The sequence below is a fragment of the Nitratireductor sp. WH36-1 genome, assembly GCF_058725515.1.
In genome coordinates, this window is the sequence record NZ_CM178970.1 from 1322048 (window position 1) to 1378948 (window position 56901).

Annotated in this window: 49 protein-coding genes, 1 tRNA gene and 3 pseudogenes (2 of these 53 only partly in view); 26 read left to right on the forward strand and 27 right to left on the reverse strand. The window is 61.4% G+C overall.

The features are described from left to right. From AC4PTT_RS06260 to AC4PTT_RS06270, 3 genes and pseudogenes are all read left to right on the forward strand, one after another. Window positions 1-547, forward strand: the 3' portion of a protein-coding gene (locus AC4PTT_RS06260) for a hypothetical protein (RefSeq protein WP_492162313.1). The gene continues 488 nt to the left of window position 1, outside the view; the window shows 547 of its 1035 coding nt (coding positions 489-1035); its start codon lies off the left edge, out of view; the stop codon is at window positions 545-547. A gap of 169 nt (window positions 548-716) precedes the next feature. Continuing rightward, window positions 717-1067 carry a DUF6634 family protein gene (locus AC4PTT_RS06265; RefSeq protein ID WP_492162314.1) on the forward strand — a complete coding sequence of 117 codons (351 nt, stop codon included), beginning with the start codon at window positions 717-719 and terminating at the stop codon, window positions 1065-1067. 633 nt (window positions 1068-1700) lie between these two features. Continuing rightward, a pseudogene (locus AC4PTT_RS06270) lies at window positions 1701-2452 on the forward strand (IS5 family transposase). A 133-nt stretch (window positions 2453-2585) separates the two neighbouring features. Here AC4PTT_RS06270 and AC4PTT_RS06275 read toward each other — a convergent pair. The 4 genes from AC4PTT_RS06275 to AC4PTT_RS06290 are packed head-to-tail and all read right to left on the reverse strand — an operon-like array spanning window position 2586 to window position 6869. Next, the gene (locus AC4PTT_RS06275; RefSeq protein WP_492162315.1) at window positions 2586-3599 is read right to left on the reverse strand and encodes a glycosyltransferase family 4 protein; all 1014 of its coding nucleotides are present in this window, start codon (window positions 3597-3599) and stop codon (window positions 2586-2588) included. Window positions 3600-3622: 23 nt separating this feature from the next. After that, entirely contained in the window at window positions 3623-4618 is a 996-nt protein-coding gene (locus AC4PTT_RS06280; protein ID WP_492162316.1) for a glycosyltransferase family 2 protein, read from the reverse strand. 26 nt (window positions 4619-4644) lie between these two features. Further along, the gene (locus AC4PTT_RS06285; protein WP_492162317.1) at window positions 4645-5580 is read right to left on the reverse strand and encodes a glycosyltransferase family 2 protein; all 936 of its coding nucleotides are present in this window, start codon (window positions 5578-5580) and stop codon (window positions 4645-4647) included. Between the two features lie 2 nt (window positions 5581-5582). Further along, window positions 5583-6869 (reverse strand): oligosaccharide flippase family protein, encoded by a 1287-nt coding sequence (locus tag AC4PTT_RS06290; RefSeq protein ID WP_492162318.1) that lies wholly within the window; start codon window positions 6867-6869, stop codon window positions 5583-5585. A 417-nt stretch (window positions 6870-7286) separates the two neighbouring features. Here AC4PTT_RS06290 and AC4PTT_RS06295 point away from each other — a divergent pair, with 417 nt between their 5' ends. Further along, on the forward strand, window positions 7287-8321 hold the full coding sequence (locus tag AC4PTT_RS06295) for a polysaccharide biosynthesis/export family protein (protein ID WP_492162319.1): 1035 nt from the start codon (window positions 7287-7289) through the stop codon (window positions 8319-8321). 11 nt (window positions 8322-8332) lie between these two features. Here the strand turns inward: AC4PTT_RS06295 and AC4PTT_RS06300 are convergent, their stop codons facing one another. The 3 genes from AC4PTT_RS06300 to AC4PTT_RS06310 form a co-directional block, all read right to left on the reverse strand. Further along, on the reverse strand, window positions 8333-10936 hold the full coding sequence (locus AC4PTT_RS06300; RefSeq protein WP_492162320.1) for a hybrid sensor histidine kinase/response regulator: 2604 nt from the start codon (window positions 10934-10936) through the stop codon (window positions 8333-8335). A 20-nt stretch (window positions 10937-10956) separates the two neighbouring features. Continuing rightward, window positions 10957-11487 carry a putative pterin-binding protein gene (locus AC4PTT_RS06305; protein ID WP_492162321.1) on the reverse strand — a complete coding sequence of 177 codons (531 nt, stop codon included), beginning with the start codon at window positions 11485-11487 and terminating at the stop codon, window positions 10957-10959. A 169-nt stretch (window positions 11488-11656) separates the two neighbouring features. Then, window positions 11657-13006: a WecB/TagA/CpsF family glycosyltransferase gene (locus AC4PTT_RS06310; protein ID WP_492162322.1), complete on the reverse strand. Its 1350-nt coding sequence runs from the start codon at window positions 13004-13006 to the stop codon at window positions 11657-11659. A 417-nt stretch (window positions 13007-13423) separates the two neighbouring features. Here AC4PTT_RS06310 and AC4PTT_RS06315 point away from each other — a divergent pair, with 417 nt between their 5' ends. The 3 genes from AC4PTT_RS06315 to AC4PTT_RS06325 all read left to right on the forward strand — a co-directional run bounded on the left by AC4PTT_RS06315 (window position 13424) and on the right by AC4PTT_RS06325 (window position 16963). Next, a complete protein-coding gene (locus AC4PTT_RS06315; RefSeq protein WP_492162323.1) occupies window positions 13424-14038 on the forward strand; it encodes a response regulator in 615 nt (204 codons plus the stop codon). Window positions 14039-14166: 128 nt separating this feature from the next. After that, window positions 14167-15669: a GumC family protein gene (locus tag AC4PTT_RS06320; RefSeq protein ID WP_492162324.1), complete on the forward strand. Its 1503-nt coding sequence runs from the start codon at window positions 14167-14169 to the stop codon at window positions 15667-15669. A gap of 1 nt (window position 15670) precedes the next feature. Next, window positions 15671-16963, forward strand: a complete 1293-nt coding sequence (locus AC4PTT_RS06325; RefSeq protein ID WP_492162325.1) for a hypothetical protein — start codon at window positions 15671-15673, stop codon at window positions 16961-16963. Between the two features lie 200 nt (window positions 16964-17163). On the opposite strand, the gene AC4PTT_RS06330 is transcribed toward AC4PTT_RS06325, so the two are convergent. Continuing rightward, complete coding sequence (locus AC4PTT_RS06330) at window positions 17164-17538, reverse strand: site-specific integrase (protein WP_492162326.1); 375 nt, start codon at window positions 17536-17538, stop codon at window positions 17164-17166. Window positions 17539-17779: 241 nt separating this feature from the next. On the opposite strand from AC4PTT_RS06330, the pseudogene AC4PTT_RS06335 reads away from it, so the two are divergent. Next, a pseudogene (locus AC4PTT_RS06335) lies at window positions 17780-18308 on the forward strand (ATP-binding cassette domain-containing protein); the annotation flags it as partial. Between the two features lie 443 nt (window positions 18309-18751). On the opposite strand, the gene AC4PTT_RS06340 reads toward AC4PTT_RS06335, so the two are convergent. Together AC4PTT_RS06340 and AC4PTT_RS06345 are read right to left on the reverse strand one after the other, a co-directional pair. Further along, a complete protein-coding gene (locus AC4PTT_RS06340) occupies window positions 18752-20485 on the reverse strand; it encodes a site-specific integrase (protein ID WP_492162327.1) in 1734 nt (577 codons plus the stop codon). A 264-nt stretch (window positions 20486-20749) separates the two neighbouring features. Next, window positions 20750-20826: transfer RNA gene (locus AC4PTT_RS06345), tRNA-Met, on the reverse strand. A 230-nt stretch (window positions 20827-21056) separates the two neighbouring features. Here AC4PTT_RS06345 and AC4PTT_RS06350 point away from each other — a divergent pair. Further along, on the forward strand, window positions 21057-22010 hold the full coding sequence (locus AC4PTT_RS06350) for a Gfo/Idh/MocA family protein (RefSeq protein WP_206544073.1): 954 nt from the start codon (window positions 21057-21059) through the stop codon (window positions 22008-22010). A 116-nt stretch (window positions 22011-22126) separates the two neighbouring features. Here the strand turns inward: AC4PTT_RS06350 and mnmA are convergent, their stop codons facing one another. After that, entirely contained in the window at window positions 22127-23311 is a 1185-nt protein-coding gene (gene mnmA, locus AC4PTT_RS06355) for a tRNA 2-thiouridine(34) synthase MnmA (RefSeq protein ID WP_206548285.1), read from the reverse strand. A gap of 287 nt (window positions 23312-23598) precedes the next feature. Here mnmA and sciP point away from each other — a divergent pair, with 287 nt between their 5' ends. Further along, complete coding sequence (gene sciP, locus AC4PTT_RS06360; RefSeq protein WP_113155879.1) at window positions 23599-23874, forward strand: CtrA inhibitor SciP; 276 nt, start codon at window positions 23599-23601, stop codon at window positions 23872-23874. A gap of 201 nt (window positions 23875-24075) precedes the next feature. Here sciP and AC4PTT_RS06365 read toward each other — a convergent pair whose 3' ends face one another. Continuing rightward, window positions 24076-24441, reverse strand: coding sequence for a flagellar export protein FliJ (locus tag AC4PTT_RS06365; protein WP_113155878.1), 366 nt, complete (start codon window positions 24439-24441; stop codon window positions 24076-24078). Between the two features lie 442 nt (window positions 24442-24883). On the opposite strand from AC4PTT_RS06365, the gene ctrA reads away from it, so the two are divergent. Further along, window positions 24884-25579 carry a response regulator transcription factor CtrA gene (gene ctrA, locus AC4PTT_RS06370; RefSeq protein ID WP_113155877.1) on the forward strand — a complete coding sequence of 232 codons (696 nt, stop codon included), beginning with the start codon at window positions 24884-24886 and terminating at the stop codon, window positions 25577-25579. Window positions 25580-25718: 139 nt separating this feature from the next. On the opposite strand, the gene AC4PTT_RS06375 is transcribed toward ctrA, so the two are convergent. Continuing rightward, the gene (locus AC4PTT_RS06375; protein ID WP_492162590.1) at window positions 25719-26087 is read right to left on the reverse strand and encodes a response regulator; all 369 of its coding nucleotides are present in this window, start codon (window positions 26085-26087) and stop codon (window positions 25719-25721) included. Between the two features lie 103 nt (window positions 26088-26190). Then, window positions 26191-26823, reverse strand: coding sequence for a histidine phosphotransferase ChpT (chpT, locus tag AC4PTT_RS06380; RefSeq protein ID WP_113156398.1), 633 nt, complete (start codon window positions 26821-26823; stop codon window positions 26191-26193). Window positions 26824-27293: 470 nt separating this feature from the next. Here chpT and AC4PTT_RS06385 point away from each other — a divergent pair, with 470 nt between their 5' ends. Both AC4PTT_RS06385 and AC4PTT_RS06390 read left to right on the forward strand, forming a co-directional pair. Beyond that, the gene (locus AC4PTT_RS06385) at window positions 27294-27884 is read left to right on the forward strand and encodes a DUF1134 domain-containing protein (RefSeq protein WP_113155875.1); all 591 of its coding nucleotides are present in this window, start codon (window positions 27294-27296) and stop codon (window positions 27882-27884) included. A gap of 182 nt (window positions 27885-28066) precedes the next feature. Further along, window positions 28067-29347 (forward strand): hypothetical protein, encoded by a 1281-nt coding sequence (locus tag AC4PTT_RS06390; RefSeq protein WP_492162328.1) that lies wholly within the window; start codon window positions 28067-28069, stop codon window positions 29345-29347. Between the two features lie 17 nt (window positions 29348-29364). Here AC4PTT_RS06390 and AC4PTT_RS06395 read toward each other — a convergent pair whose 3' ends face one another. From AC4PTT_RS06395 to AC4PTT_RS06420, 6 genes are all read right to left on the reverse strand, one after another. After that, window positions 29365-30165 (reverse strand): TrmH family RNA methyltransferase, encoded by an 801-nt coding sequence (locus AC4PTT_RS06395; protein WP_206994047.1) that lies wholly within the window; start codon window positions 30163-30165, stop codon window positions 29365-29367. After that, a complete protein-coding gene (locus tag AC4PTT_RS06400) occupies window positions 30162-30932 on the reverse strand; it encodes a HugZ family pyridoxamine 5'-phosphate oxidase (RefSeq protein ID WP_492162329.1) in 771 nt (256 codons plus the stop codon). The genes AC4PTT_RS06395 and AC4PTT_RS06400 overlap by 4 nt, the downstream gene beginning before the upstream one ends. Window positions 30933-31014: 82 nt before the next feature. Then, the gene (locus AC4PTT_RS06405) at window positions 31015-31776 is read right to left on the reverse strand and encodes a 3-hydroxyacyl-CoA dehydrogenase (protein ID WP_492162330.1); all 762 of its coding nucleotides are present in this window, start codon (window positions 31774-31776) and stop codon (window positions 31015-31017) included. A 135-nt stretch (window positions 31777-31911) separates the two neighbouring features. Beyond that, the gene (gene choV / locus AC4PTT_RS06410; RefSeq protein ID WP_206544067.1) at window positions 31912-33099 is read right to left on the reverse strand and encodes a choline ABC transporter ATP-binding protein; all 1188 of its coding nucleotides are present in this window, start codon (window positions 33097-33099) and stop codon (window positions 31912-31914) included. Continuing rightward, the gene (gene choW / locus AC4PTT_RS06415; RefSeq protein ID WP_492162331.1) at window positions 33096-33950 is read right to left on the reverse strand and encodes a choline ABC transporter permease subunit; all 855 of its coding nucleotides are present in this window, start codon (window positions 33948-33950) and stop codon (window positions 33096-33098) included. The genes choV and choW overlap by 4 nt, the downstream gene beginning before the upstream one ends. Window positions 33951-34097: 147 nt before the next feature. Next, window positions 34098-35045 (reverse strand): choline ABC transporter substrate-binding protein, encoded by a 948-nt coding sequence (locus AC4PTT_RS06420; protein WP_492162332.1) that lies wholly within the window; start codon window positions 35043-35045, stop codon window positions 34098-34100. A 228-nt stretch (window positions 35046-35273) separates the two neighbouring features. Here AC4PTT_RS06420 and AC4PTT_RS06425 point away from each other — a divergent pair, with 228 nt between their 5' ends. Next, window positions 35274-35894, forward strand: coding sequence for a thymidine kinase (locus AC4PTT_RS06425; protein WP_206554661.1), 621 nt, complete (start codon window positions 35274-35276; stop codon window positions 35892-35894). 9 nt (window positions 35895-35903) lie between these two features. On the opposite strand, the gene AC4PTT_RS06430 is transcribed toward AC4PTT_RS06425, so the two are convergent. Further along, the gene (locus AC4PTT_RS06430; protein WP_492162333.1) at window positions 35904-36914 is read right to left on the reverse strand and encodes a YeiH family protein; all 1011 of its coding nucleotides are present in this window, start codon (window positions 36912-36914) and stop codon (window positions 35904-35906) included. A 101-nt stretch (window positions 36915-37015) separates the two neighbouring features. On the opposite strand from AC4PTT_RS06430, the gene AC4PTT_RS06435 reads away from it, so the two are divergent. The 8 genes from AC4PTT_RS06435 to soxR all read left to right on the forward strand — a co-directional run bounded on the left by AC4PTT_RS06435 (window position 37016) and on the right by soxR (window position 47408). Then, a complete protein-coding gene (locus AC4PTT_RS06435) occupies window positions 37016-37948 on the forward strand; it encodes a LysR family transcriptional regulator (protein ID WP_283799475.1) in 933 nt (310 codons plus the stop codon). 20 nt (window positions 37949-37968) lie between these two features. Further along, window positions 37969-39057: a coiled-coil domain-containing protein gene (locus tag AC4PTT_RS06440; RefSeq protein WP_206544064.1), complete on the forward strand. Its 1089-nt coding sequence runs from the start codon at window positions 37969-37971 to the stop codon at window positions 39055-39057. Between the two features lie 64 nt (window positions 39058-39121). Beyond that, a complete protein-coding gene (locus AC4PTT_RS06445; protein WP_492162334.1) occupies window positions 39122-40270 on the forward strand; it encodes a hypothetical protein in 1149 nt (382 codons plus the stop codon). 8 nt (window positions 40271-40278) lie between these two features. Continuing rightward, complete coding sequence (locus AC4PTT_RS06450) at window positions 40279-42183, forward strand: AAA family ATPase (protein ID WP_492162335.1); 1905 nt, start codon at window positions 40279-40281, stop codon at window positions 42181-42183. After that, window positions 42180-43463 carry a DUF6638 family protein gene (locus AC4PTT_RS06455; protein WP_206548274.1) on the forward strand — a complete coding sequence of 428 codons (1284 nt, stop codon included), beginning with the start codon at window positions 42180-42182 and terminating at the stop codon, window positions 43461-43463. The genes AC4PTT_RS06450 and AC4PTT_RS06455 overlap by 4 nt, the downstream gene beginning before the upstream one ends. Window positions 43464-43485: 22 nt before the next feature. After that, a complete protein-coding gene (locus tag AC4PTT_RS06460) occupies window positions 43486-44610 on the forward strand; it encodes a DUF2333 family protein (protein WP_206544059.1) in 1125 nt (374 codons plus the stop codon). A 210-nt stretch (window positions 44611-44820) separates the two neighbouring features. Beyond that, window positions 44821-46509 carry a formate--tetrahydrofolate ligase gene (locus AC4PTT_RS06465; protein WP_206554699.1) on the forward strand — a complete coding sequence of 563 codons (1689 nt, stop codon included), beginning with the start codon at window positions 44821-44823 and terminating at the stop codon, window positions 46507-46509. A gap of 341 nt (window positions 46510-46850) precedes the next feature. After that, on the forward strand, window positions 46851-47408 hold the full coding sequence (soxR, locus tag AC4PTT_RS06470; RefSeq protein ID WP_492162336.1) for a redox-sensitive transcriptional activator SoxR: 558 nt from the start codon (window positions 46851-46853) through the stop codon (window positions 47406-47408). Window positions 47409-47542: 134 nt separating this feature from the next. Here the strand turns inward: soxR and AC4PTT_RS06475 are convergent. The 5 genes and pseudogenes from AC4PTT_RS06475 to AC4PTT_RS06495 all read right to left on the reverse strand — a co-directional run. Next, window positions 47543-47734: pseudogene (locus AC4PTT_RS06475) on the reverse strand (TipAS antibiotic-recognition domain-containing protein); the annotation flags it as partial. 114 nt (window positions 47735-47848) lie between these two features. Next, complete coding sequence (locus AC4PTT_RS06480) at window positions 47849-48025, reverse strand: MerR family transcriptional regulator (RefSeq protein WP_492162337.1); 177 nt, start codon at window positions 48023-48025, stop codon at window positions 47849-47851. Between the two features lie 51 nt (window positions 48026-48076). Further along, a complete protein-coding gene (locus AC4PTT_RS06485; protein ID WP_206544056.1) occupies window positions 48077-48607 on the reverse strand; it encodes a GreA/GreB family elongation factor in 531 nt (176 codons plus the stop codon). Window positions 48608-48833: 226 nt separating this feature from the next. Next, window positions 48834-49241: a nucleoside diphosphate kinase regulator gene (gene rnk / locus AC4PTT_RS06490; protein ID WP_113155855.1), complete on the reverse strand. Its 408-nt coding sequence runs from the start codon at window positions 49239-49241 to the stop codon at window positions 48834-48836. A 313-nt stretch (window positions 49242-49554) separates the two neighbouring features. Beyond that, on the reverse strand, window positions 49555-50691 hold the full coding sequence (locus AC4PTT_RS06495; RefSeq protein WP_113155854.1) for a site-2 protease family protein: 1137 nt from the start codon (window positions 50689-50691) through the stop codon (window positions 49555-49557). 107 nt (window positions 50692-50798) lie between these two features. On the opposite strand from AC4PTT_RS06495, the gene AC4PTT_RS06500 reads away from it, so the two are divergent. From AC4PTT_RS06500 to AC4PTT_RS06515, 4 genes are all read left to right on the forward strand, one after another. Next, window positions 50799-51566, forward strand: coding sequence for a phosphatase PAP2 family protein (locus tag AC4PTT_RS06500; RefSeq protein WP_206544323.1), 768 nt, complete (start codon window positions 50799-50801; stop codon window positions 51564-51566). Window positions 51567-51718: 152 nt separating this feature from the next. Then, window positions 51719-53908, forward strand: a complete 2190-nt coding sequence (locus tag AC4PTT_RS06505) for an anthranilate synthase (RefSeq protein ID WP_492162338.1) — start codon at window positions 51719-51721, stop codon at window positions 53906-53908. Window positions 53909-53978: 70 nt separating this feature from the next. Next, window positions 53979-54860, forward strand: a complete 882-nt coding sequence (locus AC4PTT_RS06510) for a cation diffusion facilitator family transporter (protein WP_113155852.1) — start codon at window positions 53979-53981, stop codon at window positions 54858-54860. A gap of 109 nt (window positions 54861-54969) precedes the next feature. Beyond that, on the forward strand, window positions 54970-56061 hold the full coding sequence (locus AC4PTT_RS06515; protein WP_317090040.1) for an AbrB family transcriptional regulator: 1092 nt from the start codon (window positions 54970-54972) through the stop codon (window positions 56059-56061). A gap of 12 nt (window positions 56062-56073) precedes the next feature. On the opposite strand, the gene AC4PTT_RS06520 is transcribed toward AC4PTT_RS06515, so the two are convergent. After that, a protein-coding gene (locus AC4PTT_RS06520; protein WP_492162339.1) for a serine hydrolase domain-containing protein crosses the window boundary here: on the reverse strand, window positions 56074-56901 show its 3' portion. The gene runs 477 nt beyond the window's last position; only the last 828 of its 1305 coding nucleotides appear in the window; its start codon lies off the right edge, out of view; its stop codon occupies window positions 56074-56076.

The following is a 56901-nucleotide window of genomic DNA, read 5'->3' on the forward strand; positions in this document are numbered from 1 at the left end:
TGTCTCCTCCTATAGCCCAAGCGCGATCGTCACCCTGCGCAGCAGGATGATGGCAAGCGCACTGGCCATCCGTGAAGTACTGGCGCGCAAATATGATGTTCCATCCGTGTCACGCGCAAGCATTGCCATCATCGATGCGGCGGGGGACACCCGTAGTGAGGCCGAAGGCATACTTGGCCTCAACGATCTTGATTGGCTCCTGCGTATCGATGGTGCGGGTCGTGCGATCACGCACCTTCGTGAGCTGTATGGCGCGAAGATACGCGCCATCCTGCAGAAACACTGTGAAACGATCATGGGACAGCGACACAAAGGGCGGTCGGGCGAGAAACCGCAGGCTAGGTTTGAGAAAGAAATGGGACCGACGCCTGGAAATGAAGAGCAAGGTGAAGAGCTCAACCCGCAATCAGTCGATCAGGTCGGAGATCAGGAGGGGATATTCGAATACATAGGCGGAAACTCGGATGAGCCTGCGGGTGCTCATGCAGCCACATCGTCTCCTTCGCCCGCTTTTGCTGTTGGTATTGCTTCTCGAAGAACCCGTTGACGGGAAATGGGAGCACTCTCCGCGAGCCCAATCAATCTCGGCCCAGATAGTATCGCATGGAAGCGGTGCGTGCATCCAGCCTTTGACCGCGATGCGGTTTGGCTGGGTCCTTGGGGAGCTAACACGCCGCGCCGAGTGGATAAGCAAAATATGAATGATAGGAAAACCGATGTTGGTTTTTGACTGGAATGAGCCAGGCAGGGATGAGCGGTTCGAGCTTCAGCTCCAGCGGCTCAAAATGCTCGTCGCTGAAATGGAGGCGGTACAGCAACGGAGAATGCAGAAGGCGCTTCCCGAAGAAGCGCCCATCCTGGAACAATGGGCGCCGACATGCCGGCCTGCACCGTGCCTGACAGGCCTGTCGACGGGGCATCCACGACTTGTGGGCAAAGACCGATCGATCATCACATCCGATCTGCAGCTGGTTTCTTCAGACCAGACCTGGGCGCGCACGACGTCGCGATGGTATCGACTTGGGACACAGCGGCGAATGGAGAAGACGTTGAGATCGTTGAATTAGACGCGGGCTGACAGTCGTTGAACAAAACGAAAGGGCGTTGGTGCTGTGGACTTTCAGGCGCTGGTATCATTGCTGCCTGTGATTGCCGGCGAGGGAGGCTGCGAAATTTCTTGACGGGCCGTGGCGGTGGCTCGTCAGAAATGGAGCTGGAAGCAGATCAAATGCTTTGACCTCGACAAGTGTCCATAACGGGCGGTCTCCCTGCCGTAGCTGAATGACAATTTACGGCCCATACCGGTTATTCACCTGCTGAGATGGGTCTGCGGTGCAGCCCACCGAAGCAGCCATTCGTCGCATCTGCGAAGACGGCTGACCACCAGACGGCGGCAATGCGGACCTTGCTGCCGTTCGCTGCACCTGATTGGTTTCCGCTGCGGCTGCGCGGGGTCCTGGAGGACAGGGCGGTGAACAGACATTCGCTGCACGCGCGAGATCACTCGGGCATAGTCTTGTGAAGCGAAGGCTGTGGCGAGTTCCAGGAGGGCAGCAATATTTCTGATTCAAGCCCGAGCTCGGCGGCACCAGCAGGCCCGCAATTCGAAGCCAAAGTCGACACCCGCTATGCCCTAGGGTCAGGACCCATTGATTTGAACTGACGGCTGTGATTCAGGCGGGCGTATAGTAGCCTGACTGATGAGTAATTTGTTTTGGCTGACGGACGAGCAAATGGCCCGTTTTCAGCCTTTTTCCCAAGAGCTATGGTCGCAAGCGCGTTGATGACCGACGCGTTCTGAGCGGCATCATCTTCGTCAACCGTAACGGGCTCAGGTGGTGCGATGCACCGAAGGAATATGGCCCGGCGAAGACGCTTTATAACCGGTGGAAACGCTGGGGCGACAAGGGCAGTTTTATCCAGATGATGGAAGGCCCGGCTGTGCCTGAAGCCGCAGAGCACAAGACCATTGTGATCGATGCGACATACTTCAAGGCCCACCGCACGGCTTCCAGCCTGCGGGTAAGAAGGGGGCGTGGGCCGCCTGATTGGACGCACGAAAGGTGGCATGAACACCAAGCTTCATACCATAACGGATGCGAGTGGTCGCCCGATCAGTTGCTTCATAACGGCCGGTCAGGGCAGGGATTTCACCGGGGCTGCCGCCTTGCTTGATGAGCTTCCCAAGGCCAAATGGCTGCTGGCCGATCGTGGCTATGATGCCGACTGGTATCGTGACGCTTCACAGGCGAAGGGGATCACTCCCTGCATTCCGGGTCGGAAATCCCGCAACAAGACCATCAAATACGACAAACGCCGCTATAGACGGTGCAACCGGATCGAGATCATGTTCGGGCGGCTCAAAAACTGGCGGCGTGTCGCTACGCGCTATGACAGGTGCTCAATGGCCTTCCTGTCCGCCATCGCTCTCGCCGCAACCGTCATCTTCTAGCTATGAGCAACGAGTCCTGAGCCTAGTGCGGTGCTCGACGCTGAAGGTAAGAAAGCCCGACACACGAACAATTTAGATATGTAGAAAGGGCCCGCCGGGCTTGCCGGCGGGCCCTCTCGGCAATGAGGACGCTTCAGGCTGCTAGCTTGGGAAGGGGGGACAGCCCCGTGGCGCGCAGAAGCAGGTCCGTCCAAGCCCCAGCAAAACGGACCACGGCATCCCCGGCGCGCGCGCGCCTCTTTTCATTGCCGATTTCAAGCCCGGCGATGTCGGCCGACGCAAACCAGCGCGCCCAGCCATCGACCGAGTTCTCACCCACACAGACCGCGCCGGCATGAATGTGGTCGGAAAGCCCATCGGCATCCGAACACACCACCGGCCGGCTGGCCGCCATCGCCTCAAGCGCCACCAGCCCATAGGGCTCCCAGCGGGATGGCATGGCGATCACGTCGCATCCCGCCATGGCGATCGAGGGATATTGCACATAGCTGCAGATCACGATCTCGGGGCGCCCCTCAGCCATCGCCTCAAGCTGCCGCCGCTGTGGGCCATCACCATAGAGATGCAGCTCCAGATCCTCGCGGCCGGACGCCTTGAACCCTTCGATCAGAATGTCAAAACCCTTCTGCACATCGAAGCGTCCGATGGCGCCGATGGTGCGTGTGGAGCGGGGGCTTGCCGGCTCCACCTTGAAGAAGCGCTCCAGCGACACGCAGGAGGGAATGACTGCAAGACGCCCCGCGCCGACGAAACGGCGACGCAGCCACCTGCCCTGCGCTTCACTCACCGCAATGATCTCATCGAACATCGCGTAGGCCACTTTCATCAGTGTGTCGAAACGATCCCGGTTGACGACATTGGCCGCGACGAAGCGCTCGCTGTAGCTGTGCTCCACATGCAGAAGCGGTGTGCGGGGATTGAGGGCGCGCAGCGCCGTCAGAAAAGGTATGTTCTTCCAGCAGATGGACAGATGCGAGACGATGACGTCAGCATTAAGCGCCGGGGGCGTGAGCTGCCCGCGCTTCACGCGCACGATCCTGTGCTGCGCCAGCTCGGCGAGCATGGGATCCTGCACCATGTGGTCGAGCATGCGGTTGATGCCGCCGAAACCGGCATCATCGATGAGATGGCAGACAGTGAGTGTCATGGTCGGGTTCTCCTCGAATGGAATCAGGCGTTCTGGTTTTGCAGGAGGCGGCTTTCAAGCCGGGCGTAGGTTTCCTCGCCAAACAGTGCGAGGAACAGGGCAGCTCCCAGCGTGATGGCGGTTTTCACCGGCTCCTCGACAAACGGGCGAAGGGAGGCGCGCAGCGACTGGCGGACAAGCGCCCAGGCGCGCTTTCCATCGCGCATGGAAACGCAGCGACGGGCCAGATAGCGCAGCTGATAGGCCGTGGCGGTTCTGCCATAGCGCTGCACCAGCTCAGGCGAGATCTGGGCGATCTTGTCACGCATGCGCGCCCAGGTTTCGAACTGTTTGTCGACATCGGCCGAGAGACCGCCCATGTGGATGCGGTAGAGCGTCAAATGCCCGGGGATGCCTTCAATGCGCCAGTCCTGGGTCAGAATGAAGCGCAGCCAGCCCTCAATGTCGTCGGATTGCCGAAAAGTCTCGTCAAACCACCAGTCGCGCTCCTCCTCACCCAGCGGGCGATAGGCAAAACCATCCAGCGCCTCGCGGCGCATGACGGCGGCGGAGCCATTGCCGATGGGATTGCGGCGGAAGACATCGGCGGCGGTGATGTTGCGCAGTTTCGGCGACTGGTTGACGCCAAGCGGCCTGCCGGCGCGGTCGATCATCTGGCTTCCCGAAAAGCTGATCCCGACATCGGGACTGGCGTCGAGATGCGCAATGTGCAACTCCAGCTTTTCCGGCAGCCAGAGATCGTCGGCATCGCAGAAACCGACATAGCGACCGCGCGCTGCCGCAATGCCTGTATTGTGCGCGCCGGCAAGGCCACGATTTTTCTGGCGGATCAGGCGAATGCGCTCATCGTCGAAGCTCTGGACGACGGCGATCGTCTGGTCGCTTGAACCATCATCAACGACGATCAGCTCAAAATCGGCAAAAGTCTGACCAAGCAGCGAGACCAGAGTTTCACGGATGGTGCCAGCCACATTGTAGGCAGGGACCACGAGGGATGCGATGGGTGTGTTCGTGTTCATGGCGTTGTCTCCGTTGGCCCTGCCGGTCACGACAGGGCGAGGCGTTTCAGTGTGGTGGGCAGGGTGAGTTCCAGCGCGGCAGCAGCCAGCGTGAAGACGCCACGGCGCGGATTGCTGAAATAGGCTGCAGGGCAGCGCCTGATCGCCCTGATGGCGATCCTCAGGGCCGTGCCGCGCGGCGAACGAACACGCAGCGCACGGCGCGCCAGATAGCGCAGATGAATGGCCTCGGCGGCAGATAGTTCGGCCTGGGAGGGGCGCATTCCAAGACGGGTTGCGGAGGCGACAGCAGTCTCCCAGCCCTGGCGCATGGCGGTCAGATCGGCGGAAAGTCCGCCATCGCTTGCCCGGTAATGAACGAGTGTTTCATCAATGGCCTCAATGCGGGCCCCAACAGCAGCCAGACGCACCAGCCAATCCAGGTCCTCGCCATAGGTGATGGCTTCGTCGAAACCGCCGCTCTTCAGGAACCAGTCGCGCCTCAGCACGATATTGGACATGGTGCAGACAGCGTTTTCGCGCAGGAGGTCTTTGACGCGCAGGCCGTGCGGCAGCACCGTCGACACCGTTTCCGGCCTGGACGGATCGTTCCTGAAAAAGGCGATCCGGGCATAGAGACCATCCGGCGCATCGTGTCCGGCAAGCCGCGCGGCGCAGCGGGCCAGCTTTTCAGGCGACCACAGATCATCCGCATCGAGAAAGGCGAGGTAGTCGCCACGGGCGTGTTCGAAAACGGCCCTGTTGCGCGCGCGGCTCGGGCCGCCATTCTCCAGACGAACAAGCTGGAACCGGCTGTCCTTCTTTGCAAACGCTTCGGCGATTGCAGCTGACTGATCACTCGAACCGTCATCAACGATAATCACTTCGTAGTCGTCGAAGCTCTGCGCGTCCACGCTCGCAAGCGTCTCAGAAAGCGTTCGTGCAGCGTTGAAGCAGGGGATGACAATAGAGAAAAGTGGCATGGTCAGGCTCCTTGCAGCTGATAGGGTGACGAGGCGCGGCGGCCTGCGCGAATGGCGGTCTTGATCGCGGGCGTGGATGCAATCGTCTGGCTTGTGATGGCAGCGGCCAACGTGGCCCAGGCAATGGTGGTCAGGCCGAACGGGGCGGCGATCGCGGTGGTGAGCGTCATCGCGCCGCCGATGGCGAGGGAGTAGACGAATTCCGTGCCCGCCCGCCCGCCGGAGCGCAGCCACTGCGCGCTGACCGACCAGATCATGTTCGGCACGGCTGCCAGGCAGAGGATGGCGACCAGGGGCGCAACCGGCGCCCACTTCTGGCCGAAGACCAGCGCCACATAGGGCTCGGCGGCGAGCATCTGCACCAGCACCACGGGCAGAATGACCGCCAGCGCCAGAAGCATGGCCTGACGCAGCGCGCCGGGGCGGTCCTTGCTGGTCGAGAGATAGGGGAACAAAACCGTCGAAAAGGCTGTGCCGAGCGAGGTCGAGATGCCGGCGCTGGCGTTGAAAGCGAAGAAATAGACGCCCAGCGCATCGGTACCCAGCACCGCGCCAATGATCAGCTTGTCGGCCTGCATCCGCAGCGCCTTGACGAATTCGATGCCAAGCACCGAACGGCCAAACTGCACGAAGGGAGCAAGTGGCGCAGCGGCAATCTCCGGGTTCGGCTTCCAGTGCACAAGCCTGCGCATACCGATCAGCCAGACCGGCGCGGCAATGAGCTTGGGCAATACGATTGCGAACGGGCTCGGGAAAGCGGCGACAAGAGCACAGGTAATCAGATTGGCGGCCACGTTCTGCGCGCCAGATATTGCAGCGGTGGCGCGAAGACGGCCCTGCCGCATCGCCAGCGCACACTGCACCAGCCCCGCAGGCATCAGGAGATATTCGAGGCCGAGAACGCCGATGAGCACGAAGCTCTCCACACTGCCGCCGATCTGCCAGAGCATCGCACCGACCAGAAGCTGAAACGCGGCCAGTCCGGTGCACCAGCCCCAGAAGATGCGGTGCGCGGTCTTGCACACGGCTTCGAGTTCGTGGTCTCCGGCGATGATGATGCGCTGACCGACACCGTTTTCCGTCAAGGATTTGAGAATGTCCGACGTGGCGATGGCGGCGGCAGCAATACCGATCTCCGCAGGGGAGAGAAAGCGGGCGAGAACCACCACCACCACAAGCCGCGAAACCTTGGCTGCGGCCTCTGAAGCGGCATAGGCGGAAAGATTGCCAAGCAATGGCCTGTCTGCCAGCCCTGCAATCCTTTTCGCGAAGTTGTTGGTCATTGCCATTAAATTGATCCGCCATGGTGGAACGAAGATTGATTGTGTGATGTAGTCCTAGACAACTTGGCGAAGGGACGGTTCGGTCCCTACGGACACGTGAAAGCCCTTTCGGCTCGGCGCACTATCCTTTCGGTTAGGTGTCGGCGCAGATGGGATGCAGATGGCCCGGGAGGCAGTTCAGGAGGGCATTGCTTGGAGGCGAAGCTGGCCAGTGTCAGTCCGGCAGATGCGCGTGTGGGGGAGCGACTGCACAGATGTGCAATGCTGGCCTGTAGCGTGCTTTCGTTGGTCTTTCTTCCAGCCTGCGCGGCGTTGCAGGACATAGAAAACCCGGAAGACGTCGCGGGCGGTCAGAGCTATCAGGCGCAATATCGCTCCGACCGTTCCGCTGAAGCAAGGACATGGAAGGCCAGCTCATCGAGCATGAACGCGCGACGCTGCGTTTCCGAGAAAGGCGCTTCTGCGCAAGTTTCGCCGAAAATCCTGCCGGACATCGAGATCCTTTCGCCGGGTGATCTTCTGCAGGTTTCAATTTCCGATGATGACCTGATTTCCGGCCAGTATGAAGTCTCGCAGGATGGACGCCTGAGACTGCTTCACGTGCCTGCCGTTTCGGCCAAGGGGCGCACCGTCGATGCTGTAGAAGACGCCGTTCGCCGCAAGCTGATGGCCGAGGGGCTTTATGCGAGCGTGCCGCGCGTCTCAATTCGCGTCATGGACTTCGCGCCAGCCCGTGTATTCGTCGCAGGCGCAGTCTTCGAACCGGGCGCCGTCACGGTCGGTTCCGTTGACGCCAGTGATGCAGATCGGCTGCGCCAGCAGACCAGTGGTGGCCGGGCGGGAAGCCGGCGCCTGTCGCGCGCCCTGCAGATGGGCGGCGGCGTGCGCCCGGACGCTGATCTTTCGCGTGTTCAGGTAAAACGCGGCAGCCGCACCATGATGCTGGACATTCGACCCGCCATCACCGGTCGGGCCTATTCGGATCTCATTCTTCTGGAGGGCGACCAGATTGAAGTGCCAAGCCGCGGTTGCTTTCAGGAAGAGCTGATGACGCCCTCGCCGATCTCGCCTCCCGGTGTGAAAGTCTTCATGTCGAACCTTTCCGTTCCAGCCGATTCCAATTCAGATGCGGCAATCGGCAAGGACACCGCGGAACTGCGCTATGGAACGCGGTTCCTGCAAGCCGTGTTCGCCATGAATTGTATCGGCGGCGCGAAACTCACCAACTCAGACCGCACGGCGGTTCTGTTCTCGCGCAATCCCATCACGGGAGAATCCGTGGTCATTGAAAGACGTCTGGAGGACCTGCTTCGGCGCAGGGACCGTGACGAATACGATCCCTATCTCATGCCGGGCGACGCGCTGGCCTGCTACGATTCCTCCTTCACCAACATCACCGATGTGGCGCGGGGGCTTGGCATCGGCATTGGTGCGGCGGTGGCAGCCTCGGCTCTTTGAGGGGCAGAAGGTCAGTAACCGGCCTGCTCCATTGCATCGCCCGTTTCGAGCGCGGCCAAACGCACCGCCCTGCAACCGGCAATCGCCTCAGAGCGACTGTCATTCCTGCTGGCGTTCTCTACGGCAAGGAGTGCCGTGCGCAGCCGCAATGCGCCAAACACCGCAGCGGAACCGGCATATCTGTGTGCGAGCTTCTGCAATTCCCCAAGCTCCAGCCCTTCAACACAGGCATCGCCGAACTGTGTCGGCGCTGTCTGCAGCTCATCCCGGAACCGGGCCATCTGCTTTTCCAGAAGGTCCTGCGGCAACGCATCCACGAGTTCGCCAAGCGCGTCCAGATCGAGAACCGGCTCACAGGGTTCCTGACCGTTTTTGCATGAACCGGCAGGCGCACCGCGAAACTCGGGCGCGCCTACTCCCTTGCCGGCGGTCCTTTCCAGAAGTGCCGCGATCTTTTCTGAGCGCAGCGGCTTGATGATGCAGTCCTGCATGCCGGCACTGCGCAGCTTTCGCTGCTCTTCCGGCAGGGCGTGAGCGGTGAGCCCGACAATCGGCGCATCCTGCGACCGGCCGCCATCGGCGCGGATCAGCTGCGTTGCGCGCAATCCGTCGAGCTTGGGCATGCTGATATCCATCAGGATGAGATCGAAGCGCGTCTCGCGCGCCAGCGCCACACCACCTTCGCCATCCTCGGCTTCCGTCACCGAGCAACCGAATTTCTCGAGCATTTCGCGCGCAACGAAACGATTGATCTCATTGTCCTCAACGACAAGAACTGTGAGGCCGAAAGCGCCGCCAGCTGCTGGAACGCCTGTCTTTTCCGGCCAGGCTTCAGCGCTTTCCGTGGATGCGGCGAGCAGCGCCGGAACACGAAGCCAGAAGCGGCTTCCCTTCTCCGGTTCGCTTTCAACGCCGATCTCCCCACCCATGATGGCGGTGATGCGCTGGGAAATGCCCAGACCGAGACCCGAGCCCGGCGATGTGCGCCGGTATGACGGGTCGAGCATGACGAAATCCTCGAAAATGCGTCTCGTGTCCTCGGGGCTGATCCCGATGCCAGTGTCGCTGACGGCAAATTCGATCCAGTCCTTCCCATCATCCGCAGCATAAGGCGCGGCCTCAATGGTAATTGTGCCATTCAAAGTGAACTTGATGGCGTTTCCGACCAAATTCATCAGAACCTGCCGCAAACTGTGCCGGTCCTGGGTGAAATTCTCGATCTGGGGATGAACCTGAAGAGCGATGCGATTGCCGCGCGGCGCAGCCGCTGGCGCATTGACGTTCTGCACTTCGCGCAGGAGCGTGGTCACATCGAAACTGGCCGGCCTCAGCCGAACAGCGCCAGCCTCGATACGGGTAATGTCGAGCACTTCATCAATGTGACGCTGCAATATCTCGCCCGACGTGATGGCCGTCGTCACATAATCCTTCTGCCGGCGGCTCAACCGTGTGTCGCGCAAGACGTCGAGAAGCCCCATCACCCCGTTGAGCGGTGTGCGCATTTCGTGACTCATCACGGCCAGAAAATCCGACTTCGCCTTGGCGGTGGCGAGCGCCTCGTCCCGTGCGGCCGTCAGCGCGGCCTGTGTGCGCAGGCGATCAGAGATATCGCGGATATACGTTGTGAAGATGGGGCCATGGCCGCCACGGGTGATGCCGACAGAGAGTTCGGCGGGGAAACGCTTTCCGTCCGCGCGCATCATTTCAAGCTCAATGCGGGCGGAACGCATTGCCTGGCTGTCATCACCATCGAGATATCGCGCCATGCGCTCGCGATGAGCTTTCCTCGCTTCCGGCGGAATGATCAGCTTTTCAACCAGCGCGCCCTGGGCATTTTCACGGGTGCAGCCGAAGACGCGCTCTGCAGCCGGATTGAAATCCAGCACATGGCCCCGCGCATCCGAAACAATGATCGGATCGAGCGATGCGCTGATTGCGCTGGCAAATCGCAGATTGCTGATCTGCAGTTCCTGCGAGCGCCGGCGCGCAACCCTTGACTGCCACCACAACAGCCCAAGCGCCAGAACCATGACTGCAAAGACAAACAGCGCGATCAGTTCGGTGTGGAGCAGGAGGTCTGAGAAGGCCTGCCGGTCGAGATCCGACTGTCTGGCGAGAACACGCACCCCTTCGAGCGAAAGAACGCGAGCGGTGGACTGAAGCGCATCGAACCTTTGTTGCAGCTCCCCCAGACCTTCACGCAGCGCCGCATCAGAACCGTCTATCAGAGGGATCGAAGCCAGAAGCGCCGCGCGGATTTCTAAAAGCGCCTGGCGCGCCCGGGGTTCTTCCATAACGGCGGCGAAGACCGAACCGCGCTCCAGCGTGTCGATGCGGCTGTAGAAAATGTCGAAGCGCTGGCGAAGATTGTCGAGCGATGCGCCATCATCCGATAGTGCGCGATCGATGGCATCATTCAGCGTGAGGAGTTCCACCTGCACCTGCGCAACAGACCACTGAACATTGTCCGTGGGGGCCGCACGCAGGCGCGAAAGCTCCTGCGATATCTGCAGGGCGAGCGAAAACAGAAGGGCGCAGACTGCGAGAAACAATGCAGCGCCGGCGAGGTAATGGAAGGTCCAGTTCCGCGTCCCTGCCTGCGACCTGCCTCTCATGAGATGTCCTCCTGAAAGCCTCAATCTCTTACATCAATGGATTTGAGCTGCCAGATGCTGTGCGAATAAGTGACTTCGGTGCGGTATTCGGGCTTGCTGTCGAAGGGATAAATCACCCAGACTGGCCCCTTGTCCCGCACGGATATGGTCTTGCCGTCCATTCGTGTCGCAAGGATCGGTCCACCCATGACTGCATCCGAGAACGGCATGTCTATCGCGTAATCGTTCAGAGCTGTCATGCGCAGCGTCTCGCCGGTTGCGCCAAGGGCATCAAGGAACGTCTTCAGCTCAACTCCACTGAAAGCGATCTCGCCCTCGGTCCAGATAGTGTCAGTGCGGAACGCGGTCTGCGGCAGGGCGTCGAGCATCGCGAGATCGAACGCGGCTGCGCCATCGCCTGTGTTTGCTTTTTGGATACTGCCAGAGACGGTCAGGATGATGGGGCCGTCAGGCGCGGCAAGCTCCTGCGCCTGCGATGGCGCGGTTGCGCAAAAAAGCAGAATGAGAAGTGCCGGGATCCGGCGCGAGATGATCATGAGTTTTCCAGTCATGGCAGCGCTCCGCTTTACGTAAAGCGAAGTATTATCCAAAAAAACACAGGGTAAAAGCGCTCGTCGGGATGGTGCACCTATACGGACGTATAGGTTCTTTGCCCGCAATTCTTTCCCGTAGCGAGGGAACACGGGGCGGCCCTTGGGGCAGACCACCCGGGTCTCTGTCTCAGAACGCGCCGCGCCCCCCCAGCACTGCCCGAACCGTAAGCGCCAGAATGGCGAGATCAAGCAGGATCGTGCGTGAGCGCACATAGGCAGAATCCATCTCGACCATCTTGTCGAAGCCAATTTCCGCACGCCCTGCCACCTGCCACAGACCGGTCAGGCCTGGCTTGCGGGAAAGCCGCTCACGCGCCGGGGCCGGATAGGCCTCAACCTCCTGGGGAAGCGCCGGGCGCGGCCCGACCACCGACATGTCACCCGCCCAGATGTTGAACAGCTGCGGCAATTCATCGAGCGAAAAACGGCGCAACCAGCGGCCCACCGGCGTTATGCGCGGGTCATTCTTCGACTTGAAGCAGATGCCGTCCCGGTCGCTATGCGTCAGAAGCGCGGCGCGGCGCGCCTCTGCGTCCCGATACATTGAACGGAATTTCAGCACGGTGAACGGCGCGCCGTCCTGGCCGATCCGTGTCTGGCGAAAGAGAGCGGGACCGGGTGAATTAAAACGGATCGCGGCAGCAATGACCAGCATCACCGGCGCAAGGGCCATGATGGCGCAGCTAGAGACGACAAGGTCGAGAACACGCTTGTTGTCCATCTCGCCGGGCACTGCCCGCTCTGGGCGTTTGCGCTGACGAAAGGCGTTGAGCAGGAAGCGCACATTGCCCACCAGATAACGCTTCGCCATGCGGCGCGGTTCGATCAGCAGCCGCCAGCACCACTCGCAACCGATGCGACGCAGAAAGAGCGGCGCCCGCGGCACGCGCCCGGACCAGAAGTCGAACTGCGCGCCAACGCCCATGACAAGCTTCGCATCCAGGCGGTGGCGATTGCGGGCGATCCAGACATCCTGCATTGGCACACCGAGTGCGACAAGAACGATGCCCGCGCCCGATGCGTTGATCATGTCGATGATCGAATCTTCATCCTCGGGATTGAAATACCCGCTCTGGGTGCCGGCGATGGTGAGCCCGGGCGCAAGCTTTTGCGCAGCTTCGGCCGCAGCGTCCGCCACCCCCGCCCGGCTGCCGAAAAAGAACACCGACAGGCCACGTTCAGCCGCCTGCTTGCAAAGCGGCACGAAGAGATCCGTGCCATTCAGATTGGCAGCGAACCGTTCGCCGCGCAGTTTTGCAGCCAGACTCATGCCAGACCCATCGGGCAGCAGCAGATCGGCCTTTTTCAGAGCCCACACATAAGAGGGATCGTCCTGGGCGGTGTTGATGCAATGGGCATTGAGGAATGCAGCCGTGCGCTTGCCCCTCTGACTGTCCAGAAGGCGGTTTACGGCATCTTCCTGCGTTGCGCTCAAAAGGTCGAAATCAAAGAGCGAAATCGTGTCGACGGTTTTCATCTGCGTCTCCTCGGGTTTGGGTGCCCACAGATTGCAGTTCCCATCAGATGAAACCATCGCACGGAGGGAGAGCGCACCGTCTCTGCCGCATAGCCCGGCTCCGTGTGAGTTGCCGACGCTGCACGTTCGCAGGAGCTGAATATACCTTCGTATAGTGGCTTTGCTTGTCTTTATCGCGCACCATGAAGCCATGAAATACGAAGTTGACTTCAAGTGTTCTGGTTTTGGTTACTGAAATTCAGGGATTTCTGATATGCTCGGACCGATGATCGCAAAGCAGTACAATCATGGAACTGGAACTCTGTTTCACCCGAATTGCGCTTTGATGCGTATTTCCGGCAATTAGCCATGGAGTGACGCGCCGGCGCATTTGTCGGCGGCATCGGGGCAAACGGGTTCGTATCTGGAGCTGCAGCATTGAAGATACTCATCGCGGATGACCATGAACTGGTCAGGGATACGATCTGCGCTTTCCTGTCTCAGGAAACGGGTGTTTCAGTATCCGTTGCCGGCGATTTCGACGAGGCGGCGACGAAGATCACCAGAGAAGGCCCGTTTGATGTCGTTCTTCTCGACTATTCGATGCCCGGCATGAACGGGCTTGAAGGACTGACAAAGGCGAAGGAGCTGAACTTCGGAAGCCCCGTGGCGCTTCTTTCCGGCACCGCTTCCCGCGCTGTCGCCGAGGAGGCGCTGGCCTCCGGGGCGGCAGGCTTCCTGCCCAAGACCCTGCCGGCCAAAACCCTTATCCACGCCGTGCGTTTCATGGCAGCCGGGGAGCAATATGCGCCAGTCCAGCTCATGACCGAGCGCGAGGAAGAGCAGAAGCATCCACTTGCCGAGAAACTCACCAACCGGGAATTCGAGGTTCTGAAGGGTTTGGCCGAAGGGCAGTCGAACAAGGAGATCGCACGCGATCTCGACCTTCAGGAGGTCACCATCAAATTGCACGTAAAGACGCTTTGCCGAAAGCTGTCCGCACGGAACCGCACCATGGCCGCGATGATAGCCAAGGATGCGGGCCTCTTCTGACGCTTAAGCCAGAACCGGCCTATCCGAAAGGCTAGGCCGCTCTGTCGAAAGAGACGCCAGGTCTTCTTCTGCCACCGCCCAAAGCGCTGCCAATCCCGTAGGAAGGGGCAGCCAGGAAGGGTGGTTTCATGACAATCGAAGCAACAGCTGACGTTTCTCTCGTTCCTTCGCGCCGGCGGCGTGGCGGGATGTTCACACCGTGGCGGATGTTGCGCCTCAAGCGCAGCCCTTTTCGCGCACTGACGGCGGAAAGGCTGGCGCTTGGCGGGCGGCTTGGCGATGCCGGACGGCTGCCGCGCTACGGGCTGAGCGTGCTGCTCGTGCTCATCGGCATATGGGCGCCGATCGGCGCTTATCTGAAGCTTGCTCCGCTTCGTTTTTCATCCGAGGTCTCACTCATTCTGCCGGGCGCCGGCGCATCAAGCTCGATCAATCTCTCGGATATCGGGCAGGCATCCTCATCGGCAAACTCGGCCTATTCCAGCTCCACGCTGAGCCCCACCGTGACCTATCGCAACCTTCTGGAATCCGCACGTGTTCTGGAGCGGGCGGCGGCAGCCCTTGGCGAGCCCGTTTCGGCGCTCGGCAAACCGCGCATCAAATTGCTCGACCAGACCAGCCTCATCCATGTGCAGATGAACGGCGCCTCGCCAGACGCCGCTCAGGCGCGCGCCGAGGCCGTTCTCGACGCATTTCTGGTAGAGCTCGACAAACTGCGCTCCGACGAGATCACACGGCGCGAACGCTCCACCACCGATGTGGTGGACGCCTACAAGCAAAAAGTCGATGAGGCACGCGCGCAGATTGCCGCTCTTCAGGCGGCTTCCGGTCTGAATTCGCAGGAGCAATACGCTTCAATCATCGCCGGCAACGAAGCCCTCAAAGCGCGCATCGCCGAAGCGGAAGCGACACTCAACGAGCGCGACCGGCTTTCCGCCACGCTTTCGGCAACGCTTGGCATTTCATCCCGGGCAGCGGCAATGGCGCTCAAACTGCGCGCCGACCCGGAATATGCGACGCTCGCCGGAGCGCTGGCGAAAGAAACGGCTTCGCGCGCCGAGGCGGGCGACCAGTACGGCCCCAACCATCCAAAGATCGTGGGCGCAAACAACCGCATTGCCGGCCTGCGGCAGAAGATGACCGAGCGCGGCATGGCGCTCACCGGCCTCTCGGTTGATCAGCTGGAACGCGAAATCGACATGTCGTCGGATGGCGAGCGGGCGGGGCTTCTTGCACGGCTGGTAACGCTTCTGGCCGAAACCGACGGTCTGCGCGCCGAACTTGCCACCTTCCGCCAGACGCTGGCGGCGGGCGAAGCGCGGGTGCGCGCGCTGGCCGGCGCCGCCCGCGACCTTGACGGGCTGGAGCGCGACTACAAGGTCGCCGAAGCTGTTTTTGCCTCTGCACTGGCGCGCATCAACACGTCCAAGGCAGATCTTTTCGCTTCTTATCCCATGGTCCAGATTGCCGGTCCTCCCTCGCTCGCGCTCACGCCGTCCTCGCCCAATGTGCTTATTGCGGTTGCTGCAGGCGTCGCAGCCACGCTTTTCGCGCTTGTCGGGCTCGTCCTGGCATGGGTCCGCCGGCCGGTGATCAACAGGCTTCTGAAAACCTTTGCTGCGGGGGCATAAAGTGGCGGACCTTCGCAACACACGCACACTCCCCGAAGCGATCTGCTTCTGGACGCTGGTGCTGACCTGGCTTCTATACGCTTTCGGCAGCCTCTACATCGTTGGCCCGGTTCTGGCCTGGTCACTCGCCATGCTGGTCGCCCTGTCTCTATATCTGGGGCCTGCTCTGCGCCCGGACCTGCGCCCAGCCGGACCTGTTCCACTGGTCGTCATGGTCTGGATGCTGGGGATGGCAGCCATGCTCGTGCCGCTGTGGGCAGCGCACGGCTACTGGAGCATGGGCACTGGCGCGACCGTTAAATCCACCATCGGCTGGGCCAAGGGCTGGGCGCTTCTCGCACTCTTCCCGCTGGCCGGTGCGGTTCTACAGATCCGCCGCGAGGTGCTCATTCGCGGCCAGTGCATTCTGGGGCTGGTGACGCTGCTCCTGCTGCCACTCATGCTGGTCGCACCCTTCATCGGCCTGCCGGGCAAGATTTTCGTATCGCCGCTCAAGGCGGCTGGCGGGCCGGGCCCGGAATATTTTACCGTTTATCTCTACACGCTCGACCCCGCGAGCTGGACGCCACGCTGGCAGTTCTACGCCCCATGGTCGCCCTTCGCCGGCCTGCTCGGCATTGTCATGGTCGCGTTTGCGCTGGAAGAGCGGGCACTGTTCTGGAAGTTCTGCGGCGTGGCGGCGGGGCTCGCCATGATCTTTCTGTCCAAGTCCCGCATGAGCCTGGTCGGCCTTGTGCTGTGCACCGTGCCGCCGCGTCTTCTGCCGCTGCTCGCCCATGCCTTCGCCTGGAAGCTGGCGGCCCTTTTCACCGGCCTGATGGCAGCGTTTGGCGGCACGGCGCTCTCCTTCGTGCAGAGCAGCGTGGAAACGTTCAAGTCTGCACGCGCCGACAGCACCCGGGTCCGCGAAACCCTGCAGCGCATCGCCTATGATCGCTGGTCGGAGGCGTTCTGGATCGGTCATGGGAATGTGGAGCCTGGTCCACATCTCGTCGAGCACATGCCTATCGGCAGCCATCACACCTGGTACGGGCTGCTTTTCGTGAAGGGTCTCACCGGTTTCGTGGCGCTTCTCGCGCCGCTGACGCTTCAGACGCTGGTCGCCACCGTCGACGCCATACGCGGCCCACGCGGACGTCTGCCCTTGTCCATCGTGCTCGTTCTGATCCTGCTGTCCTTCGGCGAAAACATCGAGATCGAAGCCTATCTCCTGTGGCCCGCTCTTGTGATGCTCGGCGTTCATGCGAGAGAGATGGGCGAGCAACTTCGCGTCTCGTGGGCGTCCCAGGATTGAAAAGGAAGCTTCCTCTCTTTGCTTCCCACATTGCAACAAGTGCTTTATCCGCCCTTTTTCTCATAGAAAAGGTCACAGCGGACGGTTCCCCCCTGCCGTTTCGCAGGCGTCCAGCCCACCAATGAATTTTGCGCGTTTCTCCTGTGCGTGAACTTCATCGCCGGTGAGCATCCCCTTGATGGTGTGCGGATGGCCTGCCCCTATGAGGTGGTCCGGTTTCGGTTTTGATGCATGACCGGATTGCTGAACCACTCCATAAGGGCCTTTCGAGTACCGCTGGTGACTTCAAACCGCACCGACAGTTTTGTCTTGCTTTGCAAGATCGAGGTTTGTTTTTTCACAGCACTGGCCGAGAAGACGTCTGCGACTTTCAGCCGGACCAGATCGCAGCCTCGCAATTTGCTATCGACAGCCATATTGAAAAGCGCCAGATCACGTACGGTGTCGGCCATTTCCAGGGGAGCACGGATGGCCCAGACATGCTTTGGGAGCAGCGGCTTCTTCTGACCAATAACGTGACCGTGATTCCATGCCTTCTTTGCGGGCACCACCACCGGCAAGTTGAGAGTGCACAAGCGGTTCCTCCGACCACTCCTACCCACCGCAACACTCGCGACATTCGAGCAAACAATGATACCTCAATTCCCGATGAAGCGGGCAACGTCAGCTCTGCGTCCAAGTCGCCGCTGGCTCTGGCTTGCAAAACTGCCTGGCGACCACTACGTGCAAGCCATCCTGCAACCGGAGATGCCATCAGCATGGATCTGAACCTCGCCGCTTTCACCCCTCTGGTTTCGCTGCGAGAAGTTCTGCCCCATGCCTGCATCCATTTCCCTCTCCGGCCTGTCTTGGTCCACGCCTGACGGCGCGCCGCTTCTTACTGACCTCAACCTGACCTTCGGCCTAGAGCGCACTGGCATCGTCGGGCGCAACGGCACCGGCAAGAGCACCCTCCTTCGCCTGGTTTCGGGGGATCTGCATCCCGCTTCGGGGCATGCGCATGTGTTCGGCACCATTGCAATAATGCAGCAGGACGCGGTGGAGTGTCCTGAAGACACCATCGCCGATCTATTCGGCGTGCGCGCCGCGCTCGATCTACTGAACCGGGCCGAGGCAGGGCTTGCGGAAGCCAACGAACTGGCCGAAGCAGATTGGACTTTGCCCTCGCGGATCGAGGCCGCGCTTCTGCGCTGTGGCCTGCCCGCCGGGCCGCAGACGCCGCTGGTGTCGCTATCCGGCGGCCAGCGCAGCCGCGCCGCCCTTGCCGCCCTGATCCTTGCCGAACCGGATTTTCTGTTGCTGGACGAGCCGACCAATCACCTCGATCTGGATGGGATTGCTGCGTTAGAAGCCTCGTTGGCGGCTTATGACGGCGCGATAGTGGTTATCAGCCGCGACACCACATTTCTTGGATCTCTAGTACCGGACAGGACGATTCATTTTGGTGAATGGCCGCTTTGTCCGCATGGCAGTCATTGGATGCTGCTGGAGGGTGGCTTTGTCACGAATGATCGGTATGGCCAATCATGCCATCTAACTTCGCGGCTGCGGCAAACGTCCGCTACCCGCCCGTTCCAGACTTTTGTCGTGTGGGAATGACCGACAGCTTTCAAGGCGCGGGAATGGACATGCGAACGACCAGGGTGAAGGCGCGTTCCGTCGGAGTGGAGCGGTTATCTGATGGCTGCTTTTCCAGTTCCGCCAACCAGAAGTGAACAGGCAGCTTCCCAACATATTTCAGAAATCGGGTCGCTTACTCCAAGCCGCACCCGCCGCTTTGCGCGCGGATTACTTCAATTCGCTCAACCGTTCTTGATAATATGCCGACCAGTTCTGCTGCTGTAACCAAGGTTTCAGCACCACCAGATCACCGCAATTCACACGTTCCTTGGCTGCCAGAAGAATGGGCGTTATCGCATCAAGTGCGGGGGACGCTGCCTGCTCGAAATGCTGTAAGTCTCGGGTCGTTAGGCGATGCTTCATGCCATAGCGGGCAGGGATGTCCGACTTCGGTGAGTGTCCCATCAAGCGCTTTCGCGTGACGTCCTTGATTTTGGTGTTGTCGATGAGATCAGCGAACCAGTGCCGCGTGGAATAGAGTGTTACTTCCTTGCGGGCGATGCCTGTTTTCTTCTTCAGATACTGCCAGCTCTTTGTGATCGGCTGGCCCCAGCGCATTTCGCCATTTGGCTTGGGATAGGGCTCCCATTCCGGGAAGAGATAGGGGCAGCCAAGCTGCTTCAACTCGTCCACCCGCTCAAGGAGACCCAGATCAAGGATCAGTGGGTGAAGGGGGACGACGCGCTGCGACGACGGGGTCTTGAAACGCTTCACATCTTTCTTGGCCACGCGTCCTTTCGAAGGGTCAAAACCTCTGAGGTAGAGGTAGTGAATTCCGTCTCGCTCCGCGATGTCGTTCAGTTCCAGCTGTCCCAGCTCGCCTGGTCGCAGGCCTGTCAAAAGCAACAGAAGGTAGGCCCAGTAAAGGTGCGACTGGATGAAGTATTTTCCTGGTTGCCAGATCCGTTTGTCGCTCTGGCATCCTGTGAAGAGCGGTTGCGAGAAGATTTTCGCGATTTCGCTGTCGTCGAACGAGTCCCGGGGCAGGGAGGTGAGATTGTTTTCACTGACATGGCTGAACACGGGCTTGGGGTGAGGGTAGTGTCCCCGTTCAATCAGCCAGTCAAAGAATTTCGACAGGGCGTTATGATAGCCGTTGCGCAGCCGTGTTTCGGTCAACCGATCAAGACGCGACCATCCATGCTTCTTTGCATAGAGGTACCTCTCTGCCAGTGTTTGTGCATGCTCTCTGGGAACGTTGCGCCTGTTTGGAATGTCGGGGAGCATCTGATCGAGCTCGAGCACCTTGCGCTTGTCAAACTTGGCGACGACCGGATCATCCATGATGTTGATCAGGAACTGTACGACCAGTTGGATAGCTGAGCGGGCATCCGCGTTGCCGCCACTCGTCACATCCTCTTCAACGTATTCCCGCAGCGCCTGAGAGAAGGTGAGCGGATCGGCCTCTGGCGCAGGGGGATGTGCAAAAGGCTCCTCGAGAACGTCGATGGGGACTTCCGGCTCGCTCGCTGACGGAGTGATGCGGGCTTCACGGGCCATTGGATCATGCCATGCGGCGATTGTATCAGGCTGAGAGGGAATGGCGGGAGAATGATGTGCAGATGCCTGAAAGCTGGCGAGTACTGCGCCCATTTGGATGGCTGCCTGCATATCAGCTCTACCGCGTTCATAGGCTTGAACCTTGTCGCGCTGACGCAGGAACGTCTCGGCGTCCAGATTCTGGTTCACGAAACGGTTCAGCAGGGTGGTGAAGTCAGGCTCGATCATGTCGGGATCGCACTGGGCGGCCAGCGCCCGACGCTTCAGGTTCTTTAGCATCTCCTCGTAGTTGCGCCGTGCCTGAAGCCGTTCTTCAGAAAGAGGCCATGGATCCAGCAGGTATTTTCGCAGTTCGCCCACGTTCTTCTGAAAGAGCGATACGTAGTTCGCGCTGTCGTTCATTCTGTGAATCCAGCCCAGGTGCTCTGAAAGTCGAATACGCGCCTGACGATAGTCGCTGGTTCTTAACGAGACTCTATAGAGCTGCTTGCCCAGGAGGAGGGATGTGACGGGATTCAACCGAACCTGAAGGTAATAGCGTCCTTCACGGCGAGAAAGGTAGGAAGCGCAAGCCATGGCATCTCCGCGTACATTTGTGCGAGATGTCTCACAGTTTCTGGAACCTCCGTTCCTTCTAACTGGTTGATATTGCTTGCGTAATCAAAATGGTAGCGGAGGAGGGATTCGAACCCCCGACACAAGGATTATGATTCCTCTGCTCTAACCGACTGAGCTACTCCGCCAACCGAGGACAAAAACAGCTGCTTCGGCTGCGAGTCCGTTGCCTCAAGAAGACGCGCGGATATAAGGTGGCTGTGTCTGCCCTGTCAAGCGGGGTTCTTCGTTTCTTGGGGGAATTTGTCGTGGCTGTCGAATTCCCTTAAGAAAGGGCCGGGTTTTCCCTGGCAGGGTTGAGTCGCGGGTGCGGCGTCTGTATGTGTTTTCAGCGCCAAAATCTCGGGCGAAGGATTTGATGAAACCGCGTATTGCAGTACTCGGATGTGGCTATTGGGGCTCAAACCACATTCGCACGCTTAAGTCTCTTGGAGTGCTGGCAGCCGTGTCCGACGCCAATGAGGCGCGGGCCGAGGGCTTCGCCAGTGAGCATGATTGCGTCGCAATCTCCCCGGAGGCGCTCTTCGAGCACGACGATATCGATGCAATCGTTCTGGCCCTGCCGCCGCAGTACCACGCCGAATATGCCATCCGCGCCATGCAGGCCGGCAAGGACGTTCTTGTGGAAAAGCCGATCGCGCTGACCGTCGATGACGCCAAGCGTGCGGTCGCCGTTGCGCGCGAGACCGGGCGCATCATCATGGTGGGTCATGTGCTGCGCTTCCACCCGGCTTTCGAGAAGCTCAAGGAGCTGATCGACAAGGGCGATCTCGGCGAAATCCGCTATATTCATTCGCATCGTCTCGGCCTTGGCAAGTTCCACACCGAGAATGATGCCCTGTGGGATCTGGCGCCGCATGATCTCTCGATGATTCTCGCACTGACCGGCGTTGCGCCGGAAGAGGTGCGCGGCGAGGGCGCGGCGCTGCTCGACCACCTGAGCGACTTCGCGCATCTGCACATGCGCTTTCCCGGCGGTCTGCGCAGCCATTTGTTCACCTCGCGCCTCAACCCCTATCGCGAACGCCGCCTGACGGTGGTCGGCGACAAGGCGATGGCCGTGTTCGACGATGTCGAGCCATGGGGGCGCAAGCTTGCCGTCTATCGGCATGCGGTCTGGCATGACAGCGGTCACTGGGCGTTCACGACCAATGAACCGACCTATGTGGACGTGGAAGAGGGAATGCCGCTCACGCGTGAGCTGCAGCATTTCATCGACTGTATTGAGACCCGCAAGGAGCCTCGCACCACCGGTGAAGAGGCAATCGAGGTTCTGCGCATTCTCACGGCAGGCTCCGTCACCCACGGCTGACGGGCGCTGCCTTTCAGGCGCGATCGTGATCAATCACGCGCCCGTGCGGGCGCGTGTGCGCTGCTGATTTCAGAAAAATGCAGGCTGGTTTGGCGTGAAGTGCGGCGCAGGGCGCTCTACGCGCCCTGACCAGCCATGGTTGAAAGGCGCGTGAGCTGCGCTTCGGCTTCGGTGCCGCGCTCGGAGCGCTCGATGAAGCCGCCACCATAGACGCGGGCCTCATTGCCGTCGTCGGAGTAGAGCACGCAGGCCTGGCCCGGTGCGACACCGGCTTCGCCTTCCGTCAGTTCGACCCAGGTGACGCCGTCTTCATGGTGAAGCACCGCAGGGCGGGGCGGCCGCGTGGAGCGAACCTTCGCAAACACTTCCATGCCGCCCCTGGGGAGCTCGCCAAGCGGTCCGTCGCCCAGCCAGTTCACCTGGCGCAGGAAAACCTTGTGCGTCTCGAGCGCCTCGCGCGGGCCGACGATGACGCGCGCATTCTCCGCGTCCAGATGCACCACATAGAGCGGCTCGCCGGTCGCGACGCCGATGCCGCGGCGCTGGCCGATCGTGTAATGCATCACGCCGTCATGGCGGCCGAGCCTGCGCCCGTCCAGATGCACGATCTCGCCCGGTGTGGCGGCTTCCGGCTTCAGCTTGCTGATGATGTCGGAATATTTGCCGCGCGGAACAAAGCAGATGTCCTGGCTGTCCTGCTTGGTGGCGACGCTCAGGCCCATCTCTTCGGCGATGGCGCGAACCTCGGGCTTGGAGAGCCCGCCCAGCGGGAAGCGCAGATAGTCGATCTGCTCCTGCGTGGTGGCGAACAGGAAATAGCTCTGGTCGCGCTCGGCATCCACGGGGCGCGTGAGCGCGCGGTGAGCGCCATTGGCGCGGCTGCGGATATAGTGGCCGGTGGCCAGCGCATCCGCGCCGAGTTCGCGGGCGGTTTCCAGCAGATCGGCGAACTTGACGGTCTGGTTGCACGAGACGCAGGGGATCGGTGTTTCACCGGCCACATAGCTCTGCGCAAACGGGTCGATCACGGCCTCGCGGAAGCGCTGCTCGTAATTCAGCACGTAATGCGGAATGCCAAGCGTCTCGGAAACGCGGCGCGCATCGTCGATATCCTGACCCGCGCAGCATGATCCGGGGCGGTGAGCCGCCTCGCCATGATCGTAAAGCTGAAGGGTGACGCCAACCACGTCGTAGCCTTGTTTCGCAAGAATGCCGGCAACAACGGAGGAGTCTACGCCGCCCGACATCGCCACCACGATTCGGCAGTCCTGCGGGCGTCCGGGCAGGTCGAGGCTGTTCATTCGCTAGGTCTTCTTTGTCTTTATCGTGGCCGATTACATGCCAATGCGGCGAATATAGGTCAAGGATCGGGCCACCGCCACCCTGATAGGTTAACGCCCCTTTTGCCTGCAAACCCCAGCTTTTCCAAGGGGTCTGGAGCGTTTCCGGCGCAATTTGAAACAAATCTCAGGCAAATCCCTAACGCGGGATTCATGTCCGTTACCGTATGCTTACCATGTGCTTAGGCAAATTTTAAAGCCGGCGCACTAGCTTGTGAAACGGGTCTTGAGTTCAGGTAGAGAGTACTATGACCGAAATGGTTCGACCACGCGTAAAATATGTCATCGGCCCGGATGGCAGCCCGCTGACTGTTGCGGACTTGCCTCCGAGCAATACGCGCAGGTGGGTTATCCGTCGCAAGGCGGAAGTGGTTGCCGCAGTACGCGGCGGGCTTTTGAGCCTTGAGGAAGCTTGTCAGCGCTATCGTCTGACGGTGGAGGAGTTCCTCTCATGGCAGGCTTCTATCGAGGATCATGGCCTTGCAGGTCTGCGCACGACGCGGATCCAGCAATACAGGCATTGATCGGCTTTCGGAGCGCTTCTCTTCGCTAGAAGGGGTGGGCCGACTTCCAGTCAAAACCGTAAAAAGGGCCGGCGCTCGTCGCCGGCCTTTTTGCGTTCCGGGTTTCAGTCTGTGGATTCCTGAACGCTGAACGCAAAAAAAAACGGCAGGGGATAACCCTGCCGCCTCGTGCAGAATGCGGTGTGGCGTGAGCGTAAAGGTCTAGCCGGTCATCGCACGCGAGGGCGCGGCATCCGGGCGGGTGCGGTTTTCAAGCGCTTCGGCCTTGGCGAGCTCGGCTTCAGCCTCGTTCAGCTCTGCTTCGGCGCTCTTGCGCTGCTCGACCAGTTCAGCCTGGGAGGTGCGCAGATTGTCGCGGCGCAGGCGAGCGGCCTTTGCGAAGGTCGGGTAGGCGAAGTGATTGAGGTCGGTAATGCCCGCCTTCGTTTCCTCGGAGACGATCTGTGCATCCAGTTCCGCCGCCATGCGGTCGAATTCTGCGATCATCGTATCCAGCTGCGCCATCCGGCGCCGCTTCTCATTAACCTGAAACTGCTTCAGACGGACGAGATTTTCACGCGGCTTCATGCTCGTTACTCCCACAATACGCACACACCAGCGCCTCGCGGCGGCTGTCCGTCCCTTTTACGCCGGGTCGGAATACAAATGCTAAACGCACTTAGGAAACAAAATCCTAAGATTTAGCTTTCCCGGTAACCATTCGTTTACGGGCATTGTTAATCATATGGGTGATGGCTTAAGGCGCGGTAAAGATTGTGCGTGAGGAGCCGTAATTTGATTGCGTGGAGAGTCGGTTAGCGTAAATTTCTAATGCAATTTGCGTTGTCCAGGAGCGGAAATTTCACCATTGGAATCAAACCGGTGCCTTCAAAAGCTAAAAGGGGATTCTGGCGCTTGCCAGAACGAATTAGATTTTGTTAACCATTAACTGGCAGCCTCCGATTCAGGCAATCATTGCTTCGGTGCCGGGTGCCTGCCAGGCCGGGTCGGCGGCGAGAAGGGGATAAAGATGCGCGTTCTGCTGATTGAAGACGACAGTGCCACGGCACAGAGCATTGAGTTGATGCTCAAGTCTGAGAGCTTCAATGTCTATACGACGGACCTCGGTGAAGAGGGCGTCGATCTCGGCAAGCTCTATGACTACGATATTATTCTGCTCGACCTTAATCTGCCGGACATGTCCGGTTATGAGGTCCTGCGGACGTTGCGCCTTTCCAAGGTCAAGACGCCTATTCTCATTCTGTCCGGCATGGCCGGCATTGAGGACAAGGTGCGCGGCCTGGGCTTCGGCGCGGACGATTACATGACCAAGCCGTTCCACAAGGACGAGCTGGTTGCGCGTATTCACGCAATTGTGCGTCGCTCCAAGGGGCATGCGCAGTCGGTCATCACCACGGGCGATCTCATCGTCAATCTCGACGCCAAGACGGTCGAGGTTGGTGGTCAGCGCGTTCACCTGACCGGCAAGGAATACCAGATGCTGGAGCTGCTTTCGCTCCGCAAGGGAACGACGCTCACCAAGGAAATGTTCCTGAACCACCTCTATGGTGGCATGGATGAGCCGGAACTGAAGATCATCGACGTGTTCATCTGCAAGCTTCGCAAGAAGCTGGATGCAGCGTCCGGCGGGCAGAACTTCATCGAGACGGTCTGGGGCCGTGGCTATGTGCTGCGTGAACCCGAGGAAGTCCGCGAAAGCGCCTGATCCGCTTCAAATCCCCTTGGAACGCGCAAAACCCGGCCGCGAGGCCGGGTTTTTCTTGTTGCATACTCGTTTCGGAAGTTCCGGGCAGGGGCGTCGCCCGCAGGGCGCCAGAACATGCCTCATCTGCCGGAGAGCGCTCTCAGGCGACCGACTGGAATTCGCGGAACTGCTCCAGAAGCTGGGTGCGGGTGAAGGGCTTGAGCATGTAGCCCTTTGCGCCGGCGCGCTTGGCGCGCATGATCGCGCCCAGATCGAGCTCGGCAAGGCACAGAAGGATGTAGGGCTTGAATTCGGCTGGCAGCGCCATCAGCTGTCTGACCAGTTCGCTGGAAGCCATGTCCGGCAGCGAGCTGTCGACGATGATGATGTCGGCCATGTCGTGTGCAGAAAGATTGATCGCTTCCTGCCCGGTTGCGGCTTCGGTCACCATCATGTCCGCACTCGTCAGAATGCGCTTGGCGACTTTCCGGATCACACTGGAATCGTCAACGATCAGGCAGCGAGCCATTTTCATGTCCTTTCATGCAAAGCCGGTGCCGCTGATTAGACGACAGAAAGAACTATGGCCCGCTGCAGGTAAAGCTGCGGCAAAGAGGTATGGTTAATCTTCTCTATTTCGCCGCAGAGAGAATGATCTCATCCGCCGTGGCGCGAATGTTCACGTTCATGCCGGTCTCTTTGGCCAGAAGCAGCGTGTAATAGAACTGCACGCTGTGGGCGTCGACGGGCTCGTCCGGCTTCGATCCCGAGTGCAGTTCGAGGAACTTCGGCGGGACGCGCAGCATCGGGCCTTCGGCCTTGATCACGAAATGTGCATTGGTGTCGGTGTCTTCCAGATAGACCCGCAGCCTGCCGCCGCGCGGGATCGCCGCATTGGCGACCAGAAGCAGGTTGAGCAGCAGCTTGACCTGGTTCTTGGGCAGAAGGGCGCGCACGCCGTGCCATTCGAGTTCGGGCTTTTCATTGTTGATGAAGGCAGCCGCGACCGTCTGGGCGTCGCCCGTGTCGATTTGCATGCCGGCCGAACCGGCTGCGCCGAAAGCGATGCGGGCGAACTGGAGACGCGCCGATGCGTTGACCGCGCTTGCGCGGATCAGGTTCATCGCGTCTTCGTCAGCGCCGCCTTCATCCAGTAATTCGAGGCCATTGTTGATGGCGCCCACCGGAGAAATGATGTCGTGGCAAACGCGGCTGCACAGAAGAGCTGCCAGATCGGGGGCGCTCAGCGAGAAAAGTTCGGACACGGGCATCTGTCCTCCAGACGTTGTTGCCAATCGGGCCTTTTCCGTCTGCTTTCGCCACGGGGCTGGCCGGTCTCTGCTCCAGAGCATCGGTCCGAAAAGTGGAAACCGGCTTTCGGGCTATTCCGATGCTTCGTTAATGGTTCGGACTGTCCTTTGTGCGCCCGAACGGCCGCACGGCAATCCATTGGTTCTGACTTTGCGCAGGCTCCAGTCCCTGACCGAATCAGATCATGAAACGCACGATTTCTGGTTACACAGGCCCGTTAAAACCGGCAACAGTTTGGCTCTGATCGCAAACAGATCCGGCTTCCGTGGCTGGTTTTTCGGGGTCTGAAGAACCTTTGCCAAGCATCTTTGATGTGAGGTTAACAATTAGAAAAGATTCGGAGCCTAGTTTTAAGCAGTTGTGGCTCTGTGCGGGGCGATGACGGGGCGGTCTCTGACAGCCACTCATTGATGGAGAATGAACAATGCCTGCAAGGCTTTTTGACTGGACGCGGCTCATCCAGGCCGCGTTGATTGTTTGTGCGGTCGGCCTTGGCGCCTTGTCTTTGACGACGAACGCGGCGCGCGCCAACAATACCTACTCGGCAGGAGAGATCGTTGAGGCCGGTCACGGCTTCTTCGGCGCGACGACCGGCGGTCTTGCCGCCGTGGTCGAGCGGATCTTTTCCAATTACGGCCTGCCGAACGGCTATGTTCTCGGCGAAGAAGGGTCTGGCGCTTTCATCGGCGGCCTCACCTATGGCGAGGGCATGCTCTACACCAAGAATGCCGGTGACCATAAGGTCTTCTGGCAGGGGCCTTCCATCGGCTGGGACTATGGCGGCCAGGGATCGCGCGTGATGATCCTGGTCTACAATCTGAACTCGGTGAACGATCTTTACCGTCGTTTCGGCGGCGTTGCGGGCTCGGCCTATCTGGTTGCGGGTCTCGGTTTCAACGCGCTGACCAACGACAATATGGTTCTGGTTCCGATCCGTACCGGTGTCGGCGCGCGTCTGGGCGTCAATCTCGGCTATCTGAAGCTGACCCCGCGTCCGACCTGGAATCCCTTCTGATCCAGACCAGACGTCAGACCATTCGGGAGCGGCGCCGCGCAGATGCGATGCGCCGCTCTTTCCGTCTTTGGGCCGTGCAGGCGCGCCTATCAGCTTGACGTGGACGCCTTTTTGCGTGACCCAAGGAACCGGCTGCAAGCGGCAAATCGCTGTGGCTTTCACGACGACATGGGTTTCATGCGGTGATCAAGACCATATTGCTCCTTCTTCTGGGCTTCTTCATAGCGGGGTTTGTGGCTCTTCTGCTGGCGCCGATCCTCTGGCGTCGTGCTGTGCGTCTCACGACCAAGCGCATTGAAGCCAGCATGCCGCTTTCGGCCAATGAGCTGGAGGCGGAGAAGGACAGGCTGCGCGCAAGCCACGCCATGGCTGCGCGCCGGCTCGAGATGAACATCGAAAATCTCAACCACAAGACGTCCGCGCAACTGGTCGAACTCTCCCGCATGAGTGAAGAGGCGCGCCGCCTTTCCGAAGAGCGGGCTGCCCAGGAGCGGCTGATCGCCCGGCTGAAGGGGGAGGTTGAGCGGCAGGCCAAGGCGCTTGATGAGAAGGCCGAAGCGATTGCCTCGCTGGAAGCAAGGCTCGATGAGACGCTTGCCGAGCTCGAGACGCGCAGTGCGGGGCTGCTTCAGCTCAACGACACCTATGAGGAAGAGCGGCTGCTTGCCAGCAGCCGGCAGATCGAACTCGTTGCACGCGAAACCGAGCTGCGCAAGGTCGAGGGCGATCTGGCCTTGCTTCGCCGGGAACGCAAGGAAGCGATCCGCGAAGCGCGCGACGCAGAGACGGCGCGTGATCAGGCCGAAGCCGGGCTCAAGGTGGCCGAGAAGCGCAACGCCGATCTGCAGAAGAAGCTCGAGGGCCAGATGCGGGTTCTCTACGAGCTTGAGGAAAAGCTGGAGCGCCGCGAGGGTGAAATCGCGCGGCTGCGTCAGGACATTACGAACGCCAGCACGGAAAACCTCTCCACGCAGGCCGCCCGGCGGCTTCGCGAAGCAGAAGAAGAGCGCGACCGGCTCGCGCGTGAACTGGCCGACAAATCGCTGCAGCTTGGAACGGTTCTGAGCGAAGGCGGCGTGCGCAGAAGCGCGCCGGCGCAAGACTTCCGGGCGCAAGGCTTCCCAGCGCAAGACTTTAATGACGAGCGAGAGACATTGCAGACACGCATTTCGCGCCTCATGCAGGAAAACAAGAAACTTCGCGCAGACCTTTCAGCCCAAAAGGCGAAGACCGCTGGCGGCGCGAAGCAGAAGGCTCCAGTCGATACCGCGCGCGCAGACGATGCGCTGCGCGAGCAGATCCACAGCCTCGCAGCCGAGGTTGTGAGCCTCACGGCGGCGCTGGAAGGCACGGACACGCCGATTACCAGGCTGCTTGAAAAGGCGGAGCCCGAAGGCGCCGAGGGTCGCCCGCTCAGCCTTGCCGAGCGGGTGCGTGCGCTGCGCGCGCAGACGAAGGGCTAAATCGCCAAACGCCGCGTTCAGCCGCGCCAGAGCCGGTGCAGCGCGATGGCCGACGCCGCAGCCACATTGAGGCTGTCGAAATCATCCGCCATGGAAATCCGTGCGGTCGGCAGCCGGTCCATCACATCCTGTGAAAGCCCGTGCCCCTCGCTGCCCAGAAGCAGCGCGTGACGCGGCGTGCGCTCCACATCGGCAATGTCGATCCCGCCACGCGGGCTGAGCGCAAGAATGGAGAAGCCACGGCTCTCCAGTGCTCCGGCAAGGGCGTCGGGATCGCTGATCCGCGCGAACGGCACTTTGAGCGTTGCACCGACCGAAACCCGGATGGCCTTGCGATAGAACGGATCGCAGCAATCGTCGGTCAGCAGGATCGCCGCTGCGCCAAATGACGCCGCGTTGCGGAAGATCGAGCCCATATTGTCATGATTGGAGATGCCGGAGAGCGCCACGACCAGCGCCTGCGCCGGCAGCGTGTCGAGCAGTTCGTTGCCGGTCGTCTCCGGTTTCCTGCCAATGGCCAGAATGCCGCGATGGATTTCAAATCCGGCGATCTGGTCCATCACCGCGCCGCTGGCCACATAGACGGGCACGTCTTCCGGGATGTGTTCGATCAGATCGGCGAGGCCGTCGACCCGGTTTTCCCGCAAAAAGACGCTTTCTGCCGAAAAGCGGCTGGTGGAGAAGAGTACGTTCAGCACCACGCGGCCTTCGGCCACGAAACGGCCCTGCCGGCCCACCAGATCGCGCTCGCGAATATCCCGATAGGCCGCAATGCGCGGATCGTCAGCCTCTTCGATGCGGATCAGCGTGCGTTTCATGCGGCCAGCGCGGCGCGCGCTTCCCTGGCCATCTCAACGAGGGCGGGGCGCATCTGTGCGGCGTCGCTCAACGGTTCTGCGAAAAAGACGCGGCGCGTGTCGTCGCCAAGCGCCAGGTCCACGCCGTCGGGGTCGATGCCGGTGAGCTGCCATTTTCCGGCCTGCGCGCGGCCGAAATGCCGGGCATAGTTCTCCACCGCATCGGCATGGTCGCTGTTCATATGCGCGATCGCGCCAGCCTCTGCCGCGGCCAGTCCCGCAAGGGCCGGGCTGTCGCTCAGAAGGTCGCTTCGGGTGAGCCTGTAGGCGCGGGCAAAGCCGCCATTGAGGAGCGCGGTTTCAGGCTCCAGCCGATAGATCGCGAAGTCGGGGAAATCCACATAGAGCTTCGCCTTGGGATGGCGCGCCAGATAGCGGCGCTTGGCAAGCGCTTGGGCATCGCTGTCGCGCTCCAGCCTGTGCGCCGTGGCCTTTACGGTGAGGCGCGGATGGGCAAGGGGATCGCCCTTGCCGGGCTCGCCGATGAGCAGCGAGCAGCGCGGATCGGCTTCAAGCCCCCTTGTATGGGCGGAGAGGCCGGAGACCAGAATGAGCGGTGCGCCATCAAGATCGGTGGCGGTGGCGACGCGCGTTGCAAACGGAGCGCCGTCGTCCGGATCGACCGTGGCGAGAGCGCCAAAACGCGACACCCTTAACAGCGTGCGCCCGAGGCGGATCGCGTCTGCATCGGTTTCAAGGATAACGTCTTTTATCTTTTCGTCGCTCATTGCCGCCTCGTCTGTTTTAATATGCTTCTTTCGCTCAAGAAATAGGCGGCTTCAAGTCCCCGGCGGGGATATCCGGACCTGCCTATCGCGGCGCCATGCGGATTGCGCCATCGAGCCGGATCGTCTCGCCATTCAGCATCTGGTTTTCCACGATGTGGCAGGCGAGCGCCGCATATTCCGACGGTTCGCCAAGACGCGGCGGGAAGGGCACCTGCTGGCCAAGCGAGGCCTGTGCGTCTTCCGGCAGCCCGGCCATCATCGGCGTCTTGAAGATGCCCGGCGCAATGGTGCAGACGCGAATGCCCGAGCGCGACAGATCACGCGCGATCGGCAATGTCATGCCCACCACGCCGCCCTTGGAGGCGGAATAGGCAACCTGGCCGACCTGCCCGTCAAAGGCGGCGACCGAGGCCGTGTTGACGATCACGCCGCGCTCGCCACCGTCGAGCGGTTCCAGCTCCTGCGCCTGTGCGGCAAACAGCCGGATCATGTTGAACGTGCCGAGAAGGTTGATTTCGATCACCCTGCGATAGAGATCGAGCGGGTGCGGACCATCCTTGCCGACGGTCTTCATCGCAATGGCGATGCCGGCGCAATTGACGAGGATGCGTGGGGCCCCGAGCTTTTCGGTCGTGATGCGGAGCGCTTCCTGAACGTCCTCCTCGCTCCTCACGTCACATTTGACGGCGATGCCCTGAAGGTCGGCGGCAACGTCTTCCGCCCGCTCCATGCCGATATCGGCGATGGCCACCCTGGCCCCCTTGGCGGCAAGTGCGCGTGCGGTGGCTCCGCCAAGTCCCGAGCCGCCGCCCGAAACGAGTGCAACAACGCCGGATGGATTCATGAAAAGACCTCCCTTTGATTTTGGGAGGCAGACTAGACCGGTTTACCGATGCTTGGAAACGCCGAACTGGCTCCGGCGCTTTCGCGTGGGATGATACGCCCCGCCCTTCATTCGGGCGAGGCGTTTCAAGCTGCATCAGCGCCGGATGATGGAGCCCAGAACGTCGCGGATGCCGATGGCGCCGACGAAGCGGGAGGCATCGTCGAACAGCGCTACGGGCGCAGTCTGCGACTGCTGCATGGCGCGCATCACTGTTTTCAGTGATGTGCCGGCCGTCGCCCAGAAGACCTTTGGCCTGTCTTCCGGCAGATCCTCGATATTGTCGCAGGAAACCCAGATGGCCGGCTTCTTGTTGCGCTCGGCATCGATGACCAGCATGTTTTCATCGAACTTGAAGCGGGTGGTGCGGCGGCGGTCGAGCCAGAGCCAGCCTTCGCCGGCAGGCTCCAGATCGCGCACATCGCGCATCACGTTCCAAGCGGTCAGCACCGAGAGCGGGTTCACATTGGAGATGAACTCGCGCACATAATCGTTCTCCGGGGCCAGAATGATGTCTTCCGGCGCGCCGGTCTGAACGATCCTGCCGCCTTCCATGATGGAGATGCGGTTGCCGATCTTCAGCGCTTCCTCAAGGTCGTGGCTCACGAACAGAATGGTCTTCTTGAGCCGTTCCTGCAGTTCGATCAGCTCATCCTGAAGCTTGGTGCGGATCAGCGGATCGAGTGCGGAGAACGGCTCATCCATCAGCAGGATGGGCGCTTCCGTCGCGAAGGCGCGGGCAAGGCCCACACGCTGCTGCATGCCGCCCGAAAGCTCATGGGCATATTTGTCGGCCCATTCGGTCAGGTGAACCAGTTCGAGCTGCGCCATGACGCGCTCCTTGCGCTCGGCGGCGGGCACGCCGGCAAGCTCCAGCCCGAAGCCGACATTCTCCGCCACCGTGCGCCACGGCAGGAGTGCGAATTGCTGAAAGACCATCGCCACGCATTCGCGGCGGATCTTGCGCAGTTCGGCCTGCGAGCAGTTGACCACATCGGCCTGCCACTCGCCGTCATGCACGATGACATTGCCGCGCGCCACCGTGTTCAGCCGGTTGACCGCACGCAGAAGCGTGGATTTGCCGGAGCCCGAAAGCCCCATGAGAACGGAGATCTCGCCGCGCTCCACGGTGAGGTCACAGCCCGCGCAGCCAAGCACCGCGCCCGTTTCGGCAAGGATTTCCTCACGGTTCCTGCCCGCATCCACCAGCGGCAGGGCGTCGGCCTTCTGTTTGTCGGTGCCGAACAGGATGTCGACATTCTGGAATTCGACGGCCACGCTCATTTGTCGCTCCTGCGTTCGATCCGCGCGATGCGGTCGAGAATGATCGCCAGCACGACGATGGCGAGACCGGCTTCAAGGCCGAGTGGAATGTTGACCGAGTTGAGCGCGCGCACCACCGGCTTGCCGAGGCCGTCAGCGCCGATCAGGGCGGCAATCACCACCATGGAAAGCGACAGCATGATGCACTGCGTCAGCCCCGCCATGATGGAGGGCAGGGCAGCCGGCAGCTCCACCTTCCACAGAAGCTGGCGCTTGGTTGCGCCAAAGGCCTGGCCCGCTTCGAGCATGGGCTGTGGAACGGAGGTGATGCCCAGATAGGTGAGACGGATCGGTGCGGGTGATGCGAAAATGACCGTCACGATCAGGCCGGGGGCCGCGCCGAGGCCAAACAGGATGAGCACCGGGATCAGGTAAACGAAGGTCGGCAGGGTCTGCATCAGGTCGAGAACCGGGCGCAGGAACTGGTAGACGCGCGCATTGTGTGCGGCCCAGATGCCGACCGGAACGCCGATGGCCATGGACACGGCGGCAGCGGCCACGACGAGCACCAGCGTTTCGACCGTTTCTTCCCAGAGCCCCTGATTGATGATGAAGGCAAGACCGAGCGCCACGGCGAGCGCGAGCTTCCATGAGCGCTGAAGACCATAGGCAAGGGCGGCAATGGCCAGCACCAGCCCGATGGGCGGGATGGCGAGCAGCAGGTCGACCATGCCGTCGAGGATGTCGGCCAGCACCTCTGCCAGCGTGTCGAACAGCCAGGCAAAATTGGTGGTCAGGAAATCGAAAAAGTCACGGCCCCACCGGCCGATGGGAATTTTCCAGTCTGCGATCCATTCTGAAAGAGGGTCCATGAGCCCGGGGAGTTCCTTTCTGCGGATTTCTTCTTCTTGCGTGAGCAGGTGCCGGATGAAGAACCGGCAGTCTCCGTTCCCGGTCGGGAAGGAGGAGAAGCCGGCGCGCAGCTGCCACCTGTGGGGGCTTGCGCGCCGGCTGTCGGACTACATGTCCAGATGCGCCTTCACGGCGTCGAGACCGGCCTCGCCGCCAAAAGTGGTCACACCCTCAAGCCACGGGCCGAGCGCGTCCGGATTGGCTTTCAGCCATTCTGCGGCGGCCTTCTGCGGCTCCTGATTGTCATCGAGGATCTTGCCCATGATCTCGTTCTCCATCTGGAGCGAGAAGACCATGTTCTTCAGAAGCTTGCCGAGGTTCGGGCACTCTTCGGAAAGGCCGGCGCGGGTGTTGGTGTGCACGGTCGCGCCACCGTAATTGGGGCCGAACACGTCGTCGCCGCCTTCAAGATACGCCATTTCCACATTGGCGTTCATCGGGTGCGGTTCCCAGCCGAGGAAGACAATGGGCTTCTTGGAGCCGACGGCGCGGCGGACCTGCGAGAGCATGCCGGCTTCGGAGCTTTCCACAAGCTCGAAATCCTTGAGGCCAAACGTGTCGTTCTCGATCATGTCGAGGATCAGGCGGTTGCCGTCATTGCCGGGCTCGATGCCGTAGATCTCGCCATCCAGCTCGTCTGCGAATTTGGCGATGTCGGCGAAGCTCTTGAGGCCCGCATCATAGGTGTATTTCGGAACGGCCAGCGTGTATTTCGCCCCTTCCAGATTGGTGACCAGCGTTTCCACCGTGCCGTCTTCGCGATAGGGCGCGATGTCGGCTTCCATGGTCGGCATCCAGTTGCCGAGGAACACATCGACGTCGTTGTTCTTGAGCGAAGCATAGGTCACCGGCACCGAAAGCACCTGGGTTTCAGGCTCATAGCCGAGGCCTTCCAGCACCACGGACGCGGTTGCGGTGGTTGCGGTGATGTCGGTCCAGCCGACGTCGGAGAATGTGATGGCCTTGCAGGAATCGGCTTCTGCGGCGAACGCTGCGCCCGAGATCAGGCTTGCGGCGAGCCCGAGTACCAGTGTTTTCTTTCGGCTGGGTAACATGACAGCTCTCCATTTATGATTGTTGTCCGGCAAAGGGCGGGTCTTAAACGGCTTTGCCAATTTATTCAAAGGCAACCACCAATTCGGGGGCGCTGCAAGTGCAAACGAGTGTCTGTTTGCGCCATGCAACGTGCCGTTGGCGACGGTATTCCGGTGGAAGAAAAACAATGCGGCGTTTTCTAAAGAGCGCTGGTGGTGTTTAAGAGCGCGAAAGATACAGGCAGCGCGATGGCAAAGCTCTATTTTCACTATGCGACGATGAACGCCGGCAAGTCGACCATGCTCTTGCAGGCGTCCTACAATTATCGTGAGCGCGGCATGAGCGCGATGTTGTTTGTGGCCGGTCATTATCGCAAGGAAGACGGCGGCTATATCTCTTCACGCATCGGGCTTGAAAGCGATGCCGAGATGTTCCGCGACGGAGACGATCTCTACGCCCGCGTTGCAGAGCATCACGGCCACACGAATGTTCACTGCGTCTTTGTCGATGAAGCGCAGTTCCTCGAGGAAGAGCAGGTCTGGCAGCTTGCCCGCGTCGCCGACAGGCTGGGCATCCCGGTCATGTGCTACGGGCTGAGGACCGATTTCCAGGGCAATCTCTTCACCGGATCGCAGGCGCTTCTGGCGCTGGCGGATGAATTGCGCGAGGTGCGCACGATCTGCCGCTGTGGCCGCAAGGCCACCATGGTGGTGCGGCTGGGGCCGGACGGCAAGGTTGCCAGGAAGGGCGCACAGGTCGCCATCGGCAAGGATGTCTATGTCTCGCTTTGCAGAAAGCACTGGGAAGAAGAGATGGGCCGCTGGAAGGCGGAAGATCTCGTGGGCTTTGCCGGCAGCGCCGCCGAGTAGAGCGCCCCGTCAGGCGACGCCCAGAAACCGGATCAGCGCATAGCTGACAATGCCCAGAACGGTGAGCGACAGAAGCGCTGCGACGATCACCCGGCCGCCGCTTTTCATCACGCTGCGAATATCCACCGTCAGGCCGAGCGCTGCCATGGCTACCACGGTCAGAAGCCCGGATGCCTCGTGCATGGGAGCAAGTGCGGCGGCGGGGATGAGCTCAGCCGAGCGCAGCGCCATCATGGCCAGAAAGCCGATGATGAACCACGGCACCATTTGCAGGAAGGTGAGTTTCGCGCCGGTCTTGCGGCCATGGGCAAGGCCGAGAAGAAAGATGACCGGCCCGAGCATGAGCACGCGCACCAGCTTGACCAGTGTTCCCACCTGAATGCCGATGGCCCCGGCTGGCGCAGCTGCCGCCAGAACCTGCGGCACCGCATAGACGGTGAGACCCGCAAACACGCCGGACTGCACCGGGCTCATGCCGATGGCGACATAGAGGACCGGCAGGAGCAGCACGACAAGAATGCTCAGGAATGCCGTGAAGGAAAGGGACGCCGCGACTTCCGAGGCTTCGGCGCGGATCACGGGTGCTGCTGCGGCGATGGCCGAGTTGCCGCAGATGGAATTGCCGCAGGCAACCAGCGTCGAAAGGCCGGGTGAGAGGCCCAGCGCGCGGCTGATCGCATAGCCCGCAAGGAGCGACAGCGCGACCACGCCGATGATGCCGCCCACCAGTCCGAGACCGGCTTCCCCCAGCGCGCTTATGCTGATCGATGCGCCGAGAAGAACGATCGCCACTTCCAGAACTGCCTTGGCGCAGAAGTCTATGCCGGGCCGGAAGGCGGGGCTTAATCGGGCAAGGGAACTGATGGCCGCGCCGAACAGGATGGCGAGCACAAGCCCTTCAAGCCACGCCTCGCCGAACCACGCCTGTTCCGCCCGTGCGGCCGCCAGCGCCAGCCCCGCGACGAGCACGGAGAGAAGAAGGCCCGGCAAAAGCCGGAGTGGGTGGCGAAGTGCGGACATGAATGCGACCTGATGCAATGACGCATTCTTGGTCGCATGGCGCTTTATCGACTTCTATCGAATAGTTTGCCATATATCGTTCGGGAAAATCGAATGATGCCATGACCTTTGAACAATTGCTGATCTTCGTTGCCGTCGCCGAGCGGGAGCACCTGACCCAGGCAGCCGCCGCCGTGGGGCGCACGCCCTCCGCCGTCAGCGCCTCCATCAAGGCGCTGGAAAGCTATTACGGCGTGGAGCTTTTTCACCGGGTTGGCCGCCGCATCGAGCTGACCCGCGTCGGCAGGGTGTTTCTGGGCGAGGCGCAGACGACGCTTGCGCGTGTGCGTTCGGCGGAAACCATGCTGTCCGAGCTTGGCGGGCTTCGCCGCGGCACGCTCAACGTTCATGCCAGCCAGACCGTTGCGAGCTATTGGCTGCCGCCGGTGCTGATGCGCTTTCACAAGCTCTATCCGGGCATTTCCCTGAAGCTGACCGTCGGCAACACGCGAATGGTGGCCGATGCGATGCTGGAGGGGGTGGCCGAGGTCGGGCTGGTGGAGGGCAGGGTGGACGAACCGGCCCTTTCCGTCCGGCGGGTGGACCGCGACGTGATGGCGATTGTCGTTGCGCCAGACCATGTCTGGGCGTCGGGCGCCGCCCTGCAACCTGCCGATCTCGTGACGGGGGCGGCGTGGATCATGCGCGAGGAGGGATCTGGCACGCGCACGGCGTTTGAAAGCACGCTCGTGGAGATGGGCATCGACCCGGCCGCGCTCGATCTGGTGATGGATTTTCCTTCCAATGAGGCGGTTCTCTCGGCCGTGCGCGAAGGCGGGTGCGCGGCTGCCGTTTCCATGGCCGCTGCCGGGCCGCTGGTGGAGCGCGGCCTGCTGAAACTGGCCAATATCGACCTTGGCGCGCGTGATTTCAGCCTGTTGCGCCACAGGGAAAGACGCCAGAGCGGGGCTGCCACGGCGCTGGAGGAATTGTGTGTTGAGGCCGGCAACGTCTTTCAATCGTCAATCGACACACATATATTTCCGCAACCCTGACATTTGCGGAGCGCACCAGCATGGCCACCTTGCAGAATTTCGACACCGAGATCGCCAAGACCCGCGAGGTGGTGGATGACATGCGCTCAAGGATCGAGCAGTCGGGAACCGTTCTCGACAAGCTTGCGCGCACCGACGAAAAAATCGGTCAGGCCGATTTCGACATCGAGAACGCCCGCATTCAGGATGTGCTTTCGCAGCAGAAGGTGATGGAAGCCAACATTGCCGACCTGATCATCGGGCTCGAGGACGCCACCAATGTCTTCGGCTCCGAGTTCGAGAGCATGAAGAGCTATACGGGGTGGGAAAACTTCATCGGCATCTTCTCCAAGCAGAAGAAGCAGCGCATGCGCACCGAGCGCGTCCGCAACATGTCGCTGTCGGGCAATCTGCAGGAACTGCTTGCCAAGTCCGACACGATCACCGGCATTCTGCAGGATCAGAAGCAGGTGCTTCAGGACCGCTACAAGACGTCCGAGACAAGTCTTGGGCAGGTGATCGAGCGCCGCAAATCCACGATGACCAATCTGGAAACGACGCAGAAGCGCATCGAGGAGCTGAACCCGATGCTGCTCGACATCGAGAACCGCATTGCCGCTTCCACGAACCAGAAGGATCGTACGGAGCTTGAGGGCGAGCGCTCGAAGCTTGCCACCGAGTACAATGAGGCGCAGGCGAAAGAGCAGGAACTGCTCGCCGAGAGCCAGACGCTCGAGCGCTACACCTCCATGTTCCAGACCTTCGTGGATTCGCTCAACAATCAGATCGCCGCCCAGTCGACGCTGATCAACAAGCTGACCATCGACACCGAGCAGCGCATCGTTCTCTACAAGGCGCTGGAAGATTCGCTGAAGACCGCCGCCCAGCAGGATGTGGCTCACCGCATCAACACGCTTGGGTCGCAGGTCGACAACACGGCCGAGGAGACGATGGCCGGCATCGGCGCAGCCGCGCAGCGCCACATTGGCGATCTGCTCGAACTGCACGAGAAGAACATGGTCACCACCGCCGACATTCAGCGCCGCAAGAAGCTCGCCGACGATGCCTTCGCCCGCCGCTTCGAAGACGTCATGAAGAAGCACGACGCTGCCAATTACGTCCGCCCCTGATGATGCCGGCAGTGCCTGATGCGCCGGCGCGGCGCGTGCGTTACCGGTTCTGGAGTTTCACAGCATGAACGCGGCCAATGAAGCAGCGGAGCGCTATTTCGGGGCGATTGCCGCGGCGCTCGAAGGGCTTGGCGTCTATTTCGGCGACCGCACGGCTTCGCCGTTCCAGTCGCACGGCCTCGTGGCGGAAGTGGTCGCGCCCTATATCGGCCGGCTGGAGCGCTCCTTCGACTGCTGGCGCAACCGGCTCGGTTTCATGGAAAAGTTCCGCATCCAGCGGGCCGAAAGCGGATATCCGGTGTTTCAGAGCGTTCTGGAACTGGAGAACGACCGGCGGCAGGCGGAGAAGCGGCTGGCCGGCATTTCCGGGCCGGATGAGTTGCGCGCCGAGATGGTCGATTTCATCCTGCGTCACCGCGCGTTCCCGGCGGATCTCCAGCAGTCCATGGCCGAGCGCCTCTATCTGGAGGAGGTGAAGGAGGGAAAGATATTCTCGCCCTTCATTTTGCCGGAAACCGTGCGCGTTTCGGTGAATCCGAAGACAAAACGGCCCTATTATCTGGTGCATTGGGGCGCTTTTGACGGAAATTCAAGCCTGCCCATGGTCTACATGGCGGCGGTCGAGGATTCCTCGCCCGGCATGCTCAAGGCGCTGGTTTCCGACGAGGGAAAGCTCAGGGAGGACGTCGATATCGGGTTTCCGGTCGGCGGCCTTCTCAACCCGGAGCTTGCGCACCAGTTCGACGATTTTGCGGAAAAGAACTCCGCCTATTCCCTGTCGCCGGCCACCATTGCCGGAAATCTCGACAAGGATTTCGACCATCTCCACCCCAAGCAGTTGCGCCGGGTGGTGCTGGGACCGTTCTACACGGCCGGCATCACGGAGAACAATTCCACCGTGTCTGACGTGCTGGGCAAGGTGCGCCGGCGTGAAAATGCTTGGCTTCTCACCTGGACGGTGCAGGAGGTCTATTCCAAGACCGAGCGCCCGGCCCGCAAGGGGCTGTGGTCCAGCCAGCCGGCGCGTGAGGAGTTCTTCATCGATACCGACGATCTGGACGCTGCCCGCATGGGCGTGAGCGCCTATGAGCAGCACGCGCTAGTGCCGCACGAGGCCTATCAGGCGCTCTATGCCGCAGGCGAAGCACAGAAGATTTTCGATGGCTACGACGTGCACGTCATTTCAGGCGGGCGGGTCATCACCGACGTATAGGACATTCCATGGACACCGGCCTGACGACCATCGACGAGAAAGACATTGAGAAGCACCGGGCGACGGCGCAGAGCCTTGTGACGCGCTTCGTGGTGCTTCAGGCCGATGGTGGCGGCTCCGGCACCGGGCTTGCCGGCACCGGGCGGCGTTTCGTGTCGACCGTTTCCACCGGCGCGCTGCGCAGGACGCGTGAGGTGGAGCTGGCGAAAACCATCGCCGCCATCCGTCAGGGCGATCCGATGCTCTCCATTGCGCAGCACACGCTCCTTTTCCGCGCCCGGCGCGGGGCGGCAGTGGCGCTTGCGGTGGCCGACGTCTTTGCGCGGTCAACCGAGCTTGAAAGCCTTCAGGAGCGCAACGCCCGCAGCCCGCTTGAGGGCGATGCGGCGCAGACCTATCACGCGCTTTTGCAGGCTTCGGCCTATGTCGCGGCCTTCACGCTCTCCTCCTATCTCCTGCAGATGCTCGACGCCGACAGCGAGCCGGTAAATGACACGGATGAGCCGGACTTTCAGTTCGACACGCCGCAGGATGCGCTGAAGAGCGTTCTTGCCGCGCTTGATGGGGCGATCACGGGTGCTGCCGACGACACGGCGATGACGGCGCGCGCCCGCGCGCTTGCCCGCGTCGCAATCGAGGGGCTGTTGCAGCGGCGCAGCCGTTTCACCGGTCTCGGTGCGTTTGAAGACACGCATATGCGGCTCGAGGCCGACGATTTCACGCTGGACGGGTTCGACATTGCGCCGGGAAGCCGGCGCAAGCCGCTTGTCATGACGTTCAAGAAGCCCAACGAGATCATCGGCAACCACATCGCCAAATATCAGGCCATGAAGCTCGCCAAGATGCTGATGGCCTATGATTTCGACCGCCAGCTCAACCCCTTCGTGGAACTGGGGGGCTTTCTTTTCACCTTCATCGGCGATGGCGCACCGGGCACCGGCAAGACCATCCTCATCCAGATGACCGCCGGGCTGTTGAACGATTACTGCCAGGTGGCGGGTGTGCCGTTCCACTACGAGAATTTCGGCGTCGACCAGATTTCCTCCTATCAGGGCAAGTCGGGCCAGAACTGCAAGCAGTTCGTGGAAAATGTGCTGAGCCCGCGCGCCATCGGCTTCGGCACCATTGACGACATCGACCAGGTGGCGGCCAAGCGCTCCGACGACCGGGCGTCTGCCGGTCAACAGGAGGTGACGGGCGTTCTGATGGAGAGTTTTGCGGGCGCGGGCACCGTGGTGCGCGGCAACTGCTCCTTTGGCATGTTCTCCAACTATCCGGAGAATGTGGACGACGCGTTGCGGCAGCGCGCCGGCGCGCGCTGGCTTGTCGACGGGCCGCAGACTTTTGAGGATTATGTCGACATCTTCGTGCTTCTGGCCGGCAAGAACCATTCGATCCCGCTTGGCGAGCACGCGCTTTACGCCACGCAGGAGATCAAGCGCGCGGTCGAGACTGCCTATGAGGCACATTCCAGACCGCAGGAAGACGGGCTTGCGAAGGTCTATGAGCGCTTCCTGAACGATCGCGGCGAGCCGAAGACGCTGACGGATATTGGCGCTTACCTGCATGAGATCAAGCTGGCGGAGCCGCGCTTCACCGGCCGCGCCATCAAGAACATCACCGACGCCATCAAGATGCGCGCCATGGATATCGAGCTTCCCGACGAATGGTTCGAGACGCCGGACGCGTTCATGCGCCGGGGCTATGACGAGAAGAAAGCGATGATCGCCGAGCTGCGCCGGCCATTCACGATGGACATGGTGATGCAGGAGATCAATCGCTACGCGGATTCGGAATTCCGCTACTCGGACCGCTCCGACGATGCCGCCGTTTCGAGCATCGTCCGCGACCAGCGCCTGCGCGAACGCGCGCTGCGCGAGATCGAGGAAATGAAGGCGAGGGGTGTGTGGTGAACCTCCTGCGCGACAACGACCTAATCTTTGGCCGCCTGCTCAGGATCGAAGAGCCGCATCTGATTGCGCGTTACAACAAGGCGCTGGACGCCTTTGGTGTGCCGCAGACGAAGCTTGCTTCCTTCGAGATCGATCGCACCGGCTTCTCGCCGCAGATCGCCGAGGAACTGGAGGATATCCAGTATCTCGATCCCAATGGCGTCAATCGGCGCTTCATCATTCTGACACCGGCGCAGATCGAATTGCCGGTGGTTCACACGGCCTTCTCCAACACCTCGCAGCTCGTCTACGAGTTCATGATGGCCAATGCGCGCGCCATCAACGCCATCACGATCAAGGATGTGGTCTATGGCGAGATCGAGGAGCAGGTGAACCAGGTGCGCGACATAGAGGATCTGCTCTCCATCGTGCAGGTGGAGTTCAAGGTTCTCTCGGCGGAGGACCTGCTCGGCAAGGCGGCGGAACTGGGGCGGCTGGCCGACCGGGTGAAGCACGAGCCGGATGCCTGGCGTGACGATGCGCTGCTCAACCGCATGGTGGCGCTTGCACGCGAGACCGGTGACATTCGCGAAAACAGCCTCGTGCCGGAACAGGTGGTGTTTCGCCATGACGCATACTGGACCAGCCATTTCGGCGGCGTCTACATCTTCATTGACCGCGACACGACAACGGTGATCGCCGATCCGGCAACGCCGGGCTTTCGCCGCTCGCGGCCATGGCAGGTGAGCTATCTGTCGAAGGACGACCCGGCGCGCATCTTCCGCTTTCTGGCGGAGACGGGCCGCATTCAGCTGCCGCGCGCCTCGTGGATCGAACGGTCGAACTATCTTGCCCATCGCGGCGAGATGGTGCTGCTTGATCTGGTGCGCCGAGAAGACCCGGATACGGATTTTGCGCGCGTCGACCCGGTCTGGCTGCAGACCTGGACACACCGCAATGCCGGGCTGGTGGCGGGCGAGGGGAGCATTCCCTTCCTCAATGCCGCCGTGCGTGAGATCAGCCAGACGGGCAGGCTCAAGATCGAGGAAATCCCGCCGCGCCTGCGCTTTCTCGTTACGCGGGCCGATCCTGAACATCCGGATGCATGGCTCACCAACAGGTTGATTTCCGACTTCGTGCCGTCCGATTTCATCGCCCGCTATGTGTTCAACAAGCAGGGTTTCTACAAGGATTACGAGCGCTATTCCGACGCCTGGCGCGAATATGTTGTGGCGCAGCTCAAAACCGCTTATCTCAGGGATAAACCGGCGCTGAGAAAGCGCCTCTATGGCCTGGATTAAAAACGCCTGAGGGAGGCGCTTCGTGCTCGATCCGATCGTTGAATTTTTCACCCGTGTGTTTCACTGGATCGGTCGGGGCATCGGGCTCGTGATCGCCTGGATCCTGTGGCCGTTCATGGCGGTCGGGCGCTGGTACACGCGCCGCGGCTGGATCGTGCGCGGCTCGGTCGGCCTCGTTGTTCTCGTGATCGTGGGCTTCTACGGATACTTCTTCTGGCAGACGCAGGTCTGGACCGGCTTCAATCCGGACTATGTGGAAGAGTACAAGCTGGAAGAGCGCAGCGTTTCCGCCGGCGAGCAGACCGCGGCCACACAGGGCGGCGAGACGCGTACCTGCGGACGCTCGGCCATTGTCGACGTGACGGCGGATCTGACCGATTTCAACGTCAATGAGAATGCATGGATTTCCTCCATGCTGCTCTACAAGCTCGGCTTTTTCTTCGCGCTCGACTGGGATGACACGCCCTTCTTCGACAACAAGGCGTCGTTCCAGCGCGGTATCAACCAGGCGGCCCGCCGCAGCGCCATCGAACTGGTGGATGCGCTTGGGCGTGTGCGCGGCACGTCGCAGATCGACCGTGATCTGCAGAATGCGCGCGGTGCGCTGACCTTCGATGAGGAAACCTGGTATTTCGGCCTGAGCCCGTTTGGTCCCAAGACGCCGACGCCCAGCTTCTATCGGTCCGCCATCCGCGACCTGCGCAAGTTCAACGACCGGCTTGAAAGCTGCGAGGCGGTTTTTGACGCCCGCGCCGACAATCTGATCCAGTTTCTCGACCGCATCGCCAGCGATCTGGGGTCGACCTCGGACCTGCTGCGCCAGCGTTCGGAGAACTACAATTCGGGCTGGTTCGACACGCGTGCGGATGACCGCTTCTGGTTCGCCTATGGCCAGCTCTATGCCTATTACGGCCTCCTGACGGCAGCGGGCGCGGACTTCGAGGACGTTATCAAGCAGCGTTCGCTCGGCTCGCTGTGGGATACGACGGAAGAGCAGTTCCGCGCGGCGCTCAACGTGCAGCCCTTCATCATTTCCAATGGGCGTGAGGATGGGTGGATCATGCCCACGCATCTGGCCACGATGGGCTTCTACATCCTGCGGGTGCGCTCCAACCTGGTTGAACTGCGCCTCGTTCTCGACCGCTAATCCGGTTCGCCACTGTGTGGCAGGCGCGGCTTTTCGCGCGCCTGTCGTTTCACCACCACCATCGAATGCAGCCTGTCGCATTTCACGCATTGTGCGCCTCTTTTGCGACGGTGGACGTTTTCAATTCGCGGCTTTATGCCAATCGGCAAACGTTGCGGACCATCGGGAGAGGGAATCATCGTCATGGCCGAAATCAAATCCGGGGCCGAAATGAAATCCGGCGCCGAAGTGAAATCCGACATCGAAATCGCCCGGGCGGCGAAGAAAAAGCCGATCCAGGAGATCGGTGCGCGGCTGGACATTCCCTCCGAGCATCTTCTGCCCTACGGCCATGACAAGGCGAAGGTTTCGGCCGAGTTCATTGCAGAGACCCGCAACAACACGGATGGCAAGCTGATCCTTGTCACGGCGATCAATCCGACGCCGGCTGGCGAAGGCAAGACCACGACGACGGTGGGACTTGGCGATGGACTGAACCGCATCGGCAAGAAAGCGGCCATCTGCATTCGCGAAGCCTCGCTCGGCCCCTGCTTCGGCGTGAAGGGCGGGGCCGCCGGCGGCGGCTATGCCCAGGTGGTGCCGATGGAGGACATGAACCTTCATTTCACCGGTGATTTTCACGCCATCACCTCGGCTCACAACCTGCTCTCGGCGCTGATCGACAACCACATCTACTGGGGCAATGCCGAAGAGATCGACACGCGCCGTGTGACCTGGCGGCGTGTGATGGACATGAACGACCGGGCGCTGCGTGAGATCGTCTGCTCGCTGGGCGGCGTGGCAAACGGCTTTCCGCGCGAGGCGGGCTTCGACATCACCGTGGCCTCCGAGGTCATGGCCATTCTGTGCCTTGCGACCGATCTGAAAGATCTGGAAAAGCGTCTGGGTGACATCATCGTCGGCTACCGCCGCGACAAGAGCCCGGTCTTTGCGCGCGACATCAAGGCCGATGGCGCGATGACGGTGCTGTTAAAGGACGCGCTGCAGCCCAATCTGGTGCAGACGCTGGAGAATAATCCCGCCTTCGTTCATGGCGGCCCCTTCGCCAACATTGCCCATGGCTGCAACTCGGTAATGGCGACCACGACGGCGCTCAAGATCGCCGACTATGTGGTCACCGAGGCCGGGTTTGGCGCGGATCTGGGTGCGGAGAAGTTCTTCGATATCAAGTGCCGCAAGGCGGGCCTTAAGCCGGCTGCTGCCGTCATCGTTGCGACCGTGCGGGCGCTCAAGATGAATGGCGGTGTGAAGAAGGAAGATCTGGGCGCGGAGAATGTCGAGGCGGTGAAGGCCGGTTGCGCCAATCTCGGACGCCATATCGAGAATGTGAAGCAGTTCGGCGTGCCGGCCATTGTCGCCATCAACCATTTCCACACCGATACGGATGCCGAGATCGAGGCGGTGAAGGCCTATGTGGCCGAGCAGGGCGAAGAGGCCATTCTGTGCCGGCACTGGGCGGAAGGCTCCGCCGGCATCGAGGAGCTGGCGCACAAGGTGGTGGCGCTGGCCGAGAGCGGCGTCTCGCAGTTTGCCCCGCTTTATGCCGACGAGATGTCGCTGTTCGAGAAGATCGAAACGGTGGTGAAGCGCATCTATCGCGGGTCCGAGGCGGTTGCCGACAAATCCGTGCGCAACCAGCTCAAGCAGTGGGAGGAGCAGGGCTATGGCCATCTTCCCGTATGCATGGCGAAAACGCAGTATTCCTTTTCCACCGATCCAAATCTGCGTGGCGCGCCCACGGGGCATGTGGTGCCGATCCGCGAGGTGCGGCTTTCCGCCGGCGCCGGTTTCGTGGTGGCGATCTGCGGTGAGATCATGACCATGCCGGGCCTGCCCAAAGTGCCGTCATCCGAGCATATTTTCCTCAACGATGACGGGCAGATCGAAGGACTTTCCTGATAAGTTGAGTCGGAAAGCAGGAGGCGGGCCGCAAGCCCGCCTTTTTGTTGGCCGGTACTGGCGTGGTGCTTTTCGCCGGTCGGGCGCGAGCGGCGGGCTGTGTTGGTGGTTCTCGGGGGGCGCAGGCTGGTGCGCGCTGGCCCGGCTCATCGCAGGGAGATGCCGGATTGTCCGCTGCATCTGATGCCGGGCCTGCGACCCTGGACCTGCGCCCCCGGACCTGCGACCCCGGATTTGCGCCCCCGGATTTGTCATGCCGGACCGGCAATAACGCGTTTCCTAAAAAGCTTTGTGCCGTATAAAAATTAAGTTCAATTGAGCTTGAGTTTGGAAACCGACCTGTGAGAGCTTCTTGGCTGGAGCTGGAGCTGGAGCTGGAGCTGGAGCTGGAGCTGGAGCTGGAGCTGGAGCTGGAGCTGGAGCTGGAGCTGGTGCTGGAGTTGGAGGAAACCGTCATGGCATCGATGCTCACCATTAATCAGGTATCGCGGCGCAGTGGCGTCGCGGCTTCCGCGCTGCGCTATTACGAAGAGCGGGGGCTGATCGTCTCCGAACGCGCAGGCTCCGGGCACCGGCGCTATCAGCGCGCTGTGCTGCGCCGTGTGGCGTTCATCGTCTTTGCGCAGCGGGTGGGGCTCTCGCTCGATGAGATCCGCGCCGAGCTCGACAAGCTGCCCACCGACCACGTGCCCAAGGGCGATGACTGGGCGCGTCTTTCAGAAAGCTGGACTGAACGCATTGACGAGCGCATTGCAGAGATGGAGCGTCTGAAGCGCGGGCTCACCGAATGCATCTCCTGCGGCTGCCTCTCGCTGGAGACATGCGCGCTGACGAACCCGGCCGACCGGGCAAGCCGGGCCGGGCCGGGGCCGCGATACTGGGTGGGAAGCAGGGGGTAGATCCTGCGTTTGGAGCATCTCCGCTTTTCCCGTGATTGCCCCAGGCTTCCGGCATGCGCCTTGCGCCTTGCGCTGGCGCGCATGGCCGCGGGGAGCCATCTGGAAAAGCCCTTGCCCAGCGTCTGATAGCGCTGGGCGAAGTCGGGGTGGCTCTCGTAGATATCGGCAAGACCTGCATAGGCGGTCGGCGTGGAGGGCCTGTTCCACATGTCTGAAACCCACGCCCGCTGCCCCTTGAGCGCGGTGTCGAGAGCGCGTGGCTCGGGAACCGTGCTGTCCTGCATTGCCTTGACGAGGCTGGCTTCGATCCCGGCCAGATCCCGCATACGTGTTGCTATCTGCCGGTCATCGAACCTGTTTCCCGACGAATTCCTTGCAGCGCCGTCAGGCCATCGAATTGGGGATCGTCGAGAATGGCGCCGATCTTATCGAGCGGCAGTTCAAACGCGGTAGAGGAGGATGTGCTGCGTGCGCAGCAGCTCCTCCTCACCGTAATGGCGATAGCGGTTTTCGCCGACGCGTGCGGGGACAAGAAAGCCGATCTCGTCATAATGGTGAAGCGCCCGCACCGAGATGCCGGCAAGCCTCGACAGTTCACTGACCGTCCATTCTTTCATCACACGCGCCTCCGCAGGACGGGAGAGATAATCCCTCACGCTGCGTGAGGGTCAAGCGGCGCTCGGACCGGGATCGTCATCACCGCCCGGTGCGATGAATGTGGGTTGCGCCATCGCCGGCGCTTCTGCGCTGTGAACGAGCCGCAGGGCAGGCCGTGGCTGCGATGAAGCGCCCATCTTTCGCCGTGCGGACTCGGGCTGATAGACCACCTCTTCCAGCGTGATGCGGTCGGGCGTGTCCGCGCCTTCGTGGGGCAGGACGAGCGTATCGCCCGCTGAAAGGCCGAGCAGCGCCAGACCGCGCAGGGTGGTGAGGGGCAGCGTCAGGCCGACGAAGCCCTGCAGCTCCTCGTGGCTGATGATGCGGGACTGTGGTGCTTCGTCGTTGATGCGGTAGCGCACGCGGCTGTTGAGCGTGGTCACATTCGCCGGCACGTCTTCGCGAAAGATGACCGTTGCTCCGTCAAGCTTGGCGCGCAGAAGCGTGGCGTAGGCTTCGCTGAACCTGTGCCTGCGCTCCTGCAGGAATTCGAGGATGGTGAAATCCTTGGTGGTGAGGATGCAACCCTGTCTGGTCCACATGGCGATCTCCAACGCGGTTCCCGCGCTTCGTGACGGGAGACCGCGAACAAACAAACCCGCGCGGCCTCACTGCGGCTGCGCAGACTGAATATCGGTCGAGCGGCCCCCCTGCGCCGAAAGGCTGTGGCGCAGGGGCTAGGCTCCCGTCAGGAGATGTCCCGTGAAGAAACGGTGATGTGGACCAGTCATTTTTCCAACCAGGGGTCGCCAACTCGGGGCTGGTGGCTCAGGCGGTTTTTTCTTCCTGCGTCACGCGCACCACCGTCAGCTTGTGGGTCTGGCCGGTGCGTGCGGACCAGTTGATCGACTGGCCTTCCTTGAGGCCGATAAGCGCAGTGCCCACCGGCGTGGTGATGGAAATGCGGCCCTTCTCGATGTCGGCATCGCCGGGATAGACCAGCGTCACGGTCTTTTCGGGGCCTTCGTCGGCTGTGTAGACGACGGTGGAACCCATGCGCACGACGGTGGCGGCGAGCGATCCGTCGCGCACGACGCGCGCCCGGTCGAGTTCGGCCATCATGGTTTCCGACACCTCGGGATTCCGATCTTCCAGCGCTTCGGCGAGGCCGGTGAGGCGATCATAGTCGGTCTGGGAAATCGTGATGCTCGGCTTGCGCCCTGTCTTCTGCTGCATTGGCTTGTCCATGCGAATAGTGCGGTCACGCAACTCCTGTGCGTGCCGGTCAGGCTTCGACTGTAGTTCGAATTTTTAAGTGATGCGCCCTGAGTTTCGTTCCGCCGTTCAAACTCGATCTATCGATCGGAAGACGGAAACGCGCCCCTCGGTTCGGAGGCGCACAGCACCGAACCGGGGGTCAATATCCCGCAATGGGACATACCCGGAAAAGAACGGAGATGTGCTTTCGGTTCGTGCTCATACGTTAAACGTGGTGCGCAGACGGGGCGATGTCAAGGCAGTTTCGGTAAATGCATCATGCGGTGACATGTTATGCCCGGTCTTGCATGTTGCGCCTGTTTCGCTTCCGCAGGGCGGCAAAGCGAAAGCCCTCGGGCATTGCCGCGCGCACCATGATCATTTCGCCGATGGTTTCATGGGTGATGAGGCCTGCAAGCCTTTCATGACTGTCCAGAACGGCCACGGCGGGAGCCTGTGTTTCCTGCATCAGGCGCACGCCCTCGGTCAGGCTCTGCTGTTTGTGGATGGTGGGAAGGCCGGCCCGCATGGCGCTTGCGGCTGGGGCGTCCGGCCCCGCATCCCGCAGCACGCGGATCATGTCGTTACGGGTTATCAGCCCTTCCAGATGGCCCTGTGCATCCACCACGGGGAACTCGTTCTGTGTGGTGGCGAGCAGAAGGTCGATGGCTTCGCCGATGCTGGCCGAGCGGCTCAGCGTGGCGAATTTCGTGACCATCACGTCGCCCGCCAGAACGCTGTTGGCCACGCTCTTGATCTGGGCGTTCTGGGCCTCTGCCGAGGCCGCCAGATAGACGAAGATGGCGATAAAGATGAGGAGCGGGTTGTAGAGCAGCCCCAGAAAACCGAACAGGAAGGCAAGGCCCTGTCCGATATTGGCGGCGATCTGTGTCGCTTTGGCCCAGCTCAGCCGGGTTGCCAGAAGCGCGCGCAGCACGCGACCGCCATCCATGGGGAAGGCGGGAATGAGGTTGAACAGGACGAGAAAGATGTTCACGCCGGCCAGCCGTACGAGAAAATCGGCGCGCGGATCTTCCACCTGAAGCATCTGCTCGATGCCGGCTGTGCCGCCAAGTGCAAAGATGATGAGCGCGGCAATGACCACATTCACCATCGGGCCGGCGATGGCGATCACGAGCTCCTGCCGGGGTTCTTCCGGCATGCGCTCCAGCCGCGCCAGCCCACCGATGGGCAGAAGCGTTATGTCCGGTGTCTTGATGCCGTAATGGCGCGCGGCGAGCGCATGGCCGAATTCATGAAGCACCACGCAGGCGAACACCGCGACGATGAAGGCGACGCCTTCCCATGCGGCTGCCGTTCCACCGATCTGGTAGTGCATGAACCAGATCCAGACCAGCAGCAGGAAGAAGGTGACATGCACCCTGAGCACTGTGCCACCGATTTTTCCGATGTTGAAAGACCAGCCCATGAACGTCGCTCCAGTTGGCAACAACCGTATATACCTTATTTAGGTGACAATCATCGTGTTGGCATCGAGCCATTGCAGGATCATCTGTTTGAGAGAGTTGAGTGGGTATGACGGTTGAGACGGAAGGCTTCCTTCAGCGGGTTTCGCGCAGGCGCAGGGCACTGGCTCCGGCGCTGCTCCTTCTGGTTCTGACGGTCGGTTCCTTTGTGTTTCTCGCCATCGCCGATGAAGTGGCCGAGGGCGAGATAAAGGCGTTCGATGAGCGGGTGCTGCTTTCGATGCGCACTGCCGCAGATCCGGGCGATCCAATCGGGCCGCCATGGCTCGAGGAGACCGCGCTGGAGATCACCGCCATCGGCGGCTATCCGGTCATCATCATTTCGCTTCTCGTGGTGACGGGGCTTCTGGTGGTGACGCGGCGCTATGGCGCGGCATTCTACGCCCTCTTTTCCGTGGGCTCCGGTGCGCTCGTCTCTTACCTGCTCAAGCACTATTACGAGCGGCCGCGACCTGACATCGTGGAGCATCTGGATGTGATCCACACGGCAAGTTTTCCAAGCGGTCACGCCACCGTCACCACGGTGGCCTATCTGACGCTTGCGGCCCTCGTTATCCGCTTCTTCCCCGACTGGCGCGTCAGGCTCTATGTGCTGGCGGTTGCGGTGTTCGTTTCGTTCATCGTCGGCGTCAGCCGCGTCTATCTTGGCGTTCACTGGCCAAGCGACGTTGCCGCGGGCTGGGCGCTTGGTGCTGCCTGGGCGAGCTTCACCTGGCTCTGCCTCAGCTTGCTGGCGGTTTATCGCGGCAAAAGGCTTGCGAATGGCGCGGGAAACCAGTTGCGCGAGAGCCCGGCGGACGCTATGGAAAAGCCATGACAACGATTTCTTGCGCAAATCTCTGGTGGTGGGTTCGCTAACAGCGGCCAACCGTGCAGTGTGCGCGTAAAGAAAGACCATGGCCGCAGGTGAAAACCGGGCGGCCATTTTTGTCTGCGCTTCCCGGCGATGCCTGAAAAAGGGAGCATATGATGAGCCTGGAAGTTCTGGAAAATGGCGCCGAGCGTTTTGCGACGGCGGGCGGCGTCACCATCACGCGAAGCCGTGTGGAGACCGCCTATGCGGGCGCCATCGATGCCTATATCGATGCGCTGGACGAGCGCCGTGGCGCGGTCTTTTCCTCGAATTACGAATATCCGGGCCGCTACACGCGCTGGGACACGGCCATCATCGACCCGCCGCTGGTGATCTCGGCGCGTGGGCGCGAGATGAAGATCGAGGCGCTGAACGCGCGCGGCAAGGTGCTGCTGCCGATCATCGCCGATGTGGTTGCCGCACTGGATCCGGTGACGGTGCGCGAGCGTGACGAAATGCGCCTTGCCCTGACGGTGGCCGAGCCTGACCGCGTGTTTTCCGAGGAAGAGCGTTCGCGCGCGCCGACGGTTTTCACCGTTCTGCGGGCGATCACCGCACTCTTCCATTCCGATCAGGATTCCAATCTCGGCCTTTATGGCGCGTTCGGCTATGACCTCGCCTTTCAGTTCGACCCGATCAAGCAGACCCTGAACCGGCCGGAGAGCCAGCGCGATCTGGTGCTTTACCTGCCGGACGAAATCCTCGTGGTCGACCACCATGCGGCGAAGGCCTGGCATGATCGTTACGACTATGCGGGCGAAGGGTTTTCAACCGAGGGCCTGCCGCGTGAGGGCGCGCGCGAGACATTCAAACCAGCAGCGGAAGCGCCGCCGCGTGGCGATCACACGCCCGGCGAATATGCGCGTCTTGTCGAGAAGGCCAAGCACAGCTTCCATCGCGGCGACCTCTTTGAGGTGGTGCCCGGCCAGATGTTCATGGAGCGCGTCGAGCGCCGTCCTTCAGAGATTTCGCGCCGGCTGAAGCAGATCAACCCGTCGCCCTATTCCTTCTTCATCAATCTGGGCGAGCAGGAATTTCTGATCGGCGCATCGCCGGAGATGTTCGTTCGGGTCAATGGCCGGCGGGTCGAGACCTGCCCGATCTCCGGCACCATCAAGCGCGGCGATGACGCCATTGCCGATGCCGAACAGATCATCAAGCTTCTGAACTCCAAGAAGGACGAGTCCGAACTGACCATGTGTTCGGATGTCGACCGCAACGACAAGAGCCGCGTCTGCGAGCCGGGTTCGGTGCGTGTCATCGGTCGCCGTCAGATCGAGATGTATTCGCGCCTCATCCACACGGTCGATCACATTGAGGGCAGGCTGCGCGAGGGCATGGATGCATTCGATGCGTTTCTGAGCCATGCCTGGGCCGTGACCGTGACCGGCGCGCCGAAACTGTGGGCGATGCGCTTCATCGAGGAAAACGAGAAGAGCCCGCGCGCCTGGTATGGCGGGGCCATCGGCATGGTGCATTTCAATGGCGACATGAACACCGGCCTGACGCTGCGCACGATCCGCATCAAGGATGGTGTGGCGGAGGTGCGGGCAGGGGCCACGCTTCTCTTCGATTCCGATCCGCAGGAGGAAGAGGCCGAAACGGAACTCAAGGCGTCGGCCATGCTGTCGGCGATCCGCGATGCCGGGAAGACCAATATGGAAAACGAGATGCGCACGACTGCCCGTGTCGGTGAGGGCGTGAAGATCCTGCTTGTCGATCACGAGGACTCCTTCGTGCATACGCTTGCCAACTATTTCCGCCAGACGGGCGCGGATGTGGTGACGGTGCGCTCGCCCGTTGCCGATGATGTGTTCGACCGGGTGGAGCCGGATCTGGTCGTGCTCTCGCCGGGGCCGGGACGTCCGGAAGATTTCAACTGCAGCGCCACCATTGCCAAATGCCGTGCGCGCGGGCTGCCGGTCTTTGGCGTCTGTCTTGGCCTGCAGGCACTGGTGGAAGCCTATGGCGGTGAGCTGCGACAGCTTGCCGAGCCGATGCATGGCAAGCCTTCGCGCATCCGCGTCAGCAGCAACAGCCTGGTCTTCTCGGGTCTGCCTGCGGAAGTGACAGTCGGGCGTTATCACTCGATCTTTGCCGATCCGGCGCGTCTGCCCGCCAGCTTCACCATCACGGCCGAAACGGATGACGGTGTCGTGATGGGCATCGAACATGAGGATGAGCCGGTTGCAGCCGTGCAATTCCATCCCGAATCGATCATGACGCTCGGACAGAATGCCGGCATGCGCATGATCGAGAATGTGGTGGCGCATCTGCCGCGAAAGGCGCGGGTGAAAGCAGCCTGACACATTCGGCATGTAATGCCCTGTGAAGGTCCTGCCCGGTCGGGCAGGACATCGATTGAAAGGAACCACCATGCCGTCCAACGGTGATCTTCAGCGTATTGCCCTGTGGTCCATCGTGGTGGCGTTCGGCATTTTCGGGCTGAAACTGTCGGCGTGGTGGCTGACCGATTCCGTGGCGCTGTTTTCCGACGCGATGGAATCGGTGGTCAATGTGGTGGCCTCCTTCGTCGCCTGGTATGCGCTGCGCATCGCGCACCGCCCCGCAGACGACAATCACCCCTTCGGTCATCACAAGGCGGAGTATTTCTCCGCCGTTCTCGAAGGCGTTCTGATCGTTGTTGCAGCGCTTCTGATCATCCACGAGGCATGGACCGCACTGTTTGCGCCGCGTGCGCTGGAAGCGCCGGTGGCCGGCCTTCTGGTGAATGCGCTGGCAGCGGTGGGCAACGGTCTCTGGGCGTGGCTCCTCATTTCGACCGGGCGCAAGGCCCGTTCGCCGGCCATGGTTGCCGATGGCAAGCATCTGTGGACGGACGTCGTCACCTCTGCGGGTGTCATCTTCGGTCTGGTTCTGGCGGTGGTGACCGGGTGGCTGTGGCTCGATCCGGTGATGGCGCTGATCGTTGCAGTCAACATTCTGTGGCACGGCTGGCATCTGGTGGGGGATTCCGTGCAGGGGCTCATGGACGTGTCTGTGGAGCCTGAGGAACTGGCTGAAATTCACCGGGTCGTTGAAGAAAACAGTGTCGGTGCGCTCGAATTTCATGACCTGAAAACCCGCGAGGCAGGCCGCGCCCGCTTCATCGAGTTCCATCTCGTCGTGCCGTCCGACATGACGGTTGAAGTCGCGCACCACATTTGTGACCGCATCGAGGGCGCGCTTGAAAAATCGCAGCCGGGCGCTGAAGTCACCATCCATGTGGAGCCCGCGCACAAGGCGAAATTCGCCTGATCCCAAAAGGGTAAATGGGGCGGCCATCCGCGTGTCCGCGTCTGGCTCATTTCCCTCAGCCCGGCAATCCTGTATGCCGTGATGGCAAGAATTCAGGACGCATGGTTTGATGGACACCGCACCGCAGGCAACTTTCCAGGGCCCTCTTACCCGGCTGACGCCTGCTCTGCAGTGGCTCTTTCTGGTGTGCCTCACGGCGGTGTTTGCCGGCGTGATGCTCTATGGAACCATGCCGGCGGCGCTGCTCATCGGGCCGATGCTGGCGGCGGTGACAACGGGGGCGCTTGGCGCGGGCATTCGCGTTCCGGGGCTGGTTTTCGCCGCCGCGCAGACGCTGGTCGGGCTTCTGATCGGTGGTTCGCTGGAGCCGGCCATTCTCGCTTCCTTCGTTGATATCTGGCCGATCCTTCTGATTGCCGTCGTGGCGACGGTAGGGGCGAGCAGCTTTCTGGGTTTTATCGTCAGCCGCTGGAAGATCCTGCCCGGCACCACGGCGGTCTGGGGCTCCGCGCCCGGTGCGGCCACGGCGATGGTGCTGATGGCCGGCGCGTTTGGCGCGGATGCGCGGCTTGTGGCCTTCATGCAGTATCTCCGGGTGATCTTCGTCACTGTGGCCGCCGCCGTCATCGCCAGACTGTGGGTGGACACGTCAGGCGTTGAGGTTCCCGCGACCGTCTGGTTCCCGTCCATCGAGTTCAATGCCTTTGCCATCACGCTGGCAACCGCCATGGTGGGCGGGGCGTTCGGGCGATTGGTGCGCCTGCCTGCACCGTTCTTTCTCGGAGGCATGCTGGCCGGTGCGGTGGTGCATCTGGGCGGCGGGCTGACGCTGGAGCTTCCGCCATGGCTGATGGGCGGCGCTTACATGATGGTCGGCTGGACCATCGGCCTGAAATTCGACCGGGCGCTTCTGCGCACCGCCTTCAAGGCGCTGCCGCAGGTGGTGATATCGATCGTGGCGCTGATGGCCTTCTGCGGCGCGCTTGCCTGGTTCCTGCATGTGGAATGGGGCATCGACCCGCTGACCGCCTATCTGGCGACGAGCCCCGGTGGCATGGATTCGGTCGCCATCATCGCGGCTGCCGCCTCCCAGAACGTCAATCTGTCCTTCATCATGGCTGTGCAGATGGCGCGTTTTCTCTTTGTGCTTCTGGCCGGTCCGCCCATCAGCCGCATGGTGGCGCGCTGGGCCGGTGGTTAGGGCACCGCACCGTCAGGCAGCAATGGCCAGATGGGCCTGTGTCCAGAAATCCATATAGGTCCGGGGTGGCTCGGGCGATGTCATCATGTTCTGGCTCAAGAACACGCCCACCAGCCCGTTCTGCGGATCGGTATAGGCGGTGGTGCCGAACCCGCCATTCCAGCCGAAACTGCCCGGTGTGAGCCAGGGACGCGTTGTCCCTAGGCCGACGGACATGCCAAGCCCCCATCCTGCGCCGCCTTCATCCATGAACATCGTCGCGTGCGGGGCCGTCTTTTGCCCGGGCGTCAGTTGATCGCGCGTCATTTCGGCCACCGTCTCGGCCTTCAGATAGCGTCTGCCGTCCAGCGTCCCGCCATGAAGCATCATGCGGCAGAAGGCGGCGTAATCATCCACCGTCGTCACCAGACCGCCTGCGCCGGAATCCATGGGCGGCGGATTGGTGAAGTCCACGCCCTGTTCCGGCCCGAAGACGATAAGCTCCGCTCCGCCATTGGCAAAATCCGGGCCATACTGGTTCGGCAGCCGGTCCTGCTTCTCTGCGGGGACATGAAAGCCCGTGTCCTTCATGCCAAGCGGATCGAGCAGGCGCTCGCGCATGACAGCGCCGAGCCGCTGCCCCGTTGCGCGCTCGATCAGGATGCCGGCCACATCGAGCCCGTTGTTGTAGAAGAAATCCTCGCCGGGGTGCGCTGCCAGCGGCAGGGCTCCCAGCTTCTCCATGTAGTCGTCGGACGACATTTTCGGCAGCACCCAGCTCGGCGCGATGCCGGCTTCGCGCATGGCTTTCTGGATCGGGTATGCGTCCGGAAACACCATGATCGCGCCAAGCCCGAAGGT

Bases quoted from the DNA above. Each gene is read 5' to 3' on its own strand.
- choW (WP_492162331.1), bottom strand. From the start codon at position 33,950: ATGGACCCTCTTTCAGAATGGATCGCAGACTGGAAAATTCCCATCGGC.
- AC4PTT_RS06485 (WP_206544056.1), bottom strand. From the start codon at position 48,607: ATGTGGACCAGACAGGGTTGCATCCTCACCACCAAGGATTTCACCATC.
- AC4PTT_RS06420 (WP_492162332.1), bottom strand. From the start codon at position 35,045: ATGTTACCCAGCCGAAAGAAAACACTGGTACTCGGGCTCGCCGCAAGC.
- AC4PTT_RS06445 (WP_492162334.1), top strand. From the start codon at position 39,122: ATGAACGCGGCCAATGAAGCAGCGGAGCGCTATTTCGGGGCGATTGCC.
- AC4PTT_RS06435 (WP_283799475.1), top strand. From the start codon at position 37,016: ATGACCTTTGAACAATTGCTGATCTTCGTTGCCGTCGCCGAGCGGGAG.
- AC4PTT_RS06305 (WP_492162321.1), bottom strand. From the start codon at position 11,487: ATGACTGGAAAACTCATGATCATCTCGCGCCGGATCCCGGCACTTCTC.
- AC4PTT_RS06510 (WP_113155852.1), top strand. From the start codon at position 53,979: ATGCCGTCCAACGGTGATCTTCAGCGTATTGCCCTGTGGTCCATCGTG.
- AC4PTT_RS06280 (WP_492162316.1), bottom strand. From the start codon at position 4,618: ATGAACACGAACACACCCATCGCATCCCTCGTGGTCCCTGCCTACAAT.
- AC4PTT_RS06405 (WP_492162330.1), bottom strand. From the start codon at position 31,776: ATGAATCCATCCGGCGTTGTTGCACTCGTTTCGGGCGGCGGCTCGGGA.
- sciP (WP_113155879.1), top strand. From the start codon at position 23,599: ATGACCGAAATGGTTCGACCACGCGTAAAATATGTCATCGGCCCGGAT.
- AC4PTT_RS06480 (WP_492162337.1), bottom strand. From the start codon at position 48,025: ATGAAAGAATGGACGGTCAGTGAACTGTCGAGGCTTGCCGGCATCTCG.
- AC4PTT_RS06320 (WP_492162324.1), top strand. From the start codon at position 14,167: ATGACAATCGAAGCAACAGCTGACGTTTCTCTCGTTCCTTCGCGCCGG.
- AC4PTT_RS06440 (WP_206544064.1), top strand. From the start codon at position 37,969: ATGGCCACCTTGCAGAATTTCGACACCGAGATCGCCAAGACCCGCGAG.
- choV (WP_206544067.1), bottom strand. From the start codon at position 33,099: ATGAGCGTGGCCGTCGAATTCCAGAATGTCGACATCCTGTTCGGCACC.
- AC4PTT_RS06430 (WP_492162333.1), bottom strand. From the start codon at position 36,914: ATGTCCGCACTTCGCCACCCACTCCGGCTTTTGCCGGGCCTTCTTCTC.
- AC4PTT_RS06340 (WP_492162327.1), bottom strand. From the start codon at position 20,485: ATGAACGACAGCGCGAACTACGTATCGCTCTTTCAGAAGAACGTGGGC.
- AC4PTT_RS06395 (WP_206994047.1), bottom strand. From the start codon at position 30,165: ATGAAACGCACGCTGATCCGCATCGAAGAGGCTGACGATCCGCGCATT.
- AC4PTT_RS06515 (WP_317090040.1), top strand. From the start codon at position 54,970: ATGGACACCGCACCGCAGGCAACTTTCCAGGGCCCTCTTACCCGGCTG.
- AC4PTT_RS06265 (WP_492162314.1), top strand. From the start codon at position 717: ATGTTGGTTTTTGACTGGAATGAGCCAGGCAGGGATGAGCGGTTCGAG.
- rnk (WP_113155855.1), bottom strand. From the start codon at position 49,241: ATGCAGCAGAAGACAGGGCGCAAGCCGAGCATCACGATTTCCCAGACC.
- AC4PTT_RS06450 (WP_492162335.1), top strand. From the start codon at position 40,279: ATGGACACCGGCCTGACGACCATCGACGAGAAAGACATTGAGAAGCAC.
- AC4PTT_RS06290 (WP_492162318.1), bottom strand. From the start codon at position 6,869: ATGGCAATGACCAACAACTTCGCGAAAAGGATTGCAGGGCTGGCAGAC.
- AC4PTT_RS06310 (WP_492162322.1), bottom strand. From the start codon at position 13,006: ATGAAAACCGTCGACACGATTTCGCTCTTTGATTTCGACCTTTTGAGC.
- AC4PTT_RS06375 (WP_492162590.1), bottom strand. From the start codon at position 26,087: ATGGCTCGCTGCCTGATCGTTGACGATTCCAGTGTGATCCGGAAAGTC.
- AC4PTT_RS06350 (WP_206544073.1), top strand. From the start codon at position 21,057: ATGAAACCGCGTATTGCAGTACTCGGATGTGGCTATTGGGGCTCAAAC.
- AC4PTT_RS06365 (WP_113155878.1), bottom strand. From the start codon at position 24,441: ATGAAGCCGCGTGAAAATCTCGTCCGTCTGAAGCAGTTTCAGGTTAAT.
- AC4PTT_RS06275 (WP_492162315.1), bottom strand. From the start codon at position 3,599: ATGACACTCACTGTCTGCCATCTCATCGATGATGCCGGTTTCGGCGGC.
- AC4PTT_RS06285 (WP_492162317.1), bottom strand. From the start codon at position 5,580: ATGCCACTTTTCTCTATTGTCATCCCCTGCTTCAACGCTGCACGAACG.
- mnmA (WP_206548285.1), bottom strand. From the start codon at position 23,311: ATGAACAGCCTCGACCTGCCCGGACGCCCGCAGGACTGCCGAATCGTG.
- AC4PTT_RS06505 (WP_492162338.1), top strand. From the start codon at position 51,719: ATGAGCCTGGAAGTTCTGGAAAATGGCGCCGAGCGTTTTGCGACGGCG.
- AC4PTT_RS06385 (WP_113155875.1), top strand. From the start codon at position 27,294: ATGCCTGCAAGGCTTTTTGACTGGACGCGGCTCATCCAGGCCGCGTTG.
- AC4PTT_RS06500 (WP_206544323.1), top strand. From the start codon at position 50,799: ATGACGGTTGAGACGGAAGGCTTCCTTCAGCGGGTTTCGCGCAGGCGC.
- AC4PTT_RS06495 (WP_113155854.1), bottom strand. From the start codon at position 50,691: ATGGGCTGGTCTTTCAACATCGGAAAAATCGGTGGCACAGTGCTCAGG.
- ctrA (WP_113155877.1), top strand. From the start codon at position 24,884: ATGCGCGTTCTGCTGATTGAAGACGACAGTGCCACGGCACAGAGCATT.
- AC4PTT_RS06425 (WP_206554661.1), top strand. From the start codon at position 35,274: ATGGCAAAGCTCTATTTTCACTATGCGACGATGAACGCCGGCAAGTCG.
- AC4PTT_RS06465 (WP_206554699.1), top strand. From the start codon at position 44,821: ATGAAATCCGGCGCCGAAGTGAAATCCGACATCGAAATCGCCCGGGCG.
- AC4PTT_RS06295 (WP_492162319.1), top strand. From the start codon at position 7,287: ATGAACGCGCGACGCTGCGTTTCCGAGAAAGGCGCTTCTGCGCAAGTT.
- AC4PTT_RS06300 (WP_492162320.1), bottom strand. From the start codon at position 10,936: ATGAGAGGCAGGTCGCAGGCAGGGACGCGGAACTGGACCTTCCATTAC.
- AC4PTT_RS06400 (WP_492162329.1), bottom strand. From the start codon at position 30,932: ATGAGCGACGAAAAGATAAAAGACGTTATCCTTGAAACCGATGCAGAC.